This window comes from Pseudooceanicola antarcticus, assembly GCF_900215355.1.
In the GTDB taxonomy this organism is placed as follows: domain Bacteria; phylum Pseudomonadota; class Alphaproteobacteria; order Rhodobacterales; family Rhodobacteraceae; genus Pseudooceanicola; species Pseudooceanicola antarcticus.
Genome location: NZ_OBEA01000001.1, coordinates 109,991 through 165,373, shown reverse-complemented (window position 1 = coordinate 165,373; position 55,383 = coordinate 109,991). Strand labels below are relative to the sequence as shown.

General features: G+C 67.0%; 54 protein-coding genes (2 of these 54 only partly in view). 33 read left to right on the top strand and 21 right to left on the bottom strand.

What is annotated here, in order from left to right:
* The 3 genes in view from CRO50_RS00810 to CRO50_RS00800 are tightly spaced (at most 3 nt apart) and all read left to right on the top strand, a layout consistent with a single transcriptional unit that may run on beyond the window.
* A protein-coding gene (locus CRO50_RS00810; RefSeq protein WP_097143976.1) for a 3-hydroxyacyl-CoA dehydrogenase NAD-binding domain-containing protein crosses the window boundary here: on the top strand, positions 1-1,849 show its 3' portion. It extends 245 nt beyond the left edge of the window; only the last 1,849 of its 2,094 coding nucleotides appear in the window; the start codon falls outside the window, past its left edge; it ends in the stop codon at positions 1,847-1,849.
* Between the two features lie 3 nt (positions 1,850-1,852).
* Positions 1,853-3,037, top strand: coding sequence for an acyl-CoA dehydrogenase family protein (locus CRO50_RS00805; protein ID WP_097143975.1), 1,185 nt, complete (start codon positions 1,853-1,855; stop codon positions 3,035-3,037).
* Positions 3,038-3,039: 2 nt separating this feature from the next.
* Positions 3,040-4,101, top strand: a complete 1,062-nt coding sequence (locus CRO50_RS00800) for an acyl-CoA dehydrogenase family protein (RefSeq protein ID WP_097143974.1) — start codon at positions 3,040-3,042, stop codon at positions 4,099-4,101.
* A 286-nt stretch (positions 4,102-4,387) separates the two neighbouring features.
* Here the strand turns inward: CRO50_RS00800 and CRO50_RS00795 are convergent, their stop codons facing one another.
* Positions 4,388-5,524 carry an alkane 1-monooxygenase gene (locus CRO50_RS00795; protein WP_097143973.1) on the bottom strand — a complete coding sequence of 379 codons (1,137 nt, stop codon included), beginning with the start codon at positions 5,522-5,524 and terminating at the stop codon, positions 4,388-4,390.
* Positions 5,525-5,545: 21 nt separating this feature from the next.
* Positions 5,546-6,610: an A/G-specific adenine glycosylase gene (locus tag CRO50_RS00790; protein ID WP_097143972.1), complete on the bottom strand. Its 1,065-nt coding sequence runs from the start codon at positions 6,608-6,610 to the stop codon at positions 5,546-5,548.
* Positions 6,611-6,738: 128 nt separating this feature from the next.
* Here CRO50_RS00790 and CRO50_RS00785 point away from each other — a divergent pair, with 128 nt between their 5' ends.
* From CRO50_RS00785 to CRO50_RS00775, 3 genes are all read left to right on the top strand, one after another.
* Positions 6,739-7,248, top strand: a complete 510-nt coding sequence (locus tag CRO50_RS00785) for a DUF721 domain-containing protein (RefSeq protein ID WP_097143971.1) — start codon at positions 6,739-6,741, stop codon at positions 7,246-7,248.
* Between the two features lie 17 nt (positions 7,249-7,265).
* A complete protein-coding gene (locus tag CRO50_RS00780) occupies positions 7,266-7,934 on the top strand; it encodes a DsbA family protein (RefSeq protein WP_097143970.1) in 669 nt (222 codons plus the stop codon).
* A 140-nt stretch (positions 7,935-8,074) separates the two neighbouring features.
* Positions 8,075-8,413, top strand: a complete 339-nt coding sequence (locus tag CRO50_RS00775) for a cupin domain-containing protein (RefSeq protein ID WP_097144664.1) — start codon at positions 8,075-8,077, stop codon at positions 8,411-8,413.
* A 60-nt stretch (positions 8,414-8,473) separates the two neighbouring features.
* Here the strand turns inward: CRO50_RS00775 and CRO50_RS00770 are convergent, their stop codons facing one another.
* Positions 8,474-9,496, bottom strand: a complete 1,023-nt coding sequence (locus CRO50_RS00770; RefSeq protein WP_097143969.1) for an NADP-dependent oxidoreductase — start codon at positions 9,494-9,496, stop codon at positions 8,474-8,476.
* Between the two features lie 100 nt (positions 9,497-9,596).
* Between CRO50_RS00770 and smpB the strand changes: the two genes are divergently transcribed.
* From smpB to CRO50_RS00750, 4 genes are all read left to right on the top strand, one after another.
* Positions 9,597-10,070, top strand: a complete 474-nt coding sequence (smpB, locus tag CRO50_RS00765) for an SsrA-binding protein SmpB (RefSeq protein ID WP_097143968.1) — start codon at positions 9,597-9,599, stop codon at positions 10,068-10,070.
* A 78-nt stretch (positions 10,071-10,148) separates the two neighbouring features.
* Positions 10,149-11,000 carry a 3-mercaptopyruvate sulfurtransferase gene (sseA, locus tag CRO50_RS00760; protein WP_097143967.1) on the top strand — a complete coding sequence of 284 codons (852 nt, stop codon included), beginning with the start codon at positions 10,149-10,151 and terminating at the stop codon, positions 10,998-11,000.
* A gap of 4 nt (positions 11,001-11,004) precedes the next feature.
* Positions 11,005-12,189, top strand: coding sequence for an amino acid aminotransferase (locus CRO50_RS00755; protein ID WP_097143966.1), 1,185 nt, complete (start codon positions 11,005-11,007; stop codon positions 12,187-12,189).
* Between the two features lie 93 nt (positions 12,190-12,282).
* Entirely contained in the window at positions 12,283-12,870 is a 588-nt protein-coding gene (locus tag CRO50_RS00750; RefSeq protein ID WP_097143965.1) for a VOC family protein, read from the top strand.
* Between the two features lies 1 nt (position 12,871).
* Here the strand turns inward: CRO50_RS00750 and CRO50_RS00745 are convergent, their stop codons facing one another.
* Positions 12,872-13,690: a M90 family metallopeptidase gene (locus CRO50_RS00745; RefSeq protein ID WP_097143964.1), complete on the bottom strand. Its 819-nt coding sequence runs from the start codon at positions 13,688-13,690 to the stop codon at positions 12,872-12,874.
* Between the two features lie 178 nt (positions 13,691-13,868).
* Between CRO50_RS00745 and CRO50_RS00740 the strand changes: the two genes are divergently transcribed.
* Positions 13,869-14,255, top strand: a complete 387-nt coding sequence (locus CRO50_RS00740) for a DUF302 domain-containing protein (RefSeq protein WP_097143963.1) — start codon at positions 13,869-13,871, stop codon at positions 14,253-14,255.
* Between the two features lie 62 nt (positions 14,256-14,317).
* Here CRO50_RS00740 and dapA read toward each other — a convergent pair whose 3' ends face one another.
* Positions 14,318-15,205, bottom strand: coding sequence for a 4-hydroxy-tetrahydrodipicolinate synthase (gene dapA / locus CRO50_RS00735; protein ID WP_097143962.1), 888 nt, complete (start codon positions 15,203-15,205; stop codon positions 14,318-14,320).
* A gap of 196 nt (positions 15,206-15,401) precedes the next feature.
* Between dapA and CRO50_RS00730 the strand changes: the two genes are divergently transcribed.
* Complete coding sequence (locus tag CRO50_RS00730; RefSeq protein ID WP_232617783.1) at positions 15,402-17,357, top strand: lytic transglycosylase domain-containing protein; 1,956 nt, start codon at positions 15,402-15,404, stop codon at positions 17,355-17,357.
* Here CRO50_RS00730 and CRO50_RS00725 read toward each other — a convergent pair.
* Positions 17,322-18,188 carry a DMT family transporter gene (locus CRO50_RS00725; protein ID WP_097143960.1) on the bottom strand — a complete coding sequence of 289 codons (867 nt, stop codon included), beginning with the start codon at positions 18,186-18,188 and terminating at the stop codon, positions 17,322-17,324. The two genes, CRO50_RS00730 and CRO50_RS00725, sit on opposite strands and share 36 nt — an antisense overlap.
* Entirely contained in the window at positions 18,185-18,865 is a 681-nt protein-coding gene (gene mnmC2 / locus CRO50_RS00720) for a tRNA (5-methylaminomethyl-2-thiouridine)(34)-methyltransferase MnmC2 (protein WP_097143959.1), read from the bottom strand. Before mnmC2 ends, CRO50_RS00725 begins: the two co-directional genes overlap by 4 nt.
* A 49-nt stretch (positions 18,866-18,914) precedes the next feature.
* Here mnmC2 and CRO50_RS00715 point away from each other — a divergent pair, with 49 nt between their 5' ends.
* The gene (locus tag CRO50_RS00715) at positions 18,915-19,949 is read left to right on the top strand and encodes an NAD(P)/FAD-dependent oxidoreductase (protein ID WP_097143958.1); all 1,035 of its coding nucleotides are present in this window, start codon (positions 18,915-18,917) and stop codon (positions 19,947-19,949) included.
* A 141-nt stretch (positions 19,950-20,090) separates the two neighbouring features.
* On the opposite strand, the gene CRO50_RS00710 is transcribed toward CRO50_RS00715, so the two are convergent.
* The 9 genes from CRO50_RS00710 to CRO50_RS00670 are packed head-to-tail and all read right to left on the bottom strand — an operon-like array spanning position 20,091 to position 27,973.
* Complete coding sequence (locus tag CRO50_RS00710; RefSeq protein WP_097143957.1) at positions 20,091-20,492, bottom strand: PaaI family thioesterase; 402 nt, start codon at positions 20,490-20,492, stop codon at positions 20,091-20,093.
* Between the two features lie 8 nt (positions 20,493-20,500).
* Positions 20,501-21,532 (bottom strand): phosphotransferase family protein, encoded by a 1,032-nt coding sequence (locus tag CRO50_RS00705; RefSeq protein WP_097143956.1) that lies wholly within the window; start codon positions 21,530-21,532, stop codon positions 20,501-20,503.
* A gap of 9 nt (positions 21,533-21,541) precedes the next feature.
* On the bottom strand, positions 21,542-22,204 hold the full coding sequence (locus CRO50_RS00700; protein WP_097143955.1) for a histidine phosphatase family protein: 663 nt from the start codon (positions 22,202-22,204) through the stop codon (positions 21,542-21,544).
* A gap of 6 nt (positions 22,205-22,210) precedes the next feature.
* Entirely contained in the window at positions 22,211-23,413 is a 1,203-nt protein-coding gene (locus tag CRO50_RS00695; RefSeq protein WP_097143954.1) for an acetyl-CoA C-acyltransferase, read from the bottom strand.
* A 21-nt stretch (positions 23,414-23,434) separates the two neighbouring features.
* A complete protein-coding gene (locus tag CRO50_RS00690) occupies positions 23,435-24,361 on the bottom strand; it encodes an SDR family NAD(P)-dependent oxidoreductase (protein WP_097143953.1) in 927 nt (308 codons plus the stop codon).
* Complete coding sequence (locus CRO50_RS00685; RefSeq protein ID WP_097143952.1) at positions 24,358-24,822, bottom strand: MaoC family dehydratase; 465 nt, start codon at positions 24,820-24,822, stop codon at positions 24,358-24,360. Before CRO50_RS00685 ends, CRO50_RS00690 begins: the two co-directional genes overlap by 4 nt.
* Positions 24,822-25,646 (bottom strand): SDR family NAD(P)-dependent oxidoreductase, encoded by an 825-nt coding sequence (locus CRO50_RS00680; protein WP_097143951.1) that lies wholly within the window; start codon positions 25,644-25,646, stop codon positions 24,822-24,824. The genes CRO50_RS00685 and CRO50_RS00680 overlap by 1 nt, the downstream gene beginning before the upstream one ends.
* A complete protein-coding gene (locus CRO50_RS00675; RefSeq protein WP_179747182.1) occupies positions 25,646-26,770 on the bottom strand; it encodes an acyl-CoA dehydrogenase family protein in 1,125 nt (374 codons plus the stop codon). Before CRO50_RS00675 ends, CRO50_RS00680 begins: the two co-directional genes overlap by 1 nt.
* A 9-nt stretch (positions 26,771-26,779) precedes the next feature.
* Positions 26,780-27,973: an acyl-CoA dehydrogenase family protein gene (locus CRO50_RS00670; RefSeq protein ID WP_097143949.1), complete on the bottom strand. Its 1,194-nt coding sequence runs from the start codon at positions 27,971-27,973 to the stop codon at positions 26,780-26,782.
* 141 nt (positions 27,974-28,114) lie between these two features.
* On the opposite strand from CRO50_RS00670, the gene CRO50_RS00665 reads away from it, so the two are divergent.
* The 6 genes from CRO50_RS00665 (at position 28,115) to CRO50_RS00640 (ending at position 34,278) form a co-directional block, all read left to right on the top strand.
* Positions 28,115-29,353 carry a branched-chain amino acid ABC transporter substrate-binding protein gene (locus CRO50_RS00665; RefSeq protein WP_097143948.1) on the top strand — a complete coding sequence of 413 codons (1,239 nt, stop codon included), beginning with the start codon at positions 28,115-28,117 and terminating at the stop codon, positions 29,351-29,353.
* 89 nt (positions 29,354-29,442) lie between these two features.
* Positions 29,443-30,375, top strand: coding sequence for a branched-chain amino acid ABC transporter permease (locus CRO50_RS00660; protein WP_097143947.1), 933 nt, complete (start codon positions 29,443-29,445; stop codon positions 30,373-30,375).
* Complete coding sequence (locus tag CRO50_RS00655; RefSeq protein ID WP_097143946.1) at positions 30,372-31,631, top strand: branched-chain amino acid ABC transporter permease; 1,260 nt, start codon at positions 30,372-30,374, stop codon at positions 31,629-31,631. The genes CRO50_RS00660 and CRO50_RS00655 overlap by 4 nt, the downstream gene beginning before the upstream one ends.
* A complete protein-coding gene (locus tag CRO50_RS00650) occupies positions 31,628-32,386 on the top strand; it encodes an ABC transporter ATP-binding protein (RefSeq protein ID WP_097143945.1) in 759 nt (252 codons plus the stop codon). Before CRO50_RS00655 ends, CRO50_RS00650 begins: the two co-directional genes overlap by 4 nt.
* Complete coding sequence (locus CRO50_RS00645; protein ID WP_198431804.1) at positions 32,383-33,105, top strand: ABC transporter ATP-binding protein; 723 nt, start codon at positions 32,383-32,385, stop codon at positions 33,103-33,105. The genes CRO50_RS00650 and CRO50_RS00645 overlap by 4 nt, the downstream gene beginning before the upstream one ends.
* A gap of 372 nt (positions 33,106-33,477) precedes the next feature.
* A complete protein-coding gene (locus CRO50_RS00640) occupies positions 33,478-34,278 on the top strand; it encodes a hypothetical protein (RefSeq protein WP_143516829.1) in 801 nt (266 codons plus the stop codon).
* A gap of 64 nt (positions 34,279-34,342) precedes the next feature.
* Here the strand turns inward: CRO50_RS00640 and CRO50_RS00635 are convergent, their stop codons facing one another.
* Positions 34,343-35,983, bottom strand: a complete 1,641-nt coding sequence (locus tag CRO50_RS00635; protein WP_097143943.1) for a long-chain-fatty-acid--CoA ligase — start codon at positions 35,981-35,983, stop codon at positions 34,343-34,345.
* Positions 35,984-36,249: 266 nt separating this feature from the next.
* Between CRO50_RS00635 and CRO50_RS00630 the strand changes: the two genes are divergently transcribed.
* On the top strand, positions 36,250-37,215 hold the full coding sequence (locus CRO50_RS00630; RefSeq protein ID WP_097143942.1) for an NADPH:quinone oxidoreductase family protein: 966 nt from the start codon (positions 36,250-36,252) through the stop codon (positions 37,213-37,215).
* Between the two features lie 239 nt (positions 37,216-37,454).
* On the opposite strand, the gene CRO50_RS00625 is transcribed toward CRO50_RS00630, so the two are convergent.
* From CRO50_RS00625 to CRO50_RS00615, 3 genes are all read right to left on the bottom strand, one after another.
* Positions 37,455-38,273, bottom strand: coding sequence for an IclR family transcriptional regulator (locus CRO50_RS00625; RefSeq protein WP_097143941.1), 819 nt, complete (start codon positions 38,271-38,273; stop codon positions 37,455-37,457).
* Positions 38,274-38,350: 77 nt separating this feature from the next.
* Positions 38,351-40,030, bottom strand: a complete 1,680-nt coding sequence (locus tag CRO50_RS00620; protein WP_179747181.1) for a long-chain-fatty-acid--CoA ligase — start codon at positions 40,028-40,030, stop codon at positions 38,351-38,353.
* On the bottom strand, positions 40,030-40,800 hold the full coding sequence (locus CRO50_RS00615; RefSeq protein ID WP_097143939.1) for an SDR family NAD(P)-dependent oxidoreductase: 771 nt from the start codon (positions 40,798-40,800) through the stop codon (positions 40,030-40,032). Before CRO50_RS00615 ends, CRO50_RS00620 begins: the two co-directional genes overlap by 1 nt.
* 235 nt (positions 40,801-41,035) lie before the next feature.
* On the opposite strand from CRO50_RS00615, the gene CRO50_RS00610 reads away from it, so the two are divergent.
* The 6 genes from CRO50_RS00610 (at position 41,036) to CRO50_RS00585 (ending at position 46,440) form a co-directional block, all read left to right on the top strand.
* Positions 41,036-42,256: an acyl-CoA dehydrogenase family protein gene (locus CRO50_RS00610; RefSeq protein WP_097143938.1), complete on the top strand. Its 1,221-nt coding sequence runs from the start codon at positions 41,036-41,038 to the stop codon at positions 42,254-42,256.
* 154 nt (positions 42,257-42,410) lie between these two features.
* Positions 42,411-42,743 carry a DnaJ family domain-containing protein gene (locus CRO50_RS00605; protein WP_097143937.1) on the top strand — a complete coding sequence of 111 codons (333 nt, stop codon included), beginning with the start codon at positions 42,411-42,413 and terminating at the stop codon, positions 42,741-42,743.
* 139 nt (positions 42,744-42,882) lie between these two features.
* Positions 42,883-43,824, top strand: coding sequence for a class 1 fructose-bisphosphatase (locus tag CRO50_RS00600; RefSeq protein ID WP_097143936.1), 942 nt, complete (start codon positions 42,883-42,885; stop codon positions 43,822-43,824).
* 159 nt (positions 43,825-43,983) lie between these two features.
* A complete protein-coding gene (gene rpe / locus CRO50_RS00595) occupies positions 43,984-44,673 on the top strand; it encodes a ribulose-phosphate 3-epimerase (protein WP_097143935.1) in 690 nt (229 codons plus the stop codon).
* A 7-nt stretch (positions 44,674-44,680) separates the two neighbouring features.
* Positions 44,681-45,313, top strand: coding sequence for an alpha/beta family hydrolase (locus CRO50_RS00590; RefSeq protein ID WP_097143934.1), 633 nt, complete (start codon positions 44,681-44,683; stop codon positions 45,311-45,313).
* A 101-nt stretch (positions 45,314-45,414) separates the two neighbouring features.
* Positions 45,415-46,440, top strand: coding sequence for an LLM class flavin-dependent oxidoreductase (locus CRO50_RS00585; protein ID WP_097143933.1), 1,026 nt, complete (start codon positions 45,415-45,417; stop codon positions 46,438-46,440).
* A gap of 32 nt (positions 46,441-46,472) precedes the next feature.
* On the opposite strand, the gene CRO50_RS00580 is transcribed toward CRO50_RS00585, so the two are convergent.
* Positions 46,473-47,015 (bottom strand): PAS and helix-turn-helix domain-containing protein, encoded by a 543-nt coding sequence (locus tag CRO50_RS00580; RefSeq protein ID WP_179747180.1) that lies wholly within the window; start codon positions 47,013-47,015, stop codon positions 46,473-46,475.
* A 110-nt stretch (positions 47,016-47,125) separates the two neighbouring features.
* On the opposite strand from CRO50_RS00580, the gene CRO50_RS00575 reads away from it, so the two are divergent.
* From CRO50_RS00575 to CRO50_RS00545, 7 genes are all read left to right on the top strand, one after another.
* A complete protein-coding gene (locus CRO50_RS00575; RefSeq protein ID WP_097143931.1) occupies positions 47,126-48,427 on the top strand; it encodes an acetylornithine deacetylase/succinyl-diaminopimelate desuccinylase family protein in 1,302 nt (433 codons plus the stop codon).
* Between the two features lie 164 nt (positions 48,428-48,591).
* Positions 48,592-50,067 (top strand): ABC transporter substrate-binding protein, encoded by a 1,476-nt coding sequence (locus CRO50_RS00570; protein ID WP_097143930.1) that lies wholly within the window; start codon positions 48,592-48,594, stop codon positions 50,065-50,067.
* A 217-nt stretch (positions 50,068-50,284) separates the two neighbouring features.
* Positions 50,285-51,229: an ABC transporter permease gene (locus tag CRO50_RS00565; protein ID WP_097143929.1), complete on the top strand. Its 945-nt coding sequence runs from the start codon at positions 50,285-50,287 to the stop codon at positions 51,227-51,229.
* On the top strand, positions 51,229-52,086 hold the full coding sequence (locus CRO50_RS00560; protein WP_179747179.1) for an ABC transporter permease: 858 nt from the start codon (positions 51,229-51,231) through the stop codon (positions 52,084-52,086). The genes CRO50_RS00565 and CRO50_RS00560 overlap by 1 nt, the downstream gene beginning before the upstream one ends.
* Positions 52,083-53,672, top strand: a complete 1,590-nt coding sequence (locus CRO50_RS00555) for an ABC transporter ATP-binding protein (RefSeq protein WP_097143928.1) — start codon at positions 52,083-52,085, stop codon at positions 53,670-53,672. Before CRO50_RS00560 ends, CRO50_RS00555 begins: the two co-directional genes overlap by 4 nt.
* A gap of 24 nt (positions 53,673-53,696) precedes the next feature.
* Complete coding sequence (locus CRO50_RS00550; RefSeq protein ID WP_097143927.1) at positions 53,697-55,148, top strand: aldehyde dehydrogenase family protein; 1,452 nt, start codon at positions 53,697-53,699, stop codon at positions 55,146-55,148.
* Between the two features lie 13 nt (positions 55,149-55,161).
* Positions 55,162-55,383, top strand: partial view of an SDR family oxidoreductase gene (locus CRO50_RS00545; protein WP_097143926.1) — the 5' end (the start) only. It continues 519 nt past the right edge of the window; only the first 222 of its 741 coding nucleotides appear in the window; it begins with the start codon at positions 55,162-55,164; its stop codon lies off the right edge, out of view.

The following is a 55,383-nucleotide window of genomic DNA, read 5'->3' as shown; positions in this document are numbered from 1 at the left end:
GCCCGAGGTCTACAATATCCTCGAAGCCTCCGAGATCCCGGTGGTCGCCGTGATGCATGGCACAGCCCTAGGCGGCGGCTTCGAGCTGGGCCTAGCGGCCCATGCCCGCGTGGCGATTGCCGGATCGAAGGTCGGCCTGCCCGAAGTGCTGATCGGCCTGCTGCCCGGTGCCGGTGGCACGCAGCGCCTCCCGCGTCTGGCGGGCGTGGACTTCGCGCTCGACATGTCCCTCTCGGGCCGGCAGGTCTCGGTCGAGGAGGCCCAGGCCGCAGGCGCCATCGACCGGGTGGTCGAAGGCAACCCCCGTGACGTGGCGCTGTCGATGGCGCAGGAGGTCGTTGCGGGCACCCTGCCCACGCGCCGCACCTCAGAGATCTCCATCGAGATTGACCATACGGCCCTGGACGGAATTCGCGCTGCGACGCAGAAAAAGTCCCCGCACCTGGTCAATCCGCTGAAGTGCATCGACGCCATCGCGGCGGCCGATCAGCCCATTGCCGAGGGCCTGAAGGTCGAACGCCAGTGCTTCCTTGACTGCATGGAGACCCCGCAGCGCGCCGGTCTCATCCATGCCTTCTTCGGCGAGCGCGCGGTGTCGAACATCCCCGAAGCCAAGGGCGAGACGCGCGATATCCAGTCCGTCGGCGTGATCGGCGGCGGTACCATGGGCTCGGGCATCGCCACTGCCTGCCTGCTGGCCGGTCTGCCGGTGACCTTGGTCGAAGTGGCGCAGGAGGGGCTGGATCGCGGCGTGGCCACGATCACCAAGAACCTCGAAGGCGCCGTGTCGCGCGGCAAGATGAGCGAAGCGAAGAAGGAGGCCGCGCTGGCCTCGCTGAGCCCGGCGCTCGAGCTCGATGCGCTGGCCGATGTCGACCTGGTGATCGAGGCGGTCTTCGAGGACATGGGCGTCAAGCGCGAGATCTTCGGCAAGCTGGATGCGATCTGCAAGCCGGACGCGGTGCTGGCCTCCAATACTTCCTACCTGGATGTGAACGAGATCGCCGAGAGCACCTCCCGGCCCGGCGACGTGCTGGGGCTGCATTTCTTCTCTCCCGCCCATGTGATGCGCCTGCTCGAGATCGTGCAGGGCAAGCAGACGGCGCCGGATGTGCTGGCCACGGGCTTTGCCCTGGCCAAGCGTCTGCGCAAGGTCGGCGTGCTGGCACAGGTCTGTGACGGCTTCATCGGCAACCGCATCCTGGCGCATTACGCGCTGTGTTCCGGCTATCTGGTGCTGGATGGCGCAAGCCCTGCGCAGGTGGACGCGGCGCTTGAGGGCTTCGGCTTCGCCATGGGCCCGCACAAGGTGGGCGACCTGGCTGGTCTCGACATCGGCTGGATGACCCGCAAGCGCAAGGCCGCGACCCGCGACCCCGCCGAGCGATACGCTGGCCAGATCCCTGATCGCATCTGCGAAAACGGCTGGTTCGGGCGCAAGACGGGCAAGGGGTACTACCTCTACGAGGGGGGCGCTCCGGTGCCCAACCCCGAGGTCGCCACGATCATCGACGAGGTGCGCGCCGAGCAGGGCATCACGCCGAAGAGCTTCACCGATGACGAGATCGTCGAGCGCTACATGACCGCGATGATCTCGGAGGCCGCGCGCGTGGTCGAGGACGGCACCGCCAAGCGGCCGCTCGACGTCGATATGGTCTTCCTCTTCGGCTACGGCTTCCCGCGCTTCCGCGGCGGCCCGCTGCACTACGCCGATACGCTCGGCGCCGCAGAGCTGGTGGCCCGCATCGAGCGCTACGCCGAGGAAGACCCGCATTACTGGCAGGTGCCTGACATCCTGCACCGTATGGCCGCCGATGGCACCAGCTTCGCCGATTTGAACAAGGGGTAAGACATGGATCTGAGTTTCACGCCTGAAGAGCAGGCCTTCCGCGAGGAGGTCCGCGCCTTCTTCGCCGAGAACCTGCCCAAGGAGATGTCCGATGCCGTCCGTGCTGGCGGCGAGCTGACCAAAGACATCATGGACCGCTACCATGCGCTGCTGAATGACAAGGGCTGGCTGGCAACCACCTGGCCCGAAGAGTTCGGCGGCCCCGGCTGGTCGCCGGTGCAGCGGCATATCTTCGAAGAGGAAGCCTGTCGCGCCTATGCGCCGCGCATCGTGCCCTTCGGCCTGGCCATGCTGGGCCCGGTGCTGCAGCAGTTCGGCAGCAAGGCGCAGCAGGACTACTACCTGCCGCGTATCCTCTCGGGAGAGGACTGGTGGTGCCAGGGTTACTCCGAGCCCGGCGCCGGCTCCGACCTTGCCAGCCTCAAGACCCGCGCCGTGCGCGATGGCGACGACTACGTGATCAACGGTCAGAAGACCTGGACCACGCTTGGCCAGCACGCCAACAAGATCTTCTGCCTGGTCCGTACCGACCCGGATGTTAAGCAGCAGAAGGGCATCAGCTTCATCCTCGTCGATCTCGATACCCCCGGCATCGAGATGCGCCCGATCAAGCTGATCGAAGGCGGCCACGAGGTGAACGAGGTCTTCTTCACCGATGTCCGCGTTCCGGCCGAGAACCTCGTCGGCGAAGAGAACCAGGGCTGGACCATCGCCAAGTTCCTGCTGACCCACGAGCGCACCAATATCGCCGGGGTCGGCTTCTCGATGCAGTCGCTGGAAGAGGTCAAGGCGCTGGCCCGCAAGGTGATGCGCAATGGCCGTCCGCTGATCGAGGACCCGCTCTTTGCCGCCCGCGTGGCGCAGGTGGAAATCGACCTCGAGGCGATGAAGCTGACCAACCTGCGGATGCTCTACAAGGCCCAGAAGCAGGGCGCGCCGGGGCCCGAGACCTCGATCCTCAAGATCAAGGGCACGGTCATCGGGCAGGAGCTGAAGGACCTCGCCCGCCGGGCGCTCGGCCCCTCTGCCGCGCCATTCCCCGGCCTGCTCTCGGCCAACCTCGATCCCGCGCCCGAAGATGCGGCGCATAATGCCGCCCGCTACTTCAACAACCGCAAGACCTCGATCTTCGGCGGATCGAACGAGATCCAGCGGAACATCCTGACCAAGACCATGCTGGAGCTGTGACCATGGATTTCGATCTGACCGAAGACCGGCAGATGCTGTCGGACAGCCTGACCCGCTACCTGCGCGAAAAGTACCCCTTCGAGGCCCGCAACAAGGCCGCCTACGAGGCGCCCTACCATTCGCAATCCCATTGGGAGGCCCTGTCGGAACTGGGGGCGCTCTATGCCCTGGCCCCGGAAGAGGCCGGCGGCTTCGGCGGCACCGGTTTCGACATCTCGGTGGTCTTCGAGGCCCTGGGCGGTGCCCTCTGCCCCGAGCCGGTGCTGGGCGCGCTCATGGCCTCCCGCCTGCTGTCGGCGGCGGGTGCGGACCAGGAGGCGCTCTTGTCGGGCGTGCAGAAATACGCCGTGGCCACTGGCGAGATCGACGCCTGGTACGGGCTGGACGCCATCGGAACGCAGGCGAAGGCCAGCGGTGACGGCTACGCCCTGTCGGGCCGCAAGAGCGTCGTCTACGGCGGCCAGGTGGCGGACCAGCTGCTGGTGGCGGCGAAGCTCGACGGCAAGGTGGCGCTCTTCCAGGTGGCCGCCGATGCGGCCTCTGTCACCGGCTATGGCATGATGGACGGCGGCGGCGCGGCAGAGGTCGTGCTGGAAGACACCCCCGGCACCCTGCTGCTCGCCGATGCCGCCGAAGCGCTGGCGGATGCGGCCAACGCCGGCATCGTTGCGCTCTGCGCCGAGGCGGTCGGCGCCATGGATGTGCTGCAGGCGATGACCGTCGAATACCTGCGCACCCGCAAGCAATTCGGCGTCGCCATCGGCAAGTTCCAGGTGCTGCAGCACCGCGCGGTGGACATGCTGACCGAGATCGAACAGGCGCGTTCGATCACCATCAAGGCGGCGGCAGAGCTGGGTGGCCCCGAGGCGGCGCGCTATGCCTCGATGGCCAAGAACCTGATCGGCCGCGCCGGTCGGCTGGTGGCCGAAGAGGCGATCCAGATGCACGGCGGCATCGCCATGACCTGGGAATACCCCGGCTCGCATTACGCCAAGCGGCTGGTGATGATCGACGCCCAGCTGGGCGATACGGATTACCACCTGTCCCGCGTCATGGCCGCCTGACACGGAGGGCGGGGGCTCCGCTCCCGCCTCCTGCGAGGACGTCCCCCCCGGTCAATGTCCGGCAAGCCGAAGAGCAGGGGCCCGCCAGATGCGCGGGTCCCTTTCTCTATCCGATGGCTGAAAATACTGCGGGGGGAGCCGAAGGCGGGGGGCGGAGCCCCCCTTACCTTTCCATTTGTCGCCCTCCGGCGACGGGGCCCTTCTATTTGTCGCCCTCCGGCGACGGGGGGGCAGAACCCCCTTGCCCTCCCACTCGTCGCTCTCAGGCGACGGGGGCAGAGCTTCTTTAGCCGGCCAGCCCCTCGTGGCGACCAGCCTTGTAGGGGCCCCAGTCGGTGATCTCGGGATAGTACATCTTGCGCCAGTTGCGCACGCGAGGATTCATCTTGCGCCGCCAGAGCGGCGGGATCATCGCCATGACGGTCATCGCCGGGTAGCCATGCGGCAGCTGCGGCGCCTCGCCGTCGTGGTAGGTCTGCAAGAGCGGGAAGCGCCGGTCGGGCCGGGTGTGGTGATCCGAATGGCGCTGCAGGTTGATCAGCAGCCAGTTCGTCGCCCGATGCGCGGCGTTCCAGCTGTGATGCGGCTTCACATGCTCGAACTTGCCCTGGCCCAGGTACTTTCGCGTCAGCCCGTAGTGCTCGACGTAATTGGTCAGCTCCAGCATCCAGACGGCGATGAGGGCCTGGTAGAGGAAGAGGAAGAGCCCCGGCAGACCTCCGACGATCAGCGCCAGAAGCAGCATGCCGAGCTGAAGCGCGCCGTAGCGCCAGAAGGGGTTGCGCAGGTCGGTGGCGGGCAGGTCCTTGCGCTTCAGCCGCGCCACCTCGGCGTTCCAGGCCGAACGCGGGCAGTCGCGCAACACGCGCCAGAAAAAACGCGGGAAGCTCTCGTTGTAGCGGGCAGTCACCGCGTCCTTCGGCGTGCCGACCGCGACATGGTGGACCAGCAGATGCTCGCTGCGGAAGTGCGAATAAAGCACCATCGACAGCAGGATATCCCCCAGCCAGCGCTCTCGGTCATTGCGCTGATGCATCAGCTCGTGGCTGTAGACGATGCCGATGGCGCCGCACATGGTGCCGACTCCGTAGAACAGCACGATGACCTCCAGCAGGCCCAGCGTGTCGGTGTGGGTGGTGTACCAGATCACCCAGAAGAGCGTCAGAAACTGCACCGGCGCCCAGATCATCGTGATGGCGCGATACCAGAAGAGCTCGGACTCTTCGGTCTGGGGATCCGCGTTGTCGGTGTTCAGACCCAGCAACCTGTCGAGCACGGAAAACAGCCCGAAGCCGTAGAGCGGCACCAGCAGCACGGTCCAGCCGCCGACCGTCGCGCCGATCAGGATCAGCGGCACCATAAGCAGCGACAGCCAGAAGGGCGCGGCGCGGGAAAACTGGCTGATCTGCGACATGTCCTGCATGGTCCCCTCCGGCGGCTCTGGTCACTCCATGTCTACGAAGGCGCCACGTGCCAGGTCAAATGCCTTCCGCATCACCGTCGGCAGATCCGAGGGGCGGAAGGTCGCAGCGGGCAGGAAGGCGCCGGCGCGCGGATTGGCCCCCATGGGCACCCGTGCCACCCGCACCGAGAGGCGCAGGTGGAAATGGGTGAAGGTATGCAACGCCTCGCCGCCCGGATCGCGCCAGTCGGCCTCCAGCGGAGGCTCATGCGGCGGGACCTCTTCGGCCCAACCCGAGCCGGGCCAGCCCAGCATGCCGCCAAGCAGCCCCTTGTCGGGGCGCGTCTCCAGCAGCCAGGCGCCATCCTCGCGCAGCGCCAGGTAGGCCACGCCCTGGCGGGTTGGCTTGGGTTTCTTCGGCGTCTTCTTCGGCAGCTCCGGCGCGGTGCCGGCGGCTCGCGCGGCGCAGGGCGCGCGCCAGGGGCAGATTCCGCAGGCGGGGTTGCGCGGCGTGCAGATGGTGGCACCAAGATCCATGACGGCCTGGGCGTAGTCTCCGGGCCGGTCCTCGGGCGTCAGGGTGGCGGCCAACGCCGTCAGCTCTGGCTTGGCGGCAGGCAGGGGGGTGTGGACGTCGTGCAGGCGGGCCATGACCCGCTCGACGTTGCCATCCACCACCACCTCGGGCCGGTCGAAGGCGATCGAGGCGATGGCCGCGGCGGTATAGGGCCCGATGCCGGGCAGCTTGAGCAGCGCCTCGCGGGTGTCGGGGAAGGTGCCGTCGTGGTCCGAGACCACGACCCGTGCGCATTTCAGCAGGTTGCGGGCGCGGGCGTAGTAGCCAAGACCCGCCCATTCCCCCATGACGCGGGCGTCTTCCTCGGCGGCAAGATCGCCGACCGTGGGCCAGAGCGCGGTGAAGCGGGTGAAGTACTCGCGCACCGCCGCCACGGTGGTCTGCTGAAGCATCACCTCGGACAGCCAGACGTGGTAGGGGTTCGGACGCGCCCCCGCGGCGCGCTCGGCCGGACCGGTGCGCCAGGGCATCTGCCGCGCATGCACGTCGTACCAGGAGAGAAGATCCGCCGCTTGCGCTGTTTCACGCATACTTTATGCCTCGTCAGTAAGGGCCTGCCGCCTTTGTGCTGGTGTGCCCGCTTGTGCTGACTAGAATAGCGCCACAAGACAGGTTGCAACCCTCCGGCCCGAAATGGGCCAGCAGAAAGGCTCCAGAGATGGCGCGACGCGCGACCTCTACCTATGGCTTCAAGCGGACCTACGGTCTGCTCGAGACGCGCATCCGCAAGGCGGGTGAGGCGCGGGGCTTTGCCGTGTCGCGGCTGCTGACCCATTGGGAAGAGATCGCCGGCAGCGACATCGCCGCCATGGCCCGCCCGGTCGAGGTCAAGTACGGGCGCGGTGGCAACATGGGGGCGACGCTGGTGGTGCTGACCACGGGCGCGCACGCGCCGGTGCTGGAGATGGAGAAGGAGCGCCTGAAGGACAGGGTCAACGCGGTTTATGGCTACAGCGCGATCTCGAAGGTGCGCATCACCCAGACCGCGCCGACGGGCTTCAGCGACGGGCAGGTCAGCTTCACCCGCAAGCCGGCCCCCAAGGCGCCACCCGCGCCCGACCCCGAGACATGCGCCCGCGCCAGGGATGTGGCGGACGGGGTGCAGGACGGCTCTCTGCGCGAAGCGCTCGAGAAGCTGGGACAGAACATCATGAAGACACGGACTTGAGAAAGGACAGGAACGACATGGATCGCAGGTTCCTCATTGGCGGCGCTGCCGCAGCCGTCGCGGTAGTGGCGGGGGGCGGCTACTGGTACGCACAGCAGGGTGCCGAAACGCCTGCCTCCGCTGCCGAGACCGGCGCCGCGGGCGAGGTCGACACCTCCTCGGTGGTGGAGATGACGCTGGGCGCAGATGATGCCCCGGTGACGCTGGTGGAATATGCCTCCTTCACCTGCCCGCATTGCGCCGACTTCCACGAGCGCGTCTTCGGCAAGCTGAAGGCCGAGTATATCGACACCGGCAAGGTGAAGTTCGTCTACCGCGACGTCTACTTCGACCGCTACGGCCTCTGGGCGGCAATGCTGGCCCGCTGCGCCGGTCCCGACAAGTTCTTCGGCCTGGCCTCGATGTACTACGAGCAGCAGAACACCTGGCTGCGCGGTGCCAACTCCGAGGCGCAGATCGCCGACAACCTGCGCAAGATCAACCGCGTGGCGGGCATGGACGATGCGACCATGGAGGCCTGCCTCAACGACGTCGAGACGGCCAAGACCCTGACCGCCTGGTACCAGAAGAACGCCACCGCCGACGACGTGACCGGCACGCCGACACTCATTATCGACGGCGAGAAGCACTCGAACATGAACTGGACCGATCTGAAGAAGATCCTGGACGCCAAGCTGGCGGGCTGAGGCCTTCCGGTTCCCGCTCTAGGCACCCCCGCGGGCAACCGCGGGGGTGTTTTCGTTCCGCGCCGGGATGCGGGAGCGCCCGTCCCTTGCAAGCAGGCTGCCGGATGGTGCAGCTGGACGGCGAAGCAAGGAAAGATGCCATGATTGCGAACCGCGAGACCTCCGATCACTACACCTGGGGTGGCACCTGTGACGGCTGGGTGCTGCGTCCGGGCGACAACCTGCTGGTCATCGAAGAGCGCATGCCGCCCGGAACGCGGGAGGTCCGGCATTTCCACGCGCGGGCGGAGCAGTTCTTCTACGTGTTGAGCGGCATGCTGACGATCGAGCTCGATGGCACCCCGCAGGCGATCCCGGCGGGCTCGGGGCTGCCCGTCGGTCGTGGGCAGGCACACCAGGCCCGGAACGACAGCGCGCAGGAGGTGGTCTTCCTGGTGATCTCTGCCCCGACCAGCCGGGGGGACCGGCAAGAGGCCTGACGGCTGAGATGAGGGCGGGCCGGTGACCGGCCCGCGCCGGGGGCGACGGCGTTCCGTGCCTCAGACCTTCACCACCTGCTTGCCGGTATTGCCGCCCTTCAGCATCGAGAAGAAGGCCGCGGGCATGGTCTCGAACCCTTCGGAGACATCTTCGAGGTAGGCAATCTTGCCTTCCTTCACCAGCGGGGTGACCTCGGCGGCGAAGTCCCGGAAGCGCGCCACGTGGTCGGTCTGCAGCAGGCCCTGCACGGTCAGCCGCTTGACCAGCGCCAGGCGCCAGAGCTTCTGCAGCGGGATCGCGCCGGTCTCGTCGCTCTCGCCCGAGTACCAGGCGATCATGCCGCAGATGATGATGCGCCCATGCAGGTTCATCAGCGGCAGCGCGCCGCCCAGGACCGGGCCGCCGACGTTCTCGAAGTAGATGTCGATGCCATCGGGGCAGACCTCGGCCAGCGCCGCGCGCATCTCCTTGGCCGAGCCATGGGCGCGGTGATCGACGGCGGCGTCGAAGCCGAAACGATCGGTCAGCAGGCCGCATTTCTCGGGCCCGCCGGCGATTCCGACCGCGCGCAGCCCCTTGCGCTGCGCCAGCTGGCCGACCATCGAGCCCACGGGGCCGGTGGCGGCGGCGACGGCCAGGGTCTCTCCTTCTTTCATGCGGGCGTAGGCCTCGAGGCCCGCCCAGGCGGTGAAGCCGGGCATGCCCAGCACCCCGAGCGAGGTCGAGGGCGACAGCGCCGGGTCCAGCTTGCGGCATTCACTTGCGGGCAGAGCGCCATGGGTGGCCCAGCCGAACATGCCGAAGGCCAGGTCGCCCTCCTTGAACTTGTCCGAGCGCGAGGCGATCACCAGGCCCGCCGCGCCGCCGCCCATGGTCCGGTCCAGCTCCTGAGGGGCGGTGTAGCTGGCCACGTCGTCCATGCGGCCGCGCATGTAGGGGTCGAGCGACAGGTGGCTGACGGCGACCAGGATCTCTCCCTCTGCGGGTTCGGGCATGGGCACCTCTTCCAGCCGGAAGTCGGCATCCACCGGGAAACCATTGGGGCGCCGTGCCAGCACCCAGCGTTTCATCGTCTCTGTCATCTTGAATTCCTCCCATTCAGCCACAGGTTAGGCGCTTCCGGCGCAGGGGCAAGCGGCATTGGTGGACGGGCCTGCCGGAACCGATTAAAGAGGCGCGATCATGGCCAAGAAACCAGAAAACCCGAACTACAAGGTGGTGGCAGAGAACCGCCGGGCGCGCTTCGACTACGCCATCGAGGACGATATCGAATGCGGTATCCAGCTCGGCGGCTCCGAGGTGAAATCGCTGCGCATCGGCCAGTCCAACATCGCCGAGAGCTACGCGGCGGTCGAGGATGGAGAGCTCTGGCTGGTCAATTCCTACATCGCCCCCTACGAGCGCGCCATGTTCGGCCACGAGCCGCGCCGTCGCCGCAAGCTGCTGGTTTCCAAGAAAGAACTGGCGGATCTGTGGAACTCGACGCAGCGCAAGGGCATGACGCTGGTCCCGCTGGTGATGTATTTCAACCACCGTGGCATCGCCAAGATCAAGCTGGGCATCGCCAAGGGCAAGAAGAACCACGACAAGCGCGCCACCGAGGCCAAGCGGGACTGGAACCGGCAGAAGCAGCGGCTGCTGAAGGAACAGGGCTAGGGCTTTCTCGGGCTTTTCCTTGCGCTTGCGGGGCTGGAAGGCTAGGGAATCGGCGGTTTTCTACGGAAAGGCGATCCCATGCAGGACGATCCTCGGGTCTTGGTCTCGACCGACTGGCTGGCAGAACATCTCAAGGACCCCGATCTGCGGGTGCTGGATGCCAGCTGGTATCTGCCTGCGATGAACCGGGACGCGAAGCGCGAATATGACGATGCGCATATCCCCGGCGCGCGGTTCTTCGATATCGACGAGATCAGCGACCAGCGCTCCGAGCTGCCGCACATGGCCCCCACCACCGAGAAATTCATGTCGCGCCTGCGCGCCATGGGCGTCGGCGATGGCCACCAGGTGGTGATCTACGACGGCGCCGGGATCTTCTCGGCGGCGCGGGTCTGGTGGAACTTCCGCCTGATGGGCCAGTTCGACGTGGCCGTGCTGGATGGCGGCCTGCCCAAGTGGGTGAAGGAGGGCCGCCCGGTCGAGGACCAGGAGCCGGTGATCCGCGACCGCCACATGACCGTGCGCCGCCAGAACCAGATGCTGAAGGACGTGACCCAGGTCAGCGCGGCCGCCAAGCTGGGCGACTACGAGATCGTAGATGCCCGCCCCGCCGACCGCTTCAGCGGCAAGACGCCCGAGCCGCGCGCAGGTCTGCGCTCGGGGCATATTCCCGGCTCGAAGAACGTGCCCTTCGGTGACCTGCTGGTGAAGGGACAGACCCTGAAGAGCCCTGAAGAGCTGCGCAAGGTCTTTGAGGGCGCCGGGGTCGACCTGTCGAAGCCCGTCATCGCCTCCTGCGGATCGGGCGTGACCGCCTGCATCCTGGCGCTGGCGCTTGAGCGCATGGGCAAGACCGACCACGCGATTTACGACGGCTCCTGGGCCGAGTGGGGGGCCTTCCCCACGCTGCCAGTTGCCACTGGAGAGTGAGAGAATGTTCGAGAACCTCAAGGAACAACCCGCCGACAAGATCCTCCAGCTGATGGAGTTCTACAAGGCCGACCCCCGTGCCGAGAAGATCGACCTGGGCGTGGGTGTCTACAAGAACGCCGAGGGCGTGACCCCGGTGATGCGTGCCGTGAAGGCCGCCGAGAAGAAGATCTGGGAAGAGCAGAGCTCGAAATCCTATGTCGGTCTCGCCGGTGATCCGGCCTTCGCCGACGCCATGGTCGACCTGGTCCTGGGCGACGCGGTCGAGCGCGGCCAGGTGGCGGCTGCCGCCACGCCGGGCGGCACCGGTGCCGTGCGCCAGGCCTTCGAGATGATCCGTCTTGCCAACCCCGAGGCGCGGATCTTCGTCTCTGATCCGACCTGGCCCAACCACCTGTCCATCCTCAAGTTCATGGACATGCCGGTGGTCACCTACCGCTATTTCGACAGCGAGACCGGCGGTGTGAACTTCTCGGGCATGATGGAAGACCTGGGCCAGCTGAAGCAGGGCGACGTGGTGCTGCTGCACGGCTGCTGCCACAACCCCACGGGCGCCAACCTTGACATGGCGCAGTGGCAGGAAGTGGTCGATTGCCTGCTGAAGGCCGGCGCCATGCCGATGATCGACATCGCCTACCAGGGCTTCGGTGACGGCCTCGACGAGGATGCGGCGGGCACCCGCCTCGTGGCCTCCTCGGTGCCGGAATGCCTGATCGCGGCGTCCTGCTCGAAGAACTTCGGCATCTACCGCGAGCGCACCGGCCTGCTGATGGCGGTCTCTGCCGATGCGGGCAAGACCAAGGTGGCGCAGGGCACGCTGAACTTCCTCAACCGCCAGAACTACTCGTTCCCGCCCGACCATGGCGCCCGCGTCGTGGCGACGATCCTCGGTGATCCCGCCCTGCGCGCCGACTGGGCCGCCGAGCTGGAAGAGACCCGCCTGGGCATGCTGGAGCTGCGCAAGCAGCTGGCCGGTGAGCTGGCGCGCCTGACCAACTCCGACCGCTTCGCCTTCCTGGCCGAGCACCGCGGCATGTTCTCGCGCCTCGGCACCACGCCCGAGCTGGTCGAGAAGATGCGCGAGGACAGCGCGATCTACATGGTCGGCGATTCGCGCATGAACATCGCGGGTCTGAACAGCCAGACCGTGCCGATCCTGGCCCGAGCCATCGTCGACGCCGGCGTCTGAACCCTGCAGGGCTCCACAGTGGCTGTGGAGCCCTGATACTTGACCGCGCGCGCGCTTCGGTCGACCATCCCCCGTGAACAGAGGGGGAGTTTCATGCGCAAGTTGCAAGTTCAGGGGGTGCATCACATCACCCTCACCGGGGCCGACCGCCAGACCAGCATCGACTTCTGGGAAGGTGTGCTGGGCATGCCCTTCGTCTTCGACCAGCCCAACCTGGATGACCCGAACCAGGGCCATCTCTACTTCGATCCCGGCGACGGGCGGCTGATCACCATCTTCACCAATGAAGACCGCAAGCGGGTCCACGACCGCACGCCGATGGATCCTGGCTGCGTCCACCACCTGGCCTTCAACGTCTCTGCCGCCACCTTCGCCCAGACCGTCAAGCGACTGGATGAACGCGGCATCGAGCACTCGGGCATCAAGGACCGGGGCTTCATGGATTCGATCTACTTCAAGGACCCCCTGGGCCTGCTGATCGAGCTCGCCGCCTACAAGTTCTTCCCGCCCGAAGGCTCGACCCATGCCGAGGTGCTGCTGGAAGCCCACAAGATCCGCGTCGCCCGCGGCGATTACAACATTGCCGAAGAGCACCTGGCCGATGCCATCGAGCTGATCGTGGAACGCTCCACCGCCACCCTGTCGAGCAGCCGCGCGCCCGCCGACCCCTACAGCCGCTGATTTACCGGGGCTGAGCCCATTCCGCCGGGTCCAGCGCGAAGAACCGGCTGAGCTGGGCATAGACCTCGGGCGCATGGTCCCGGATGCGCTCGGGCGTCTCGAAGAAGGCCTCCACGGCGACGGCGAAGAACTCCTGCGGGCCCTCGGCGCCATAGGGATCGAACAGCGTCTTGCGGTGGTTTTCGACCCGGTAGAGGTGCTGGGCGTAGGCCTCTTCAAAGACATGACGCCATTCGGCCGGGTCCTGTCCGGGGGCCAGGTCGGGCATGCCGTCGGTGGCCCCGGAAAGATCGTCCAGCTGGTGCGCGAACTCGTGGAAGACCACGTTGTGCCCGTCATGGGGCCGGTCCGCACCCGCCTGCGTATCCGCCCAGGACAGCACCACCGGCCCCCGCGACCAGCTCTCGCCGGTGCGCACGGTCATGCGCTCGGTCACGACGTAGCCATTGTGATCCTTCATGCGCGAGCGGAAGGCGCCGGGATAGACCAGCACGCTGCGCAGCGTGTCGTACCAGGTGCCGGAATTGGCCACCAGAAGGCAGGCCTGGGCGGCGATGGACAGGCGCATCTCCTCGGTCACCTCCAGCCCGTCGCAGCCGATGAAATCCACCTGGTCGAGGAAATCGGTGATCTGCGCCTCGAAGCCCGCGCGCAGGGGGGCGGGCAGGGCACGCGACAGGGGCACCTGGTCTGCGACGATGGCGCGCTCCGCATCGCTCAGCCCCGCCTCGCGGCGCAGCTGGCGGGCCTTCTGGCGGGCAAAGCTCCACGAGGCGAAGGCCGCGACGAGAATCAGGACGAAAAGCAGGAAGGTGGTCATGCAGGGCCTCGGAAGGGTCTTTCCCCTACCTAGTCATCCCGACCGGCAATGACAAAGCGCAGGGTGGCGGATGACCCGGACAAATAGTTCCGTTGATCTGCCATGGCCTGGGCCTACACTGTGACCCGCGCCCACCCCCTGGGGGCCGGCGCTACCAAGCCATCAAGGGAGAACTCAGATGAGCTATACCCACGACCGACTGCTGAGCGATGTCACGCTTGCCGAGGCGGACCAGCGCGTCCGCGCCGCGCTTGCCGAGGTGGGCTTCGGCGTGCTGACCGAGATCGACGTGAAGGCGACGATGAAGAAGAAGATCGACGAGGACATGGCGGGCTACACGATCCTAGGCGCCTGCAATCCCAAGCTGGCCTTCCAGGCGATCGGGGCAGAGCCCCGCGTCGGTGTCATGCTGCCCTGCAACGTGATCCTGCGCGAGGTCGAGGGCGGGGTCGAGGTCTCGGCCATCGACCCGGTGGCCTCGATGCAGGCGATCGACAATGACGAATTGCAGGCGGTTGCGGGTTCGGTGCGCGACATGCTGGCGCGCGCCGTCGAGGCCGCCTGAGCGGAATGCAAGAAGGGCCGCCCCGCAAGGGACGGCCCTGAAATCTGTCACGCCATGGGCGCTCAGGCGGCGGCGGTCTCGTAGAGGCCCGCGTGCTGCATGGCGGCCCGGATCTTTTCCTTCACCGGCTCGGTGACCTCGAGCAGCGGCAGGCGCACCTCGGGGCTGCACAGGCCCAGCTCGGACATGGCGAACTTGGCACCGGCCAGACCGGGTTCCAGGAAGATCGCCTCGTGCAGGGGCAGCAGCAGGTCCTGGTACTCCAGCGCCTTGGCATAATCGCCGTCCAGCGTCGCCTGCTGCATCTCGGCGCAGAGCTTCGGCGCCACGTTGGCGGTGACCGAGATACAGCCGACGCCGCCCATGGCGTTGAAGCCGACGGCGGTGGCGTCCTCGCCCGAGAGCTGGCAGAAATCGGCGCCGCAGAGCATGCGCGTGAAGGCTACGCGATCCAGCTTGCCGGTGGCATCCTTGACGCCTGCGATCCGCGGCAGCTTCGACAGCACGGCCATGGTCTCGGGCAGCATGTCGATCACCGAACGACCGGGGATGTTGTAGATGATGATCGGCAGCTCGGCCGCGTCATGCATCGCGGTGTAATGGGCAATCAGGCCGGCCTGGGTCGGCTTGTTGTAATAGGGCGTCACCACCAGCGCGGCATCGGCCCCCACCTCGGCGGCATGCTTGATCAGGCGGATGCCCTCGGCGGTGTTGTTGGCACCGGCACCGGCGATCACCGGGATGCGGCCCGCGGCATACTTCACCACCTCTTCCACCACGATCTCATGCTCGCGCAGCGACAGGGTGGGCGACTCGCCGGTGGTGCCGACGGGCACCAGCCCGTTCGAGCCCTCAGCCACATGCCAGTCCACGAGTTTCTTCAGCGTATCCAGATCCAGCTCGCCGTCCTTGAACGGCGTGACCAGGGCAGGGATGGACCCTTTGAACATGACACGCTCCTTTTCATCGTGGCGGGCGGCGGCGGAAAACCGCACGGACCCGTGGGAAATACCGTCCTGTCTGATATGTGAGTTGAGACACAGGCTCGGCGCATTATCGTCGGGATCGAATATCCTTGGAACGGGGCCAAAACAAGTGATAGCGCGACGAATTACGCCGGTTTTCGCCGTTCTCATGGCGATTTCCATGTCCGTTTCGGGCCTGCCCCTGGCTGCCGAGACCAGTGCCGAGGCGCCCTCGCGGATCATGCCGCGGCCGCTGGCCTGGGCCTTTTCGGCCATGGCGCGGGGCGACTGGGAGCGCGCGCGCGACATTGCCCGCCGCGACGGGCCGCTGGCGGTCGAGCTTGTCGAGTGGCAGCGCCTGCGCGCCGGAGAGGGTACTGCCACCGATGTGCTGGTGTTCCTCGCGGCCCATCCCACCTGGCCCGGCCTGGGCCCCCTGCGCCGCCAGAGCGAGCCCGCCTTCGAGGCCGCCAGCGACGCCCAGGTGCTGGCCTTCTTCGACGGCTCGCCCCCCGGCAGCCCCGAGGGCGCGCTGCGCTATGCCCGCGCCCTGCTGGCCGAGGGACGCCAGGCCGATGCCGAGGCGCAGCTGGTGCGCGCCTGGACCGGGATGCCCATGGGCGAGAGCCTGGAAGCGGCCTATCTGGCCGATCACGCCGCGCTGCTCTCGGACCATCACGCAGAGCGCGCCGAGGCGATGTTCTGGGCCGGCGCGGCGGATGACCAGAAGCGGGTGACCGCGCTGATGTCGGGCGAGGCCGCCCGGCTCTCGGAGGCGCGTCGCCTGGCCTATGCAGGCGAAGACGGAGCCACGGCGCTGATCGCGGCGCTGCCCGAGGCGCTGCGCGGCGATCCCGCGCTCAGCTACGCCCGTTTCCGCGCGGCGATGAACGACGACCGCGACGAGGACGCCCGCCAGATCCTGCTGCGCCAGAGCGAGATCCCCGAAGGCCTGGGCCGGGGCGATCTCTGGGCCGGTGAGCGCCGCCTCTGGGCGCGCGAGGAGATGTGGGACGGCGACCCGAAGCTGGCCTATCAGCTCTCTGCCCATCACCAGCTGACCAGCGGGGCCAATTTTGCCGATCTGGAGTGGCTGGCGGGCTATGTCTCACTGCGGCTTCTGGACGATCCCGAAACCGCCCTCGGCCATTTCCAGACCCTGCGTGACGGGGTGGGCACGCCCATATCGCTGGCGCGGGGCCACTACTGGGTGGGCCGCGCCCATGAGGCGCTCGGCAATGCCGAGGCCGCACAGGCGGCCTACCTGGCCGGGGCCGAGCACCAGACGACCTACTACGGGATGCTGGCGGCCGAGAAGGCCGGGGTGCCCTTCGACCCATCGCTTGCGGCCATGGGGCCGCAGCCGGCCTGGCAGGGCTCCGAGGTGGAGGGCGCGCCGCTGCGCCGGCTTGCGCTGCTGCTCGAGGCCTCGGGCCAGTCGACCCTGGCCGAGATGTTCCTGCTGCACTACGCGGCAGGTCTGGATACGGCGGAACAGGCGCAGCTCGCGGCGCTGCTGGAGGCCCGTGGCGAGGCGCATTTGTCGGTCCGCCTGGGCAAGATGGCCGCCTACAACAACCAGATCCTGCCGCGCGCCTATTTCCCCATGCATCCGATGAGCGATCTTGCCCTGCCCGTGCCCATGGAGATGGCGCTTTCCATCGCCCGGCGCGAGAGCGAGTTCGACCCGGTGGTGCGCTCTCCGGTCGGGGCCTCGGGGCTGATGCAGCTGATGCCGCAGACCGCGATCAATGTCGCCGAAGGGCTGGGGGTCGAGCACGAGCAGGAGATGCTGACCCGTGACTGGCGCCACAACGTGACCCTCGGATCGGCCTACCTGGCCGAGCTGGCGCAGGAGTTCTCGGGCAATGTCGCGCTGATGTCGGTGGGCTACAACGCCGGGCCGCATCGCGCCCGTGCCTGGATCGAGCGCAACGGGGACCCGCGCGACGCGAGCGTCGATATCGTCGACTGGATCGAGGCGATCCCCTTCCGTGAGACCCGCAACTACGTCCAGCGCGTGGCCGAGAGCCTGCCCGTCTACCGCGCCCGGCTGGGCCGCGAACCGCTGCCGGTCAGCTTCACCGAAGAGCTGCGGGGCTCAACGCTGATGCCGCTCGCGCCAGAAGGTGAATAGGCCCGCGGCGATGATCAGCGCGGCGCCGGCGGCGACGTTCAGGCGGATGGTCTCTCCGAAGATCGGGATGGCGACCATGGCGCCGAAGGCCAGCTGGAAATAGGCGAAGGGCTGCACGGCCGAGGCCTCGGCCAGCTCGTAGGCCTTGATCAGGGTGAAATGGCCCAGCACGCCGGTGGCGCAGAGCAGGCACATCCAGGCCCAGTCGGAGGCGATCATCGGCTCCCAGAACCAGACGCCGATCGCGGTCATCACCACGGCCCCGACGGTGCCGGTCCAGAAGAACGAGGTGGCGGCGCTGTCCTTGCGCGCCACGTAGCGGTTGGCCAGCCCGTAGCCCGCGAACATCAGCGCCGAGACCAGCGGCAGGATCGCGGCGGGGGCGAAGACGCCGACCCCCGGCTGCAGGATCACCATGACCCCCACGAAGCCGACGCCGATGGCGCTCCAGCGCCGCCAGCCGACCTTCTCGCCCAGCACCGGGCCCGAGAGGGCGGCGATGATCAGCGGGTAGGCGATGAAGATGGCCTGGCTCTCGATGATGCCGAGGTAGGTGAAGCCCAGCACCATGACGCAGACCTCGAGCGCCAGCAGGGCGCCCCGGAAGCTTTGCAGGATGGGCTGGCTGGTCTTCGCGCTGGCCCGGATGCCCCCGGGGCGGCGGCTGGCCACCATCAGCACGAAGGCGGCGAAGAACCAGTAGCGGATCATCACCACCATCCAGACGTTGTACGTTCCCGCCAGATGGCGCGAGAGCGCGTCCTGGCAGGCGAACACGAAGGTGGTGAAGATCATCAGCGCGATGCCGCGCCGGGTATTCTGTTCGGTCATCTGCGCCGGGCTTTCGTCATATGTCTCTTGCGCCCGTATCCCGGCTCGCGGGAAACGTCAAAGCCTGCCGCCTCGAGCCCGCGACGCACATGCCCCGCCGCCGTGTAGGTCGCGGCCGTGCCGCCCGTCGCGGTGTGATCATGCACCGCCTGCATCAGCGCCTCTCCCCAGAGCTCGGGGTTCTTGGCGGGCGAGAAGCCGTCGAGGAACCAGGCATCCGTCTGCGCGGCCCATGCGGGCAGGGTCTGGCGCGCATCGCCCGTGATCATGCGGAAGCTCAGGCCCGGCAGATCGAAGGCCTCGTCGCCCAGGTGCGGCGCCATGAGGGCGGCCTCTGCGGCGATCTCGGGGAAGGCGGCCTGGGCGCGGGCCATGTCGGCGGGGGCCATGGGGTAGGCCTCGAAGGTGGTGAAACGCAGGGTGCCCGCCTGCCCGGTCTCGCGCCAGAGCTTCCAGGCCGCCAGCAGGTTCAGCCCGGTGCCGAAGCCCAGCTCGGCGATATGGAAGCCATCGCGGAAGCGCGCGGGCAGGTCATTGCCGGCCAGGAAGACATGGTGGGTCTCGGCCAGCCCGTTGCCGAGGCTGAAATAGGGGTCGTCGAAACGGGTGGCCACGGGGACATCGCCCTCTTTCCACGCAAGCTCAGGCTGCGACTTTTCAGGCTGCTGGCCCTGCATCGTCATATCCTCTAGGAGTTCGGCGCGAAGATGAGGTGAGGGCACGGGAATGGCAAGCACAGAGGTCACGATACGCGGCGCGGGGATCTTCGGTCTGAGCTGCGCCTGGGCCTGCCTGCAACGCGGCGCGCGGGTGACCATCGTCGACCCCCACGGCGTGGGGGCGGGCAGTTCCGGCGGCGTCGTCGGCGCGCTGGCGCCCCATGTTCCCGAGAACTGGAACGACAAGAAGGCCTTCCAGCTGGACAGCCTGCTGATGGCCGAGGAGTTCTGGACCGAGGTGCAGGAGGTCTCGGGCCTCTCGCCGGGCTACGCCCGCTCGGGCCGTCTGCAACCCCTCGCAGATGACCGCGCCGTCGAGCTGGCCCGAGGCCGGGAGGCCACGGCCGCGGAGCTCTGGCAGGGGCACGCCAGCTGGCAGGTGATCGCGGCGACCGGCACCCCGTGGGAGCCCGTCAGCCCCTCGGGCTACCTGGTTCACGACACGCTGACCGCCCGCATGCATCCCCGCCAGGCCTGCGAGGCGCTGGCGGCGGCCTGTCGTGCGCGGGGTGCCCGGATCGTCGGGGAGGCGCCTGATGCAGGGTCCGTCATCTGGGCCACCGGCGCCGCCGGTCTGGAAGAGATGAGCGCGATGGCCGGCCGCCAGATCGGCGTGCCGGTGAAAGGCCAGGCGGCGGTGTTGCGCCACACTGCGGGCCAGGTGCCGCAGATCTTCGCCGGCGGCGTCCACGTGGTGCCCCATGCGGATGGGACGGTGGCCATCGGCTCGACCTCAGAGCGCGAGTTCGAGGGGCTGGGCACCGATGCGCAGCTCGACGAGGTCATCGCCGCCGCCCGTGCCGCCGTGCTGGTGCTGCAGGGGGCCGAGGTGATCGAACGCTGGGCCGGGTTGCGCCCCCGCGCCCGCAGCCGCGCCCCGATGCTGGGCCCCTGGCCCGAGCGCCCCGGCCATTTCATCGCCAACGGCGGCTTCAAGATCGGTTTCGGCATGGGGCCGAAGGTCGGCCAGGTGATGGCGGATCTGGTGCTGGAAGGCCACGACGCGATCCCGGAAGGGTTCCGGGCCGAGGCGCTTTTCTGAGACAGGGGAGGGGGCTCTGCCCCCGTCCGCCAAGGCGGACTCCCCCGCAGTATTTTCAGCCATCGGATGGATGGAAGAGGCTCTTTCCCCATCCGACGGCCCGAAATACTGCCGCCGGAGGCTTCGGCCGCGAGGCCGAAATCAGCCCCCCTGCCGGAGGCGGAAGACCCCCGTTCCGGTTGCGGCCAGCACGCCGGTCTCGTCGCTGATCTTCGCCTCGGCAAAGAAGGTTTTCGCGCCGCCGCCGGTGCGGAACCCTTCCGCGATCAGCAGCTTGCCCCTTGTCTGGGCCAGGAAATTCACGCTGAGGTTCAGGGTCATCGCCAGGTTGCGCGCCTCGGGGTCGCCGGTGTAGCAGCCTGCGAAGCCCATGGCAGTGTCGCACATCATCGAATGCACCCCGCCGTGCAGGATGCCGTAGCGGTTCATCAGAAATTCTTCCATCGGCAGCTCGAAACGGGCGTAGTTCTCGCGCCACTCGGTTATCCGGAAGCCCAGGTGGGATTGCAGCGGATAGGGGTCTTCGACCAGGTTCGGGTCCATCGGGCCTCTCAGACAGTATGTGCGGCGTCCAGTCCGGCGCGGGCAAAGCGGGGCACCAGCGCCCCCATCTGCCGACCGCGTTCCGGGTTCGAGGCATTGCCATCGAGCGCGCGCTTGTAGACGCCCTGGATGATGCCAGCCATGCGGAAGAAGGTGAAGGCCAGGTAGAAGCCGAAGCCCTCGATGCCGGGCAGCCCGGCGCGGGCGCAATAGTCGGCGATGAATTCCTCGTCCTCCATCAGCCCCTGCGCCTGCCGGTCGACCCCCTTCAGCCCGCGCCCGTCGGGACCCGCCGGCATCGACCATTGCATGATCACCGCGGCGACGTCGGCATATGGATGCCCGGTGGTCGAGAGCTCCCAGTCCAGCACCGCGGCGATGCGGGGGCTGTCCTTCTCGAAGAGCATGTTGTCGATCCGGTAGTCTCCATGCGCCAGCGTACGTAATCCGTCGTCCGCGGGGATGTTGTGGTCGAGCCAGTCCATCAGGGCGTCCATCTCGGGGCGGGTCTCGGTCTCGGCGGCGCGGTACTGCTTGGTCCAGCGGTCGATCTGGCGCCGGTAGTAGTTGCCCTCGGGGCCGTAGTCCGCAAGCCCCGTCGCGGCCAGGTCGACGCCATGGATCGCGGCCAGCACGCGGGACATCTCCTGCTGGATCGGTCGCCGCGCCTCGCGCTCCAGCTCCGGCAGGTCGGGCAGGTTGAAATGCCGCCCCTCGACCTCGTCCATGACATAGAATTCCGAGCCGATCACCGCGGGGTCCTCGCAGAGCACGTGGACCTTGGCCACCGGCACATCGGTGCCCAGCAGGGCCTTCTGCACGCGGAATTCGCGGTCCACCGCATGGGCGGATTTCAAGAGCACCCCCGGCGGCTTGCGGCGCAGCACGTAGCGGTGCGACGGCGTGGTCAGCCGGAAGGTCGGGTTGGACTGCCCGACGTTGAATTTCTCTGCGGTGACAGGGCCCTGGAAGCCCGGAAGCTTGTCCTTCAGCCAGCGCTCCACGGCATGCAGATCGAGGGTCTGGGTGTCACTGGTCATGGCGGCCTCTCAGGAATAGGTGAGCAGCGGATCGTCGGGCGAAGTCAGGAAGGGCGTCTCGTTGAAGCCGTTCAGGAAGTGGCGGTTTCGCCCGAAGACGAAGCGGGCGACAGCGCAGTTCCGGGTCTGCAACTGCAGCTCGATCTGGGCCTGTCCGGGGGCGCCGAGCGTGGCGGCGATCATCTGGCTGATCGCCCCGCCGGACGAGACGGCGAAGACCGTCTCGGCACCCTCGCGCATGAGGTGCGCGCGGGCCGCTTCGACGCGGCTGGTGAAACTCTCCCAGGTCTCCGGCGGGTTCAGGATCTCTCCGCGCTGCCACATCAGCACCGTGTCGCGCAGGGTGCGGAAATGGCTGCGCCGGTCGTCGTGCAGGCCCTGGGGTGCAGGCGCCTCGGCGAAGCGCGCATCGAGCAGCGCCTTGAAGTCGAACTCGCTGAGGCCGGGGTGACTGTCCGGCTCTCCGCCGGAGCCCATACCTTTTAGTATGGACTCCAGTGTCTCGCGCTGTCTGCGCAGCCCGCCATGGGCCAGCCGATCCGGAGCGATGCCCTGCGCCGCGAACCAGCGGCCCAGGGCATTCGCCTGCGCATGGCCGGTCTCCGAGAGGACATCGTAGTCGGCGGCCCCGAAGGAGGCCTGCCCGTGGCGGATGAGATAAAGCGTGCCCATTCTTGCTCAGAGCACCTCGAAGAGACCGGCCGCACCCATGCCGCCGCCGACGCACATGGTGCAGACGACGTAGCGGGCGCCGCGACGCTTGCCCTCGATCAGCGCGTGGCCAACCATGCGGGCACCGGACATGCCATAGGGGTGGCCGACGGAGATCGCGCCGCCGTTGACGTTCAGGATCTCCTCGGGGATGCCCAGAACGCGGGCCGAATGCAGAACCTGGCAGGCGAAGGCTTCGTTCAGCTCCCACAGGCCAATGTCATCCATCTTCAGGCCATGGGCTTCCAGCAGCTTCGGCACCGCGTAGATCGGGCCGATGCCCATCTCGTCGGGGTCGAGCCCGGCGGCCATGACGCCGACATAGCGGCCCAGCGGTTGCAGCCCGCGCTTCTCGGCCTCCTTGGCCTCCATCAGGACCGAGGCAGAGGCCCCGTCCGACAGCTGAGAGGCATTCCCTGCGGTGATGTATTTACCTTCCTTGACCTGCTGGCCTTCCTTGAAGACCGGGGCCAGGCTGTTCAGCCCCTCAAGCGTGGTCGAGGGGCGATTGCCTTCATCCTTGGCCAGGGTCACCTCGTGGAAAGAGACCTCCTTGGTCTCCTTGTCCATGACGCCCATGGTGGCGGTGATCGGCACGATCTCGTCGTCGAACTTGCCCGCCTCCTGCGCGGCGGCGGTGCGCTGCTGGCTGCGGAGCGCATAGGCATCCTGGTCTTCGCGGGTGACGCCATAGCGCTCGGCGACGATCTCGGCGGTTTCCAGCATGGACATGTAGAGGTCGGGGCGATGCTCCTGGATCCAGGGATCTCGGGCCCGGTCGGTGCGCATATTCTGGTTCTGTACCAGAGAGATGGACTCAACGCCGCCACCGATGGCGATCTGCATGCCGTCCTGCGTGATCTGCTTGGCGGCAGTTGCGATGGCCATCATGCCCGAGGCGCATTGGCGGTCCAGCGACATGCCGGCCACATTGGTCGGCAGGCCGGCACGGATGGCAGCCTGGCGCCCGATATTGCCGCCGGTCGAGCCCTGCTGCAGGGCAGTCCCGATCACGCAATCCTGGATCTCGGAGCCATCGAGGCCAGCGCGCGAGACCGCATGCTGCACCGCATGGCCGATCAGGGCCTGTGCCTGGGTATTGTTGAAGGCACCGCGAAAGGCCTTGCCGATGGGGGTGCGGGCGGTAGAGACGATGACTGCGTCACGCATTAGGAAATCCTTCCGGGAAATTCATTTCTTTTCGAGGTCGATGCCGCGCAGCGCGGCGGCTTTGCTGGCGTACTTGCGGGTCTGGGCGAAGGCGCCGGGCATGACCTGCTGACCCGCTTCGCTGCGGATCTGATCCATACGGCTCCAGATGGTGTCGGGGTCGAGGTCCGCGTCCGCGAAGGCCTGGCCCTCGGTTTCGTAGATCCGGGTTTCGGTGAAGCAGCCTCCTCCGGCGCCGAGAACCATCCGCGAGGGCGCATCCTCGTGCAGCAGCGTGAGCAGGCCGGGGGTGATGGTTTCGGGGCGCAGGAGGTCCAGAACCTGTTGCGGCAGAAGGCCTTCGGTCATCCGGGTCGCGGCGGTCGGAGCCAGCAGGTTGGCGCGGATATCGTACTTGGCGCCCTCCTGGCAGAGGACATTCATCAGGCCGAGCAGGGCAGCCTTCGCTGCACCGTAGTTGCTTTGCCCGAAGTTGCCGTAGAGGCCGGAGGCGGAGGTCGTGTAGACGATGCGACCATACTCTTGCGCACGGAAATGCTCCCAGAGCGCCTTGGTCGGCACCACGGAGCCCATCAGGTGCACATCGACGACCGATGAGAAGTCGTCGAGCGTCATCTTGGCGAAGGTCTTGTCCCGCAGGATGCCCGCGTTGCAGACGAGGATATCCACCTTGCCCCAGGTCGAGATCGCCTGGTCGACCATGTCCTGGACCTGCGCGGCGTCGGTGACATTGGCGCCATGGGCCATGGCCTCGCCCCCTGCCGCGCGGATTTCCTCGACCACGGCTTGCGCCTGGGCCGAACTCGCGCCGGTGCCGTCGGTCGCCGTCCCGAGGTCGTTGACCACGACCTTCGCGCCGCGTGCGGCCAGGCCAAGCGCATGGCTGCGGCCCAGCCCGACGCCCGCGCCGGTCACGATTGCGACGCGACCCTTGAAGCTTATGCTCATGAATTATCTCCAAAATATCTGCGGCCAAGCCATTCCGCGACAAGTGCGGGCTTGTCCTTGCCTTCGATCTCGACCACCACGTCGGTGGTGGTCTGGATCTCTCCGGGCCGGATCTCTTCCACCGATTTCAGGGTGAAGCGCCCGCGAATGCGCGCACCCGAAGGCACCGGCGAAATGAAGCGCATGCGGTTCATGCCGTAGTTCACCGCCATGGTGGTGCCCGCGACCTGAGGCATGTCCAGCACCATCTTCGACAGCAGCGAAAGCGTCAGGAAACCATGGGCGATGGTCGTGCCGAAGGGGCTCTGCGCAGCGCGAGACGGGTCCGTATGGATATACTGCAGGTCCTCGGTGCAGCGGGCGAATTCGTCGATCCGTTGCTGCGAGACCTCGATCCAGTCGGAAAGCCCGAGCTCCTGGCCGATCATGGCCTTGAATTCCGTACGGCTGAGTACGCTCATCAATCGTCCTCCAGGAAGGCGGCCTTGGCGGTGGCGACCTGCATGCCGCCCGACAGCGGAATCACCGCGCCCGAGACATAGGCGCCGCCCTTGCCGCAGAGGAATTGCATCACCCCTGCCACGTCCTCTTCCGCGCCGACCCTGCCGAGGGGTACGGTCGCGGCGGTCTTGCGGCGGCCTTCGTCGTGACCGATGGCAAAGGCCATCATCTTCGACATGAAGGGCCCCGGGGCGATGGCGTTTACCGTGATATGTTCAGGGGTTAGCTCATTCGCCAGGATGCGGGTCATGTGGTGAACGGCGCCCTTCGAGGTCGCGTAGGAATAGGCGCCCTGGCCCTTGGGGATCTCGCCCATGACCGAACCGACGTTGACCACGCGGGCCGGTGCCTCGGGCGATGCTGCGGCGCGGAGAAGCGGCAGAAGCAATTGGGTCAGGTGGAACATGCCGCTGACATTGAGGCCAAGAACTTTGGTCCAGGCCTCGTAGGGGAATTCTCCCATCGGGGCGCCCCAGGTGCGCCCGGCATTGTTCATCAGGATGTCGAGCTTGTCGGTGCGCTGGCCCACGGCCTGCACCAGGGCCTCGATCCCGGCCTCAGAGCCGACGTCGCCGGCAAAGCCCTCGGCTGAGCCGGGCAGATCCATTGCGTTGATCTCGGCGCTGGCGGCTTCGCAGGCCTCGGCCTTGCGCGAGGCGATGAGCACGCGCGCCCCGGCGGAGGCCAAGCCCTCGGCGGCCATGCGGCCAATGCCGGTGGCACCGCCGGTGACCAGGGCCACCTTGCCGGTCAGATCAAAAAGGTCGTTCGGTTTCAGTGACATCAGATACCTCGTGCAGCGGCCACGCGGGCGGCGTGATAGCCGTAATCGCCCAGCCATTCGGCGCCGACGCGGGCGCGTTTCATGTAGAAGCCCATGTCGAACTCATCGGTCATGCCGATGCCGCCATGCATCTGGACGCCCTCGCGCACGGCCAGCTGTGCGGTTTGGGTGGCATGGGCCTTGGCGACAGAGACGGCCAGGTCGGCCTCGTCGGGGCTCTCGTCCAGCACCCGGCCGGCATTGGCGACGGCGGAGGCGGTGATCTCGATCTGCGCCCAGAGATGGGCGGCGCGATGCTGCAGCGCCTGGAAAGAGCCGATGGTGCGGCCGAACTGCTTGCGCTCGCGCAGGTAGCCGGCAGTCATCGAGAAGGCGCCCGAGGTGAGGCCCAGAAGCTCTGCCGCCATGCTGGCCTGACCTGCATTCAGTGCCGTATGTATCGCCGCCATCCCGTTGTCGATGTCGCCAAGGATATCGGCCCCGGTGGCCTCTACATCCTCGAAGATCAGGGTCGCGTGGTCGCGGCTGTCGACGGTATTGCTGCGCTGCGGCGTTACCCCCGCGCGGGCGGCGTCGATATCGAAGAGCGTTAGGCCCTCTGCCTCTCCGGCGCGGCCGGAGGTGCGGGCGAGCACCAGTAGCCGCTTGGCGGAGCTTCCGTCGGCGACGAAGCACTTGCGACCCGAGAGGCGATATGAATTGCCTTGGCGCACCGCCTGCAAGGCACTGGCCCGAGGCGAGAATTTTGCTTTCTCATCAATGGCCAGGGCATAGGTCACCGCCCCTTCCGCGATCTGGGAGAGCCTGTCACTGCCGGCCTGCCGCAGGGCGGTGGCGGCAATCACCGCGGTGGAAAGGAAGGGGGAGGCGGCCAGGACCTCGCCCATCTCTTCGGCAAGAATGCCGGCCGCACGGTGCCCCATGTCAGAACCCCCGGCCTCTTCCGGCAGCAGAACACCGGTCCAGCCGAGCTGCGCCATCTGGCTCCAAAGTTCGGTATCGTATGGAATCCCGCGATCCCGGTTTCTGCGCAGCGAAGAGACCGGGCTGGCCTCTGCCAGGAAGCTGCGGGCCGCGTCGCGCAGCATGGTTTCGTCCTCGGACGGGACAAGGGAAAGTGTCATCTGCGTCTCCTATTGGGACGGAAGGTCGAGAACGCGCTTGGCCAGGATGTCGAGCATCACCTCGGAGGTGCCGCCCTCGATCGAGTTGGCCTTGGTACGCAGCCATTCCTGCGCCAGCGTGCCGTGTGGCCCGTCCCACTCCAGCCCATCAGAGCCGGTGACGGACATCAGCAGTTCGTAGCGGCGCTTGTTCAGCTCGGTGCCGGCGTATTTCAGCATCGCCGAGGCGTGACCGACGCCGCCCTGTTTCGCCATGTCCTTGTAGCGCTCGAGGGTCATGGCGGTGGCCAGGCTGTCGATCTCCAGCGCCATGGCGCGGGTCTTCAGCACCGGGTCCTCCAGTACCTCGGGATCGAGATCGGCCAGGAAGGCCCCAAGCGAGCGGCTGCCCAGTAGCCCCTGCGCCCCGCCGCCGATCATCTCGCGTTCGTGGGTCAGCAAGTGCTTGGCCACGTCCCAGCCGCGATTCAGCTCTCCGACGATTCGGGACAGCCCGACGGGGTCCTCTTTCGGGACGACCACATTCTCGAAGAAGGTCTCGCAGAAGGGCGACGCGCCCGAGATCAGGCGGATTGGTCGGGTGGTGACGCCCTCCGCCTCCATGTCGATGAGCATGAAGGAGATGCCGCGATGCTTCGGCGCCTCGCGGTCCGTCCGCACCAGGGCAAAGATCCAATCGGCCTTGTCGGCATAGCTGGTCCAGATCTTCGAGCCGTTGACCAGCCAGTGATCGCCCATGTCCTCGGCGCGGGTCTGGACCGAGGCCAGATCGGAGCCTGCTCCGGGTTCGGAATAGCCCTGGCACCAGCGAATCTCTCCGCGGGTGATCTGCGGCAGGTAGTGCAGCTTCTGCTCGTGCGTGCCGAACTGCAGCAGGGCTGGGCCCAGCATCCACAGGCCGAAGCTTTCCAGCGGGGTGGGGGCGTTCAGCCGCGCCAGTTCCTCGCGGTAGATCTTCTCCTGCGCCCGGCTGAGGCCAGCGCCGCCGTATTCCACCGGCCAGCGCGGCGCGCTCATGCCGGTTTCCGCCGCAGCCTTCATCCAGTCGTGCTGCGCCTGCGAGGCGAAGGTGAAGCCCTTGCCGCCCCAGCAGATCTCGCGCTCGGCCTGGGGAATCGCCCTCAGGCTCTCTGCACAATGCGCTTCTATCCACGTGGAAACATTGGCCCGGAAGGCCTCCGGGTCGTCGCTGAGATCCAGCATACCGTCCTCCCCAACGGTTTGTCTTTCGCATTGCAGAATAGAATTTCACACATTGCTTGACAAGCCGCTGCGGAGGCCTTTTCCTCTTGGCAGGGAAATGGGGCGTGCATACCCTGTTTTCCATCTAGGGAGGAGAACATTATGAAATCGACCGTTAAGGCCGCGCTTGCGGCTGCCGTGTCCCTGTGCGCTGTCACTGCCGCGCAGGCCGATACGATCAAGATGGCATTCATCGATCCGCTGTCGGGGGCGATGGCGTCTTCGGGCGAACCTGCGTACCAGAGCTTCATTCTTGCGGCTGAACACATCAACGCCAACGGCGGTGTGAACGGCAACGAGATCGAGATCCTGGGTCTGGACAACAAGATCAGCCCCAAGGAATCGCTGGTCCAGCTGCAGAAGGCGATCGACCAGGGTGCACGTTACATCCTGCAGGGCAACGGCTCGTCCGTGGCCTCGGCGATCATCGACGCGGTGAACAAGCACAACCAGCGGAACCCCGGCGAAGAAGTTCTTTTCTTCAACTATGCCGCGGTCACGCCTGCCTTCACCAACGAGGCCTGCAGCTTCTGGCACTTCCGTTTCGACGCCCATGCCGACATGAAGATGAACGGCATCACGGACTGGGTCGCCAAGCGGGATGACATCAAGAAGGTCTACCTGATCGGTCAGGACTACGTCTTCGGCGAGGCCGTGGCCGCCGCCGCCGAGAGCCAGCTGGCAGAGAAGCGCCCCGATATCGAGATCGTCGGCAACGAACTGCACCCGCTGGCAAAGGTGAAGGATTTCACCCCTTACGTGCAGAAGATCATCAGCTCTGAAGCCGATGCCGTGATCACCGGCAACTGGGGTCAGGACATGACCCTGCTGGTCAAGGCCGCGGCCGATGCGGGCCAGGAAATTCCATACCTGACTTTCTATGGCGGTTCGAGCGGTGCTGTCGCCACGCTGGGTGAAGGCGCCGTCGGGACCCTGTTCCAGGTGTCCGAACTGGCGGCCAACCAGGAGGGCATCAGCGATGAGCAGAACGCCCTGGTGGCCGAGTACAAGGAGCGGTTCCCCGATTACGACTACTACTACCACCGCGCCTTCGTGACGCTCGAGATGTTCGACGCCGCCGCCGAGAAGGCCGGCAGCATCGACCCGATCGACGTGGCCTATGCGCTGGAAGGTCTTTCTGTCGAAGGGGGTTACGGCACCGCGACCATGCGCGCCGAGGACCACCAGGTGCAGCAGCCCCTGTTCATCACCACGGTCTCGCCCGACGTGACCTTCCCGGTCGACAACACCGACCTGGGCTGGGCGCTGGTGGAAGGCGGCGTGATCTCGGCCGAGGCCGCGATGGAGCCGACCACCTGCGAGATGGAGCGGCCCGAGTAAGCCCCCTGTCGTGAAAACCGGGTGCCGCGGAGGCTCTCTCCGTGGCACCCGCCATCCCCTGGGGTGGACCTAATTTTCGGGAATGAACCATGGAAACTCTGGTCTTCGCGCTGCTCAACGGCGTGATCTACGGGCTTCTGCTCTTCATGTTGTCCAGCGGTCTGACGCTGATCTTTTCCATGATGGGCGTGCTGAACTTCGCACATGCCAGCTTCTACATGCTGGGCGCCTACCTTGCCTTCACGATCATGGAGGGCACGTCCTTCTGGATCGCGCTCTTCCTCGCTCCGGTCCTGGTGGGCCTCGTGGGCATGGTGGTCGAGCGCTACGGGCTGCGACGCGTCCATGCCCAGGGGCATGTGGCGGAACTGCTCTTCACCTTCGGTCTGGCCTATCTGATCGACGAGGTCGTCAAGATCTTCTGGGGCCGTACCGCGGTCAACTACCGCGTGCCCGAGCTGCTGGATTTCCCGCTGTTCACCCTCTACGGCGCGCAATACCCGGCCTACCGGATCTTCATCCTCTTCGTCGCGGCCTTCATGCTGGTGGCCCTGTGGTACCTGCTGAAGCGGACCCGCGCCGGTCTGATCATCCAGGCCGCGCTGACCCATCCGCACATGGTGGGCAGCCTGGGCCACAACGTGCCGCTGATCTTCATGAGCGTCTTCGGTGTCGGCTGCGCCCTGGCGGGCCTGGCTGGCGTGATCGGGGGCAACTACTTCGTCACCGACCCGGCCATGGCCGTGCAGATGGGTCCCATCGTCTTCGTGGTGGTGGTCGTCGGCGGCCTCGGCAGCCTTGAGGGCGCCTTCGTCGCCGCCATGTTGATCGGGCTGCTGCAGACCTCTGCCATTTCGATCAACGCCTCTCTGGCCGACATCTTCGGTTTCCTGGGCCTCGGGCCGCATACCGAAGTCGGAGAAATCACCATCGCCTCCATGGCGCCGATGCTGCCCTTCCTGCTGCTGGTCCTGATCCTGATGATCCGGCCGCGCGGGCTCATGGGGGAACGTGAAGTATGACCGATATGACTGCAACCTATGCCGCGCTGGAGCCTTCCCGCGCCGAGAAATTCCGCCAGCGCACGGTGCCGCTGATCGCCTTCGCGGTGCTGCTGCTGGTGATCCCGCTGTTCAATCCTTCGCGCTCGATGGTGACGCTGCTGAACCACATGGGCATCACCATCGTCTTCGCGCTCAGCTACAACATGCTGCTGGGACGCGCCGGCCTCTTGAGCTTCGGCCACGCGGTCTACATGGGCCTTGGCGGCTACTTCGCCGTCCATGTGATGAACTGGGTGGCCGATGGGTCGGGCTTCTGGGGCGCCGTGCCGGTGTTCACGATGCCCGCCTTCGGCTTCGGCGCCGGCGCGCTGGCGGGGGCCGTCATCGGCTGGCCGTCGTGCCGCCGCGCGGGCACGCCCTTCGCCATGATCTCTCTCGGTGTGGCCGAGCTGGTCGCGGCGGCGGGCTTCATGTTCGACAGCCTCTTCGGCGGCGAAATGGGTATCTCGGGTGACCGCATGTCGGGGCCCGAGTTCCTGGGCCTCTCGCTGGGTCCCGTCGACGAGGTCTATTGGTTCATCGCCTTCTGGACCTTCATCGGCGTGCTTGGCACCTATGCCTTCACCCGCACGCCGCTCGGCAAGCTGTCTGAGGCGACGCGCGACAACCCCGAACGGGTCGAGTTCGTCGGCTACAGCCCGCAGCGCGTGCGCTACCTGGTCTTCATCTTCGCCGGGGCCTTCGCGGGCATGGCCGGCGGCATGTCGGCGGTGCAGGACGAGATCTTCACCCCCGAGAACCTGTCGCTGATCCCCTCGGGGGCGATCCTGATCGCCACCTACGTCGGCGGCATCCGCTACTTCACCGGCCCGATTATGGGGGCGATCATCATGACTTACATGGGGTCCAACCTGTCGGACTACACGGCGGGCTGGCTGCTCTACCTCGGCCTGATGTTCGTAGGCGTGGTGATGTTCCTGCCCAACGGGATCGCGGGCATCGTCTACGGCACCACCGATACCATCCGCGCCGGTCGCCTGGGCGAGGTCTGGCAGAGCTGGCTGATCCGGCTGGCGGGCCTGGTGCTGATCGCCACCTCGGTGATCACCATCGTCGAAGTCGCCTTCCGCTGGTCCGAGGGCTACGGCGAGGTCTTCGAGCCTTTCGGCCTGCATCTGGATACCACCAACCTGCTGACCTGGGTCCTGGGCGTGGTGCCGCTGGTGCTGGGCGTCCTGCTGGTCCTCAAATCCGCGAAGGGAGAGAGCAAATGACCCCGGCCCTTGAACTGACCGATCTGCGCAAGAGCTTCGGCCCGGCGAAGATCATCCAGGGTGTCGACCTCAGCGTCGGCAAAGGCGAGCGTCACGCGATCATCGGGCCGAACGGGGCGGGCAAGTCCACCCTGTTCAACCTGATCTCGGGCCGCTTCATGCCCTCCTCTGGCGAGGTGCGCCTGGGCGGAGAGCTGATCTCGGGCAAGAAGCCCTACCAGATCAACCGCATGGGCCTGAGCCGCAGCTTCCAGGTGTCGAACATCTTCACCAACATGACCGTGCGCGAGAATGTCCGCTGCGGGGTCCTGTACTCCATGGGCTACGGCTACAGCTTCTGGCGCAATATCGGCAACCTGAAGGAAGTCTCTGAAAAGACGGCACATATCCTTGACGAGGTCGGGCTGCTCGAAAAGGCGAACCTGCCGGCCGCGCTGCTGCCCTACGCCGATCAGCGCACGCTGGAGATCGCGATCACCATCGCGGGCGGGGCGGATGTGATCCTGCTGGATGAACCGACCGCGGGGATGAGCCACTCCGAGACCGACCGCGCCGTGGCGCTGATCGAAAAGGCCAGCAAGGGCAAGACCCTGCTGATCGTCGAGCACGACATGGGCGTGGTCTTCAACCTTGCCGACCGGATTTCCGTGCTGGTCTACGGCGAGATCATTGCCACCGGCACCCCGGAAGAGATCCGCGGCGATGCCAAGGTGCGCGAAGCCTACCTGGGCGAAGAGGCGGAGGACGCGGCATGAGTTTCGACAGCAACCAGGAGCCGATGCTGCAAATCACTGATCTGCATGCCTATTACGGCAAGTCCCACGTGCTGAACGGGGTCGAGATGCAGATCATGCCGGGCGAGGTCATCGCCCTCTTGGGACGCAATGGTGTCGGGCGCTCGACCACCGCCAAGGCGATCATGGGAGAGGTGGCGCCGCAGGGCTCCATCCGCTTCCGTGGGCAGGAGATCGCGGGGTTGCCGAACCACAAGATCGCACGCATGGGCCTGGGCTATGTGCCTGAAAGTCGGGACATCTTCCCGACGATGACGGTGCGCCAGAACCTCATGCTGGGGATCAAGAACATGCGCAAGACGGGCCGCTGGTCCATCGACCAGATGCTCGAGATGTTCCCCAACCTGGCGCGGCGCGCGGACAATCCGGCGGGGGTGCTTTCGGGCGGCGAGAAACAGATGCTGACCATGTGCCGGACCCTGATGGGCGACCCGGAGCTGATCATCATCGACGAGCCGACCGAGGGCCTGGCCCCGCTGATCGTCACGCAAGTGGGCGAGATGATTGCCGAAATTGCCAAGGCCGGGGTCTCGATCCTGCTGGTGGAACAGAAGCTGTCGATTGCCCTGAAGATCGCCGACCGGGTCTATGTGATGGGTCACGGAGAGATCGTCTATTCCGGCACTCCGGCCGAATTCGCCACCCGCGACGACATCCGCAAGGAGTGGCTCGAAGTCTGAGCTTGGTCCCCGCGCGGCGGGTGATCACTGTCGGGGCCCCGCCGCCTGTCCCGAGGCGGCGGGGTTAACTCTTTCCTGAAGCGGCGGGCGGCCCCTCGGTGCCGCCCGCCGCGAATCGGGGCAATTTCGGACAGGTTAACAGGGCCTTGGGGCCCGAAATCCGATGTCGGTATCACGTCGGTATTGCGTCGGTATCGCGTCGGTGTCCGGCACCGCATCGGGCCGGGTTAAAGCGGCGCGCGCTGCCCGCCGGACGGGACAAAACCGGCGCGCCGCAGCGGGTGACGCAACTTGTCATCTTCCCCGCAGGTCCCGTGCTTGACTGGCGCGGGGCCGTTCCGCTTCGATGGGGGCATCGAGGGGAGATGACGGATGAAGACTTCAGGACTTTCCGCCGCGCTTTGCGTGGTGCTTTCGCTGGGGCCGCAACTGGCGTGGGCGCAATCCCACGTGCGGCTGGAAATGGGGCCCTGGGTGGTCAGCGGCGACTGGAGGGGCGATGGCGGAGATTTCCTCTGCACCGCCTTCAGCTCTTTCGACGGGCCGACGCTGGCGATCCGGCAGGGCACGGAGGGGCTGATCCTGTCGACGGATTCCTATTCCGGCGACGAAGTGGACCAGCAGGTTTCGGTGGATGGCACGCTCTATCCGATCACCCTTGGCGGAGAAGAATGGGATTGGGAGATCGAGGGCGGTGCGGCGTTCCAGGCGGCGCTGGAGGGGGCCTCGTGGATCGACCTGCACCCGGACTGGGAGGGCGGCAGCGGCATCTTCCGGCTGACGGATCTGCCCGCGATCCGCAAGGGGCTGGCGGAATGCGCCGAGGCTGCTGATTTTCCAACCTACGAGGCCGACCTGACCGAGGTGCCGCTGCTGGGCGAGAACTGCCCCGACCCGGCCTCGGTCCAGGTGACCCCGGAAAGCTGGACCTTCTTCCGCCTCCGCAACGAAAGCGCGGCGCCCGTGCTGATATACCAGCTGATCGGCGAGGACTGGGTGGTCTGGCACGGCGGGCTGAAGGGGGAAATGGTGCTGGAGGGCGCACCGGGGGAGGTCTACCTGGCGACCGACATGCAGGGGCGTTGCCTGTCCGGGCCCAAGGTGGTGCCCGAGGTCGAGGCACCTGCCATGGGCAGCGAGGACGATCCGGGCCCGTTGCTGGTCTTCCCCTGAACTACCTGATCCGAAAAGAAAAAGGGCGCCACGGGGGCGCCCTTTCCTGTTCCGTTGGCCGCGCTCAGGCGGTCTGGCGCAGCTCGGGGTGCTGGTAATCGGCCAGCTGCTTGCGCAGGTTCAGCTTGGAGACCTTGCCGGTGGCGGTCATCGGCAGGGCCTCGACCCAGATCACGTCGTCGGGCAGCTGCCACTTGGCGAAGTGGGGCGCGATATGGTCGCGGATCGCCTCGAGCGAGGGCTTCTCGTCGCCGGCGGCCACGGCGACCAGCACCGGGCGTTCGTCCCAGCGGGGATGCGGCACGCCGATGGCGGCGCAATTGGCGATGCCGGGCAGCGAGAGGGCCGCGTTCTCGAGGTCGATCGAGGAGATCCATTCGCCGCCGGACTTGATCAGGTCCTTGGCGCGGTCCTGGATGACCAGGAAACCCTCGGTGTCGATGGAGGCCACGTCGCCGGTGCCGAACCAGCCCTCGGCATCCAGCGCCTTGGCGGTCGCTTCCTCGTTGCGGAAGTAGCCCGAGACCACGGCATTGCCGCGCACGTAAAGCTCGCCGATGGCCTTGCCGTCATGGGGCAGTGGGTTGCCGTCATCGTCGACGATCTTCAGCTCGACGCCGAAGACGCGGCGGCCCTGCTTGGCCTTGGCGGCGATCTGTTCGTCGAAGGGCAGTTCCTCCATCCACTGCGGCAGGCAGCCATGGGTGCCGACGGGCGACATCTCGGTCATGCCCCAGGCGTGGCCGACGTCGATATCCATCTTCTCGAAGCTCTCGATCATCGACTTCGGCGCCGCAGAGCCGCCGATCACCACGTCGCAGAAGTTGTCGGGCTTGCGGCCCTGGGCCTTGATCTCGGCCAGCAGGCCCATCCAGACCGTGGGCACGCCCCAGGCGGAATAGACCTTTTCCTGGTCCATCAGCTTGAACAGGCTGGGCCCGTCCATCGCCGGACCCGGCATCACCAGCGAGGCGCCGATGAGCGGCGCGGCATAGGGCAGGCCCCAGGCGTTGACGTGGAACAGCGGCACCACGGGCAGGATCGACTTGCCCTCGCCGAAGCTGTGACGCTGGGAAATGGCGATGGTGAAGGCATGCAGCACCGTCGAGCGGTGGGAATAGAGCGCGCCCTTCGGGTGGCCGGTGGTGCCGGAGGTGTAGCACAGACCGCAGGCGGTGTTCTCGTCGAACTCGGGCCAGGCGATGGTCTGAGGCTGACCCTCGAGCAGCTCTTCATAGCAGAGCGCCGGGAAGGGGGTGTCGGGCATATGCGCCCGGTCGGTCATGATCACATAGGTCATGTCCTCGGGCAGGTGCTCTTTCACCGCGGCGATGATCGGCACGAAGGTGGTGTCGAGGAACAGCACCCGGTCCTCGGCGTGGTTGACGATATAGATCAGCTGCTCGGCCGAGAGGCGGGGGTTGATCGTGTGACAGACCGCCCCGATGCCCGAGATCGCGTAGTAGAGCTCGAAGTGGCGGTAGCCGTTCCAGGCCAGGGTCGCCACCCGATCGCCCAGCTTGATCCCCATCCCCTGCAGCGCATTGGCCAGCTGGGCGATCCGGGCGCCCGCTTCGGGGTAGGTATAGGAATGGATATCGCCCTCGGTCCTGACCGAGGTGATGCGGCCCTTCTTGTGGGCCTCCATCGCGTGTTCGAGAATCGTCGACACCAGCAGCGGCCGGTGCATCATCATGCCTTCCATGGCTTGTCTCCTCCCAGAGTCCTGGTGGAAATGTAGCCGCGGAACCGCCCTGGCCCAAGGGGAGACGCAGCGTCTGCGGAATATTTTTCCGCGTAAATTCCGCCCCTCGGAAGAAGCGCGGAAAATGCTGCGCTGCGGCGCGGTTAATGCGCGAAATTTCACTCATTCGCTAGTGTTTTCAATGGCATATCCCGTGATTCCGCCTAGCCTGATGGCCAGAGACGCCCCAGGGAGGGGGCGACGCGAATCACGAGGGAGCACGAGACGTGAAAGCCATCATCTGCCATGAATTCGGACCGCTGACCGACCTTGCCTGGGAAGAGACCGCGGACCCGGTGCCGGGCCCCGGCGAGGTGCTGATCGCCACCGAGGCGGCGGGGGTGAACTACCCCGACGGGCTGCTGGTCCAGGGGCTCTACCAATCGCGCCCCGACCGCCCCTTCACGCCGGGGATGGAGGTCGCCGGACGCATCGAGGCGGTGGGCGAGGGCGTCTCGCTTGCCCCCGGCACGCGGGTGCTGGCGGCGGTCCCGACCGGGGGCTACGCGGAGAAGGCGGTTTGCCCGGCGGCGCGGGTGATGGAGATCCCCGAGGGCATGGATGCCGCCGAGGCCTGCGCGCTGCTGGTGGCCTATGGCACCTCGCACCATGCGCTGAAGCAGCGCGGCGCGCTGAAGGCGGGCGAATGGCTGATGATCTTCGGTGCCGCCGGGGCGACCGGGGTCGCGGCGATCCAGATCGGCAAGGTGATGGGGGCGAAGGTCATCGCCGTCTGCTCGACCGAGGAAAAGCGCGCGCTGGCGCTGGAGACCGGCGCGGATCACGCCATCGGCTATGACGATCTGAAGGCACAGGTGAAGGACCTGACCGGCGGCCATGGTGTCGACGTGGTCTATGATGTCGTGGGCGGTGCCGCCTTCGATGCCGCCTGCCGCTGCATGGCGCGAAACGGGCGCCTGCTGGTCATCGGATTTGCCAGCGGAGAGATCCCGAAATTCCCGGTAAACCTTGCCCTGGTCAAGGAATTTTCCGTGGTCGGCGTGTTCTGGGGCAACTGGACCCGCGCCGAGCCCGAGGCCTACAAGGCCAATATGGCCGAGCTTCTGGGCTGGTATGCGGAGGGCAGGGTCAAGCCGGTGATCGAGGGGCGCTACAAGCTGTCGGAGGCATCGGAGGTGCTGACCCGCGTTCTGGCACGCGGCGCGACCGGGAAGATCGCGCTGGTGCCCTGAGGGGGCGTGATGGGGTGAAACCCCATCCTGCGCAGGTGGAGTGCTTCGGTCTGAGGGGCTCCGCCTCTTTCCCTATCCGATGGCTGAAAATACTGCGGGGGAGACTCGCGGCGCGCGGCGGGGGCAGAGCCCCCCCCGCGACGTCGCAGTTTCGGGCAACCGGGAAGGGGGGCGCTGCCCCCGTCAGCCTGCGGCTGACTCCCCCGCAGTATTTGGGGCCGTCGGATAATGAGAAGGGGTCAGTACCCGGTGCGGCTGACCATGCGCGACAGTTCGACCAGCTTGGGGCCGAGCTCGTTTTCCAGCCGGTCCTTCGGCAGCGAGAAGGCGTATCCGCCGAGGTTGAAGGACAGCATCGGCGTGTCGGGCTGGGGGCTGCGGTAGGGGACCGAGACCGCATGCACGTCGCGCTGCCATTCGCCGATATTGGCGTAGAAGCCCTTGGTGGCGATCTGGTCCTGGGCATCCTCGATGCCGCGCAGCGCATCGTCCAGCTTCTCGCCCTCGTAGCGGTCGCGGATGCGGTCGATGATCTCGTTGCGCTCGGCCTCGGAAGTGCCGGCGATATAGGCGCGGCCCATGGCGGAGCGCGCCAGCGAGATGCGCGAACCGACGTTGAGCTGCAGCGAGATCACGCCCTCGGAGCGCGCCGCGGCGATATAGGTCATCGCCATGTCGTCGCGGCCGCCAAGCGCCACCAGCACCCCGTCGCCGCATTCATCGGCCAGTTTCTGCATGTAGACCTGGGCGGTTTCGCGCACCTGCATGCCGGCGAGGCAGGCATAGCCCAGCGACAGCACGGGCAGGCCCATGCGGTAGCGTCCGGTGCCGTCGTCATAGACCAGGTAGCCCGACTTCAGCAGCGTGAAGGTCAGCCGCGAGACGGTCGAGTTGGGCAGGCCGGTGCGTTCGGCCAGCTCGGAATTGCCAAGGCCGGCCTTGTCCGCCGGGCGGAAGGCCTTGAGGATTTCCAGCCCGCGATGGAGGGCCGTGACGAACTGTCGGTCGTTGTCCGTCTTTTCGGCTTCCGCCGCGATATCGCTTACCCGTTTGCGCATGACATCCTTCCCCGATGTTCGCCTGCGCAGCTACTAAGCGCCGGGCAGGGGGTCAAGCGCCCCGGCCCGGTGCAGGCTTACCCCGCGGGCTGCGCGGCGCGGGTCGCCTCTTTTTCCGCCAGCTCGCGCCAGAGCACCTTGCCCGCGGCGGATTTCGGCAGGGCCGCGGTAAACTCCACGGATTTCGGACATTTATAGGCCGCCATGCGGCCGTGGCACCAGTCGATCACCTGCGCTTCGGTCAGTGCTTCGGCCCCGGCGCGGCGCACGGCGACTGCCTTGACGGTCTCGCCGCGGCGCGGATCGGCGGCGCCGATGACGCAGACCTCGGCCAGGTCCGGGTGGGCATGCATCAGCGCCTCGACCTCGGCCGGCCAGACCTTGAAGCCCGCCGCGTTGATCATCCGCTTCACCCGGTCGACCATGAAGAAATAGCCCTCTTCGTCGCGGTAGCCGAGGTCCCCGGTGCGGAAGAAGGTCTTGCCGTCGAGCTCGAGGAAGGCGGCGCGGGTCTCGTCCTCGCGCTGCCAGTAGCCGCGGAAGACCTGCGGGCCGTGGGTGACGATCTCGCCGGTTTCGCCCGCGGGCAGTTCCTCGAGCGTCACCGGGTCGATGATCCGGCTGTCGACCGAGATCACCGGGATGCCGAGGCATTGCCGCTTGGGCCGGTGCACCGGGTTGATGTGGGTGGCGGCCATGGTCTCGGAGAGGCCGTAGCCTTCGATATAGTCGAGCCCGGTCAGCCCGTGCAGCCGGTCGGCCACGGCCTCGGGCATGGCGGCGCCGCCGCCGCCGATGCCGCGCAGCGAGCCCAGGTCATGTCCGGCGATGTCGGGGGTTTGCAGCAGGTCGATGGCCATGGTGGCGATGGAGCGCCAGCGGGTCACCCGGTGGCGGGCGATGAGGCGGCAGGCGGCTTCGCGGTTCCAGCGGCAGAGCAGGACGATCTCCTGCCCCTTCATCAGCGGGATCGACATGCCGTTCTGCATGCCAGTGACATGGAAGAGCGGCAGGGTGGTCAGATGCACCTCGTCCTCGCCATCGGCGGGGTTCCAGATCGCGCCGCACTGGATCGTCGCCTGCACTGAGGCATGGGTGTGCATGCAGCCCTTGGGCTGGCCCGTGGTGCCCGAGGAATAGGGGATGACGGCCAGGTCGTCCGCCCCGGTGGTGACGGGGCCGGGGGGGTGACCCTCGGCCAGCGCGGCGCGGAAGGCGGTCAGGCCGGGGCCCGAGATATCGGCATCCGTATGCCCCTGCAGCGCCTCGAAGAGCGGCACCTCGTCGCCCGGCTCGGTCATGTCCGCATAGGCGCCGGCCAGCACCTGGTCGAGCAGGCCCGCCTCGAGCAGCGGGGTGACATGGGGCAGGAGCTCGGTCCCTGCGATGGCGATGCGGGCGCCGGTATCGGCGGCGAGATGTTCCAGCTCGGCCTGGCGGTTCATCGGGTTCACCGGCACCACGGCGGCATCGGCGCGCAGGATGGCGTAATAGGCGATGACGTAATGCGGCGCGTTCTGCATGTAGAGCAGCACCCGGTCGCCACGGGTGATCCCGCGCGATTGCAGCCAGCCGGCCAACCGTTCGACCTGGTCCCAGAGTTCGGCGTAGCTCAGCGAGAAGCCGTGGAAATGCAGCGCGGTGCGCTCGGGCACGCGGGCGGCGGAGGCCTTGAGGTTGAGCGCCACGTTGTGGTCGGCGAAACGGGTCTCTCGGGGCAGCTCTTCGGGCCAGTGGGGCAGGGGGATCATCGGCATCAGACCTTCATCCCCGGCAGGTTGAGCGAGGCGGTGTTGCCGCCGTCCACCGGCAGGGCCTGCCCGGTGATGAAGGAGGCGTCCTCGGAGGCGAGGAAGGCGATGGCGGCGGCGATCTCGGAGGGGTGGCCGTAGCGGCGCAACTCACAGCGCGCGCCCAGCCGGTCTTCCTTGCCGGCGTCGCGGGCGTAGTCGAAGACGGGCTTGGTCATGCCGGTCTCGATCAGGCCGGGGCAGACCGCGTTGACGCGCACGCCGTATTGGCCCAGGTCGCAGGCCGCCGTCTGGGTCAGCGAGATCACCCCGGCCTTCGAGGCCGAATAGGCATTGCCCCCCGCGCCCGAGCGGATGCCGGCGACAGAGGCGGTGTTGACGATGGCGCCCGCGCCCTGGGCCTGCATCTGCCGGCCCACGTGCTTCACCATCAGCGCCGCGCCCACCAGGTTGACCGAGAGCACCCGCTGCCAGGTGGCGGCGTCGGTCTCGGTGATCGGCGAGCGGTCGCAGATGATGCCGGCGTTGTTGGCCAGCGCGTCGATGCGGCCGAATTGGCTGATGGCATAGGCCACGGCCTCGGCCACCTGGGCCTCGTCCGAGACATCGCAATGGCGCCAGAGGTGGTCGCCGGCCGGCAGGGCCTCTTCCAGCCCCTCGGCGCGGTCCAGCAGCAGCACCCTTGCGCCCTCTTCCGCCAGCCTTGCCGCCGTGGCCCGTCCGATGCCGCTGGCTGCCCCGGTGACCAGGGCATATTTTCCGTCGTAGCGCCGCATGCGACCTCCCTTGCGCAGGGGGAGGCAGACATGCGCTCCCGTTCGGCCCCGAGGGGCCGCCTGCCAGTTCCGTTTCGCGGAATCCTCCTCCCCAGGAGTTCTCCCTTACTGCGGAACAGCCTGCCACGGAGCGGAACATCTCGTCAATATTCCGCTTTACGGAAAATTCTTCCGCAATCTTGACGGGGCCGGGGCGGAGGGGCATCAAAGGGCAAGAGGTGGAGGAGGACCCCAGATGTACGATCATTTCCCGATTTCGGATCGGGCGAAGGAGCTGCGCGAGAAGCTCATCGCCTTCATGGATGCCCATGTGTTCCCGGCCGAGGCCACCTATGCCGAGCAGGTCGAGGCAGGCGGACGCTGGTGCGTCGTGCCGGTGATGGAAGAGCTGAAGGAGAAGGCGCGCGCGGCGGGCCTGTGGAACATGTTCCTGCCGCACTCGAAGCCCGGCTACGAGGGCATGGGGCTGAGCAATGTCGAATACGGGATGCTCTGCGAGCTGATGGGCCGGTCCTCGATCGGGTCCGAGCCCTTCAACTGCTCTGCGCCGGATACCGGCAACATGGAGACGATCTTTCTCTATGGCGACGATGCGCAGCGCGAGGCCTGGCTGAAGCCGCTGATGGCCGGCGAGATCCGCTCGTGCTTTTCGATGACCGAGCCCGAGGTGGCCAGTTCGGATGCGACGAACATCCAGACCGAGATCCGCCGCGATGGCGATGATTACGTGATCAACGGGCGCAAGTGGTGGTCCTCGGGGGCCATGGACCCGCGCTGCAAGATTGCCATCGTCATGGGCAAGACCGACCCCACCGCCGAGAAGCACCGTCAGCAGAGCATGATCCTGGTGCCGCTGGACACCCCCGGCGTGACGGTGGTGCGGCCGCTGAAGGTGATCGGTTACGATCACGCCCCCCATGGCCATGCCGAGATCATCTACGACAACGTCCGCGTGCCGGCCTCGAACATCCTGCTGGGCGAGGGCCGCGGCTTCGAGATCGCCCAGGGCCGCCTTGGACCGGGCCGCATCCACCACTGCATGCGCTCCATCGGCCAGGCCGAGCGTGCCCTGCAGGCCATGTGCGAACGCGGCATGGCGCGCACCGCCTTCGGCAAGCCGATCGCCGACATGGGGGTGACCAAGCACTGGATCGCCGAGAGCCGCTGCGAGATCGAGCAGGCCCGCCTGCTGACCATGCATGCGGCCTACATGATGGACACCGTCGGCAACAAGGCGGCCCGCAAGGAGATCGCCATGATCAAGGTGGTCGGCGCCAACATGGTGCAGCGGGTGGTCGACCGGGCCATGCAGGTGCATGGCGCCCAGGGCGTCTGCCAGGATACCTTCCTGGCCGGCGCCTTCGCCAATGCCCGCACCATGCGGCTGGTCGACGGCCCCGACGAGGTCCACCGCGAGACCATCGCCAAGCTGGAGCTCAAGGCCTATCGGAACTGAGGTCGTACCCGGCCCGAGGGGGGAGGAGGGGGCTGTCCGCCCCCTCTTGAGGCCTCGCGGCCTCAATTCACCCCCGAGAGTATTTTCAGCCTGGTGATGCGGGGGGCCTTGCACCTTCCCCGTGACGGGAGTTTCCTTGGCCTGGAGGTGCGCGATGTCCTGGCTGAGTCGTTTGACCGAAAGACGGATCCTGAAGAGCCTGGCCGAGGGCCGGTTGCAGGGTCTGGAAGGCGAGGGCAAGCCGCTGCCCGACCGCAGTGGCGAGGCCTACCTGGATACCGGGGAGGCCGTGGGCTATCGCATCATGGCCCAGGCCGGCGCGCTGCCCGAGGAGATCCGCCTGAAGAAGGCGGTCGCGGCCCAGGTCGAGGTGCTGGCCTCCCTCTCGGACCCGGAAGAGCGCAGGGCGGCGATGGCCGTGCTGGCGCAGTTGCAGATGAAGCAGAGCATGGCCGAGGAGGCCCGGCGCAAGTTCATGCGCGACTGAGCCCGCGGTCCGGGTCGCAGTGAGTGCTTTGCGTCCGCCGGTCCGCCCGTTAGCGATCTCAGCCCGCGGGCAGGCGGAAAAGCCGTTTTGCCAGCGCGGGGAATGTGGAATAACGCCCCTGACATCCCAGGAGATTTCCATGCCCGCCATTGATCCCGCCCATATTCCCGCCAAGCTGTTTCCCGTGATCGACGCCCTCTGCACCACCGGGGCCGAGGTCTCTCGCATCATCGCCCGCGGTCCGCTGGGCCAGGCGCTTGGCGCCGGGGTGGGCGAGAACTCGGATGGTGACCAGCAGAAGGCGCTGGACGTGCTGGCCGACGAGATGTTCGAGGCGGGCCTGCGTGGCGCCGGGGTGCGCTACTATGCCTCCGAGGAGCAGGAAGAGGTGCTGAGCCTCGTCGAGGGCGGCACCTATGCCGTGGCCGCCGATCCGCTGGATGGCTCGTCCAACATCGACGTCAACGTGACCATCGGCACCATCTTCTCGATCTTCGAGGCCGCCGGGGATGCCAATGCCAGCTTCCTGCGCCCCGCCTCGGAGCAGGTGGCGGCGGGCTATATCGCCTATGGTCCGCAATGCCTGCTGGCGCTGACCTTCGGCGAGGGCACCCAGCTCTACGTGCTCGACCCCGAAACAGGCAGTTTCGCCCTGGCCGAGGCGAAGATGTCGCTGCCCGAGGCGGCGAAGGAGTTTTCGATCAACGCCTCCAACCGTCGCCACTGGACCCCGCCGGTGCTGGCCTACGTCGAGGAAAACGAGGCCGGGGCAGAGGGTGCCAAGGGCCGCAACATGAACTTCCGCTGGGTCGGCAGCCTGGTGGCCGAAACCCACCGCATCCTGACCCGCGGCGGCACCTTCCTCTATCCCTCCGACGCGCGTCCGGGCTACGAGAGCGGCCGGCTGCGCATGGTCTACGAGGTCGCGCCGATGGCCTTCCTGGTCGAACAGGCCGGGGGGCTGGCCACCGATGGCACCACGCCGATCATGGCGCTGACGGCCGAGAAGCTGCACGAACGCCGTCCCTTCGTCTTCGGCTCTCGCCAGGAGGTCGAGCGGATCACCGAGCTGCACGGCTGAGGCGGGGCCCCTTTTCACCCTATCCGATGGCTGAAAATACTGCGGGGGAGGCCGCGCAGCGGACGGGGGCGGAGCCCCCTCCCCGGCACCGCAGGCCGCAGTGCTTTCCTTGGCGCGCAGGCGGGGCTATATCGCCCCCGTAACCACCGGAGGTGCCCCATGTCGTTTGACCGTTCCCTGAAGATCGCCCCCTCGATCCTCTCTGCAGATTTCGCCAACTTCGGGCAGGAAATCGAGGCCGTGGAGGCGCAGGGCGCCGACTGGATCCATGTCGACGTGATGGACGGGCATTTCGTGCCGAACCTCACCTTCGGCCCGCCGCTCTGCAAGGCGATCCGCCGCCACATCAAGACCGTCATGGACGTGCACCTGATGATCGCGCCGGTCGAGCCCTATATCGAGGCCTTCGCCGATGCCGGCGCCGATGTGCTGACCGCCCACCTGGAGGCGGGCCCCCATATCCACCGCACCCTTCAGGCGATCCGCGGCGCGGGCTGCAAGGCGGGCCTGGCGCTGAACCCCGGCACGCCGGTCGAGGCGCTGGATTACCTGCTGGACATGGTCGACCTCGTTTGCGTGATGACGGTGAACCCCGGCTTCGGCGGGCAGAAGTTCATCCACTCCCAGATCGCGAAGGTCGAGAAGCTGCGCGCGATGATCGGCGACCGCCCCGTGCATATCGAGATCGACGGCGGCATCACGCCCGAGACCGCGCCGCTGATGCGCGCCGCCGGCGCCGATGTGCTGGTTGCGGGCTCTGCGGTCTTCAAGGGCGGTTCGGTCCAGGACCCCGCGCCCTATGGGCAGAACATCCGCGCCATCCGCACTTCCTGCGACACGCTGGTCTGAGGCGGGCGTGGATGGCCTGCTGAACGGCGATGAGGCTGGCCGCACCACGGTGCTGCTGGCCCATGGCGCAGGGGCGGCGATGGATACGCCCTGGATGCAGAGCGTGGCCGAGGGGCTGGCCGCCCATGGCCTGCGCGTTGCCCGGTTCGAGTTCAGCTACATGGCCGCGCGCCGCTCCGGGGGCTCGAAGCGGCCGCCCGGCAAGGCCGAGACCTACATGCCCGAGTATCTCGCCGCCATCGAGGCGCTGGCCTGCGAAGGCCCGCTGATCATCGGCGGCAAGAGCATGGGCGGGCGGGTCGCCAGCCTGATCGCACAGGACCTGCATGACGCGGGGCGTATCAGCGGCCTTCTTTGCCTGGGCTTTCCCTTCCATGCCCCCGGCAAGACCGGCATGGAACGCGCGGCGCATCTGCGGGCGATCACCTGCCCGACGCTGATCTGCCAGGGCACGCGGGATGCCTTCGGCGCGCAGGAGGAGATCCCTGCCGGCGCGCTCTCGCCCGCCGTCCGGCTGAACTGGCTGGAGGATGGCGACCACGACCTGAAACCGCGCAAGCGGGTGACGGGCAAGAGCCTTGAAGATCACCTGTCGAGCATGGTTGCGGAGGTGGCGCTCTGGGCCGGGACGCTCGGCTGAGGCCAGCCCCCCTTCCTTTCCGCACAGAGGCTGTGCAGGCAGGCGGTAGCGGAATGGCCGCCGGCGCCCTAGGTAGCATCTGAACAGATCAGGAGGCGCATATGGAAGTCGGTCTTTACACCTTCGGCGACGTTGGCCGCGACCCGGTGACGGGGGCAGAGGTCGATGCCCAGGCACGTCTCGGCAACCTGCTGGAGGAAATCCGGCTGGCCGATGAGCTTGGCCTCGATATCTTCGGGCTGGGCGAACACCACCGTCCGAACTACGCTATCTCCTCGCCCGCAACGGTGCTTGCGGCGGCGGCGGCGCAGACGAAGAACATCAAGCTCAGCTCTGCGGTCACCGTGCTCAGCTCGGAAGATCCGATCCGGGTCTACCAGCAGTTCGCCACTATCGACGCGATCAGCGGCGGCCGGGCCGAGATCATGGCCGGGCGCGGCTCCTTCATCGAGAGCTTCCCGCTCTTTGGCTACGAGCTGAAGGATTACGACGCGCTCTTCGAGGAAAAGCTGGCCATGCTGATGGCCATCAACGATGGCGAGAAGCTGAACTGGCCGGGCACCGAGTTCACCCAGAAGGTCGAAGGGCTGGGCATCTACCCGCGCCCCGTCAACGGATCGTTGCCGATCTGGATCGCCGCCGGCGGCACCCCGCAGTCGATGGTGCGCGCCGGGGCCTACGGCGCCCCGCTGGCGCTGGCGATCATCGGCGGCGAGCCGCGCCGCTTCGCACCGCTGGCCGATCTCTACCGCCGCGCCGCCGAACAATCGGGCCACAAGGAGAAGGCGCGGGTCTCGCTGAACGTGCATGGCTTCCTGCATGAAGACAGCCAGAAGGCCGCCGATATCTTCTTCCCGGCGCAGAAGGCGGTCATGGACCAGATCGGCCGCGAAAGGGGCTGGGGCCCGCAGAGCCGGGCGCAATTCGATGCCTCCATCGGCCCGGAGGGTGCCAACTTCGTCGGCTCTCCGGCGCAGATCGTCGACAAGATCCTTGGCCTGAAAGAGGACCTGGGCTTTGACCGGGTGACCATCCAGATGGCCATCGGGATCATCGACCACGCCGAAATGCTGAAGGCCATCGAGGTGCTGGGCACCAAGGTCGCGCCCGAGCTGCGCAAGGGCTGAGGCCCCTGGACCTTGGGCCCCCTTACCGGGGCCTAGAGACCGGGCCCCGCCAGCCGCCGGATCAACCCGGCGGCGCTGCGCTCTCCGTGTTTCTTCAGAAGGCGCGCCCGCACGTCCTCGATCGTGCGGGGTGACAGATCCAGCGCGCGGGCGATCTCTTTCGAGGTCTGACCGCGCGCCAGGCCCGAGACCACGTCGCGTTCGCGCGGTGTCAGCCGCGCCCCCTCGGCCCGGCCCAGGGGCGCGAAGCTCATCACCACGCGGGCCAGCGGCGCCTCGGGGGTCATGGTGCGGGCCCGGAAGCGGACCCAGAAGGCCTCGCCATCGGCGCGGTGCATCATGCGTTCGTCCGAATAGAGCCCGCCCTTCTGCAGCGCCTCCATGCCGACATCGCGGATGGTGCGGAACTCGGTGTCCGAGGTGTAGAGCACCCGGAAGCTCTGCCCGATCAGCTCTGCGGTCTCACGGCCTACCATTTCGGCAAAGGGCCGGTTGCAGGCCCGGATGATACGGTCCTCGGCCAGCACCAGCCCCTGTGGCGCGTAGTCCCAGGCGATGCGCTCTAATTCGTTCATTTCCAATGGGTTGCCCCTTGTCCTGGCGCGGAGGATCTCCGCGTCTCGGGCCCTGATACCGTAGTCCTACGGTATTGGCACCGTATCTTTTTGCATAGCAATCTGACCGGATGAAAGACCTCAGCCCCATCAAGGCCGCCCTGCATGCGGCCATTGCCGAGCGGCGCGACGATCTGATCGCGCTGACCCAGGACCTGATCCGCATTCCGACGCTGAACCCGCCGGGCGAGAACTACCTGGAGATCTGCGAATACCTTGACCGTCGCCTGAAGGCCTCGGGGTTTGAAACGCAGCTGGTGCGCGCCCACGGGGCCATCGGTGACAGCGATGCCTATCCGCGCTGGAACATCGTTGCGCGCCGCGAAGGTAAACATGCCGGCGAATGTGTTCATTTCAACAGTCATATCGACGTGGTGGACGTGGGCAAGGGGTGGACCACCGATCCCTTCGGCGGAGAGCTGAAGGACGGCAAGATCTATGGCCGTGGCGCCTGCGACATGAAGGGGGGCCTCGCGGCCTCGATCATCGCGGCGGAAGCCTTCATCGCCACCTGCCCCGATTTCAACGGTGCCATCGAGATCTCGGGCACCGCGGACGAGGAATCCGGCGGCTTCGGCGGCGTGGCCTACCTGGCCGAGAAGGGGTTCTACGCCAAGGTCGATCACGTCATCATCCCCGAGCCGCTGAACAAGGACCGCATCTGCCTGGGTCACCGCGGCGTCTGGTGGGCCGAGATCGAGACCCATGGCGAGATCGCCCATGGCTCCATGCCCTTCCTCGGCGATTGCGCCGTGCGCCACATGGGCGCGGTGCTGCACGAGATGGAGGAAAGCCTGTTCCCGGCGCTGGCCCAGAAGCACACGGCGATGCCGGTGGTGCCCGAGGGGGCCAAGCAGTCGACGCTGAACATCAACTCGCTGCACGGCGGCCAGGCCGAGATCCCGCGTGACGTGAACGCGCTGCCCAGCCCCTGCGTCCCCGACAGCGCCCGCATGGTCATCGACCGTCGCTTCCTGATCGAGGAAAGCATCGACGAGGTGATCGGAGAGATGAAGACCGTGCTGGACAAGGTGAAGGCCGAGCGCCCGAACTTCAGCTACGACATGCGCGAGATGATGCGCGTGCTGCCCTCGATGACCGAGCAGGATGCGCCGGTGGTCCAGTCGGTGACCCGCGCCATCCAGGAGACCATGGGCGCGGCGCCGCAATACGTGGTCAGCCCCGGCACCTATGACCAGAAGCACATCGACCGTATCGGCCGCCTGAAGAACTGCATCGCCTATGGTCCCGGCATCCTGGACCTGGCCCACAAGCCCGACGAATACGTCGGCGTCGAGGACATGATGCAATCGGCCGAGGTCATGGCCCTTTCGCTCGCCGACCTGCTGACTTCGGATGGCAGCACGGCGTGAGGCATCTATCGACCCCGGCATTGACACATGTCGGGTCCATATGCGGCAAATGCCGCGCTGGACCCCGACCGGCAATCCGGGGATGATGAAAGGGAGCCTTCGGGCCCCGACCCGGTGGCGACACCGGCAATGCCCGAAAAAGGGTGACAAACAGGGAGTTTGACATGAAAGCCAAGATTTCCGCCGTGGCACTGGCCGCGGCCATGGCCGCAGGGCCGGTGCTGGCGCAGGACAGCCTGACCGTTGCACTGCAGCTGGAACCGCCGCATCTCGATCCGACCTCGGCCGCGGCCGGGGCCATCGACCAGGTGGTCTATGCCAATATCTTCGAGGGCCTGACCCGCTTCGGCCCCGATGGGTCGGTCAATCCGGGCCTGGCCTCCTCCTGGGAGATTTCCGAGGACGGCCTGACCTATACTTTCCACCTCGTCGAGGGCGCCAAGTTCCACGACGGCACCGACTTCGAGGCCACCGACGTGGTCTTCTCGCTGGACCGTGCCCGTGGCGAGGACAGCGTGAACGCGCAGAAGACGCTCTTCGCCGGTATCGAGAGCGTCGAGGCCGTGGACCCCGCCACCGTCAAGGTGACCCTCTCGGCGCCCGATGGCCTGTTCCTGTTCAAGATGGCCTGGGGTGACGCCGTGATCGTCGCGCCGGAAAGCATCGACGACATCAAGACCGCCCCCGTCGGCACCGGTGCCTTCACCTTCGACGGCTGGGTGCAGGGCGATTCGATCTCGCTGGCGAAGAACCCCGACTACTGGGGCGAGCCCGCCATGCTGGATGCCGCGACCTTCAAGTACATCTCGGACCCGACCGCCGGTTTCGCCGCCATGATGGCCGGGGACGTGGATGCCTTCGTGGCCTTCCCCGCGCCCGAGAACCTGCCGCAGTTCGACGCCGACCCGCGCTTCAAGGTGCTCATCGGCTCGACCGAGGGCGAGACCATCCTGGCGATGAACAACGGCCGCGAGCCCTTCTCGAACAAGCTGGTGCGTGAGGCCGTGGCCCATGCCATCAACCGTCAGGACATCATCGACGGCGCCATGTTCGGCTACGGCACGCCGATCGGCACCTTCTTCGCGCCGCACAACCCCGATTACGTCGATCTGACCGGCCTCTCGGACTACGACCCCGAGAAGTCGAAGGCGCTGCTGGAAGAGGCGGGCGTTGCCCTGCCGCTGAAGGTCAAGATGACCCTGCCGCCGCCCTCCTACGCCCGTCGCGGCGGCGAGATCGTGGCCGCGCAGCTGCGCGCCGTCGGCATCGAGCCCGAGATCGAGAACGTCGAATGGGCCCAGTGGCTGGAGAACACCTTCCGCAACGCCCATGACTACGACCTGACGATCATCAGCCACACCGAGCCGATGGACATCAACGCCTATGCCAACCCGGATTACTACTTCCAGTACGACAATCCGGCCTTCCAGGACGTGATGGCCAAGCTGGACGTGGAAAGCGATCCGGCGGTGCGCTCCGAGCTGCTGAAGTCGGCGCAGACCATGCTGGCCGAGGACTACGTCTCGGGCTTCCTCTTTGAACTGCCGCTGCACACGGTCGCCAAGACCGGTGTCGAGGGGCTCTGGGTCAACATGCCCACCCAGGCAACGGACCTGACCGGGGTCTACTGGGAGAAGTAAGACAAGGGGGGCCGCAACCGCTGCGGCCCCCATTCCGCCCCGCCGCCCATCCGGTCACCCCCGGCAGGCGGTGGATGCCTCCGGCGGGAGTATTTTCAGCCTGGTGATGAATTAGGGCCCATATCATCACCAGGCTAAAAATACTCCGGGGGAGTCCGCGACGCGGACGGGGGCAGCGCCCCCACCCCCCTCACAGCTCTGGGACCGCTGAATACATATGCTGCGTTACACGCTGACCCGTTTCCTGTCGCTCTGCCTCAGCCTGGCCGTGGCCTCGGTGGTGATCTTCTTCGCCATCGAAGTGCTGCCGGGCGATCCGGCCTCGATCATGCTGGGGGTCAATGCCCAGCCCGACACCCTGGCCGCCCTGCGCACCGAGCTGGGGCTGGATCAGCCCATGGTGGCCCGCTACTTCGCCTGGGTCACCGGGCTGCTGCAGGGCGATTTCGGCATCTCCTATACCTACCGCACGCCGGTTGCGCAGATGATCGCCGACCGGCTGGCGGTCTCGCTGCCGCTGGCGCTGTTCTCGCTGGCGCTGACCGTGGTGATCGCCTTCCCGGTGGGGATCTGGGCCGCCTCGCGGCGCGGTTCGGTCAGCGATGTCTCGATCATGGGCCTGACCCAGCTGGGCGTCGCCATCCCGAACTTCTGGTTCGCCATGCTCATGGTGCTGGTCTTCGCCATCAACCTGCAATGGTTCAGCGCCGGCGGCTTCGCCGGCTGGGACGCGGGCCTGCTGGCGGTGCTGAAATCGCTGACCCTGCCGGCCATCGCGCTGGCGCTGCCCCAGGCCTCGATCCTGGCGCGGGTCATGCGCTCGGCCCTGCTGGACACCCTTTCGGAAGACTTCATCCGCACCGCCCGCGCCAAGGGGCTGACACGCCGCCAGGCGCTGTGGCGCCACGCGCTGCGCAATGCGCTGATCCCGGTGCTGACCATCATCGGCATGCAGTTCTCGTTCCTGCTGGCCGGCGGCATCATCATCGAGAACGTCTTCTACCTGCCTGGCCTCGGCCGGCTGATCTTCCAGGCGATCTCGGCCCGTGACCTCGTCGTCGTCGAGAGCGTCGTGATGCTGCTGGTCTTCGCCGTCATCCTCGTGAATTTCCTGGTCGAGCTGGCCTATGCCGCCGTCGACCCCCGCCTGAGGGCCCGCTGATGAGCCTTGCCGAAGAGACCTCCACCACCGCCATGGCGCTGAAGAACCGCAACCTGCTGCTGGGCGGCGCGCTGACCGCCGTCTTCCTGGGCGCGGCGCTGCTGAGCTTCCTCTGGGTGCCCTATGACGTGACCCAGCTGGACATCGCCAACAAGATCAAGGGCCCCTCTGCCGCGCATTGGCTGGGCACCGATCACTATGGCCGCGACATCCTGGCGATGATCATGGTCGGCGCGCGCACCTCGATCGCCGTGGCGGTCGTGGCCGTCGGCATCGGCATGCTGGCAGGCGTGCCGCTCGGCCTCTGGGCCGCCGCCCGCCGGGGCTCGCTGCTGGACGAGGTGATCATGCGCGGCAACGACCTGGTCTTTGCCTTCCCCAGCCTCGTCATCGCGGTGATGATCACCGCCGCCTTCGGCCCCTCGGCCACCAATGCGATCATCGCCATCGGCATCTTCAACATCCCCGTCTTCGCCCGCATCACCCGCTCCGGCGCGCTGACGCTCTGGAGCCGGGATTTCATCCTGGCGGCCCGCGTGGCGGGCAAGGGCTCGGCCCGGATCAGTTTCGAGCACATCCTGCCCAACGTGCTGAACCTGCTGATCGTGCAGGGCACCATCCAGTTCAGCCTCGGCATCCTGGCCGAGGCGGGCCTTTCCTACGTCGGCCTTGGCGCGCAGCCGCCGATCCCCTCCTGGGGGCGGATGCTGGCGGACAGCCAGACCTTCATCTCTTTCGCGCCGCACATGGCCCTCTTCCCCGGCCTCGCCATCCTGCTGACCGTGCTGGGTCTGAACCTGATGGGTGACGGGCTGCGCGATCTCTTCGATCCCAAGCTGCGGAGGGGCCGGACATGAGCCTTCTCGACATCCGCAACCTGTCGCTGTCGATCCATGGCGCGCCGATCCTGCACGAGGTCTCGCTGACCCTCGCCAGGGGAGACATCCTGGGCGTCATCGGTGAATCCGGCTCGGGCAAGTCGATGACCGCCTTCGCCACCATGCAGCTGCTGCCCGAGGGGGCCGTTCCCGAGGGCGAGGTGCTGCTGGACGGCGTGGATATCCTGTCGCGCTCCGAGCGCGAGATGTGCCAGATCCGCGGCCGCGATATCGGCATGGTCTTCCAGGAGCCGATGACGGCGCTGAACCCGCTGAAGACCATCGGCGACCAGGTGGCCGAGACCGTGCTGCTGCACGAGAAGGTCAGCCGCGGGGTGGCCCAGGAGCGCGCCGCCGAGGCGCTGACCCGCGCCGAGCTGCCGCCCGAGAAATTCCCCATGTCGCGCTACCCGCACGAGCTGTCGGGCGGCCAGCGCCAGCGGGTGGTGATCGCCATGGCCATCGCCCTGCGCCCCAAGCTGCTGATCGCGGATGAGCCGACGACGGCGCTGGACGTGACCACCCAGGCGCAGATCCTGACCCTGCTGAAGAAGCTGGTGAAGGAAGACGGCATGGCGATGATGATGATCACCCATGACCTGGCCGTCGTGGCCGACATGGCCGACCACATCGCCATTATGCAGAAGGGCCGCGTGGTCGAGGAAGGCCCGACCGCGCAGATCTTCCGCCAGATGCAGCACCCCTATTCCAAGGCCCTGCTGGCCGCCTCGACCCATGCGCCCGAGCGCAGCGACGAATCCCAGGAGGACCCGCTGCTGGAGGTCCGCCAGGTCCGCCGCACCTATACGCTGCCGGCCAAGAAGCTGTTCGGCGCGCGCCGCCAGATCGAGGCGGTCAAGGGCGTCTCCTTCACCCTGAAGCGCGGCGAGAGCCTGGGCCTGGTGGGCGAGTCGGGTTGCGGCAAGTCCACCCTGACCCGCGCGATCCTCGGCCTCGAAGAGGTGCAATCCGGAGAGATCCTGCTGGACGGAGAGCCGGTCTTCACGGGCCACAAGCCCAATGACGTGGTGCGCCGCAAGATGCAGGTGGTCTTCCAGGACCCCTACGGCAGCTTCAACCCGCGTCACAAGGTGGCCCGGCTGGTGGCGGAACCCTTCCACCTGACCCCCGATGTGCCCCGCGCCGAGCGTGAGGACCGCATCGCCGAGGCGCTGACCGCCGTCGGCCTGACGCCCGGCGATGCGCATAAGTACATCCACGAGTTCTCGGGCGGGCAGCGCCAGCGCATCGCCATCGCCCGTGCCCTGATCACCCGGCCCGAGCTGATCCTGCTGGACGAGGCCGTCTCGGCTCTGGACGTGCAGGTGCGGGCGCAGATCCTCGACCTGCTGGCGGATCTGTCGAAGCGCTACGGGCTGAGCTACCTCTTCATTTCGCACGACCTGTCGGTGGTGCGGACCATCACCGACCGGGTGATGGTGATGAAATCCGGCGAGATCGTCGAAGAAGGCCCGACCGAGCAGGTCTTCGACACGCCGGCCCATTCCTATACCCAGGCCCTCGTCGCCGCGGCCCCGCGCCTGCCCGACGATGTGGCTGCCTGACCTCAAGACCCCCCCGGAGGAGACATGTCTGCAATCCCCGAGCTCTGGTTCGATCCGTCGAACTGCCTCATCGCCGGTTCCTGGGTTCCGGCCCAGGCCGGCACCCTGCCGCTCTTCGATCCCTCGACCGGAGAGCAGATCGGCGAGATCGCCCGTGGAGGCGAAGCCGAGATCGACGCCGCCGTTGCCGCCGCGCACGAGGCCTTCGACAGCACCTGGTATCGCACCCCCGCCGTCGAGCGTGGCCGCATCCTGACCCGCCTGGGTCTGCTGGTGCAGCAGAAGGTCGACGCCCTGGCCGCCATCGAGGCGCGCGACGTCGGCAAGCCGCTGAAGCAGGCCCGCGCCGATGCGCTGGCCCTGGCGCGCTACCTCGAGTTCTACGGCGGTGCGGCGGACAAGCTGCACGGTCAGACCATCCCCTATCTGGACGGCTACACCGTCTACACCCTGCGCGAGCCGCATGGGGTGACGGCGCATATCGTGCCCTGGAACTACCCGATGCAGATCATCGGGCGTTCGGTCGGGGCGGCGCTGGCGGCGGGCAATGCCTGCGTGCTGAAGCCCGCCGAAGAGGCCTGCCTAACGGCGCTGGCCTTTGCCGACCTGGCCAAGGAAGCGGGCCTGCCCGATGGCGTGCTGAACGTGGTGCCGGGCCTTGGCGCCGAGGCCGGCGCGGCCCTGTCGGGTCATCCGGACATCCACCATGTCTCGTTCACCGGATCGGTCGCCACCGGCGCCGCGGTGCAGGCGGCGGCAGCGAAGAACGTGGTGCCGGTGACGCTGGAGCTGGGCGGCAAGTCGCCCCAGCTGGTCTTCGAGGACGCGGACCTCGAGGCGGCGATGCCCTTCCTCGTGAACGCGGGTATCCAGAACTGCGGCCAGACCTGCTCTGCCTCCTCGCGCATCCTGGTGCATCGCTCGCGGCTGGATGAGGTGATCTCGGGCATGGCGGCGCGCTACGGTGCCCTGCGCATGGGCCCGGCAGTCGATGACCTGGATGTCGGCCCGCTGATCTCGGCCCGCCAGAAGGAGATCGTCGAGGGCTTCATCGCCCGCGGCGGAGACCTTGAGCTGGCCGCCCAGGCGCAGCCGGGCGAACTGCCGGGCGGCGGCTACTACGTGCCGCCGACGCTGTTCGCGGGCGCAGATGCCAATCACGCGCTGGCGCAGCAGGAGATCTTCGGCCCGGTGCAGGTCATCATCCCCTTCGAGGATGAGGCCGAGGCCATCGCCATTGCCAATGGCACCGACTACGGCCTCGTGGCCTCGGTCTGGTCGCGCGACGGCGGGCGGCAGATGCGGCTGGCCCGCGCCCTGCGCTCTGGCCAGGTGTTCCTGAACAACTACGGCGCCGGGGGCGGCGTGGAGCTGCCCTTCGGCGGTATCGGCAAATCCGGCCATGGCCGCGAGAAGGGCTTCGAGGCGCTTTACGGTTTCACCACGCTGAAGACCGTCGCGGCGTTCCACGGCTGAGAAGGAGCAAGACATGCGATTGAAAGACAAGGTAGCCATCGTCACCGGCGCGGCACAGGGCTTTGGCGCGGGCATTGCCCGGCGCTTTGCCGAAGAGGGCGCGAAGGTCATGGTGGCCGATCTGAAGGGCGACCTGGCCGCCGAAGTGGCCGCCGAGATCGGCGGCGCCTCCTGCGCGGTGAATGTCGCCGACGAGGACAGCGTCAAGGCCATGCTTGCCGCCACCGAAGAGGCC

Excerpts from the sequence above, each read along its gene's own strand:
- CRO50_RS00600 (WP_097143936.1), top strand. The coding sequence starts at position 42,883 with ATGCCCGCCATTGATCCCGCCCATATTCCCGCCAAGCTGTTTCCCGTG.
- CRO50_RS00710 (WP_097143957.1), bottom strand. The coding sequence starts at position 20,492 with ATGGACCCGAACCTGGTCGAAGACCCCTATCCGCTGCAATCCCACCTG.
- CRO50_RS00575 (WP_097143931.1), top strand. The coding sequence starts at position 47,126 with ATGAAAGACCTCAGCCCCATCAAGGCCGCCCTGCATGCGGCCATTGCC.
- CRO50_RS00605 (WP_097143937.1), top strand. The coding sequence starts at position 42,411 with ATGTCCTGGCTGAGTCGTTTGACCGAAAGACGGATCCTGAAGAGCCTG.
- CRO50_RS00700 (WP_097143955.1), bottom strand. The coding sequence starts at position 22,204 with ATGGGCACGCTTTATCTCATCCGCCACGGGCAGGCCTCCTTCGGGGCC.
- CRO50_RS00610 (WP_097143938.1), top strand. The coding sequence starts at position 41,036 with ATGTACGATCATTTCCCGATTTCGGATCGGGCGAAGGAGCTGCGCGAG.
- CRO50_RS00550 (WP_097143927.1), top strand. The coding sequence starts at position 53,697 with ATGTCTGCAATCCCCGAGCTCTGGTTCGATCCGTCGAACTGCCTCATC.
- CRO50_RS00670 (WP_097143949.1), bottom strand. The coding sequence starts at position 27,973 with ATGCTGGATCTCAGCGACGACCCGGAGGCCTTCCGGGCCAATGTTTCC.
- dapA (WP_097143962.1), bottom strand. The coding sequence starts at position 15,205 with ATGTTCAAAGGGTCCATCCCTGCCCTGGTCACGCCGTTCAAGGACGGC.
- CRO50_RS00570 (WP_097143930.1), top strand. The coding sequence starts at position 48,592 with ATGAAAGCCAAGATTTCCGCCGTGGCACTGGCCGCGGCCATGGCCGCA.
- CRO50_RS00685 (WP_097143952.1), bottom strand. The coding sequence starts at position 24,822 with ATGAGCGTACTCAGCCGTACGGAATTCAAGGCCATGATCGGCCAGGAG.
- CRO50_RS00655 (WP_097143946.1), top strand. The coding sequence starts at position 30,372 with ATGACCGATATGACTGCAACCTATGCCGCGCTGGAGCCTTCCCGCGCC.
- sseA (WP_097143967.1), top strand. The coding sequence starts at position 10,149 with ATGCAGGACGATCCTCGGGTCTTGGTCTCGACCGACTGGCTGGCAGAA.
- CRO50_RS00640 (WP_143516829.1), top strand. The coding sequence starts at position 33,478 with ATGAAGACTTCAGGACTTTCCGCCGCGCTTTGCGTGGTGCTTTCGCTG.
- CRO50_RS00795 (WP_097143973.1), bottom strand. The coding sequence starts at position 5,524 with ATGCAGGACATGTCGCAGATCAGCCAGTTTTCCCGCGCCGCGCCCTTC.
- CRO50_RS00585 (WP_097143933.1), top strand. The coding sequence starts at position 45,415 with ATGGAAGTCGGTCTTTACACCTTCGGCGACGTTGGCCGCGACCCGGTG.
- CRO50_RS00695 (WP_097143954.1), bottom strand. The coding sequence starts at position 23,413 with ATGCGTGACGCAGTCATCGTCTCTACCGCCCGCACCCCCATCGGCAAG.
- CRO50_RS00665 (WP_097143948.1), top strand. The coding sequence starts at position 28,115 with ATGAAATCGACCGTTAAGGCCGCGCTTGCGGCTGCCGTGTCCCTGTGC.
- CRO50_RS00705 (WP_097143956.1), bottom strand. The coding sequence starts at position 21,532 with ATGACCAGTGACACCCAGACCCTCGATCTGCATGCCGTGGAGCGCTGG.
- CRO50_RS00805 (WP_097143975.1), top strand. The coding sequence starts at position 1,853 with ATGGATCTGAGTTTCACGCCTGAAGAGCAGGCCTTCCGCGAGGAGGTC.
- CRO50_RS00620 (WP_179747181.1), bottom strand. The coding sequence starts at position 40,030 with ATGCCGATGATCCCCCTGCCCCACTGGCCCGAAGAGCTGCCCCGAGAG.
- CRO50_RS00715 (WP_097143958.1), top strand. The coding sequence starts at position 18,915 with ATGGCAAGCACAGAGGTCACGATACGCGGCGCGGGGATCTTCGGTCTG.
- CRO50_RS00740 (WP_097143963.1), top strand. The coding sequence starts at position 13,869 with ATGAGCTATACCCACGACCGACTGCTGAGCGATGTCACGCTTGCCGAG.
- CRO50_RS00775 (WP_097144664.1), top strand. The coding sequence starts at position 8,075 with ATGATTGCGAACCGCGAGACCTCCGATCACTACACCTGGGGTGGCACC.
- CRO50_RS00730 (WP_232617783.1), top strand. The coding sequence starts at position 15,402 with ATGTCCGTTTCGGGCCTGCCCCTGGCTGCCGAGACCAGTGCCGAGGCG.
- CRO50_RS00745 (WP_097143964.1), bottom strand. The coding sequence starts at position 13,690 with ATGACCACCTTCCTGCTTTTCGTCCTGATTCTCGTCGCGGCCTTCGCC.
- CRO50_RS00635 (WP_097143943.1), bottom strand. The coding sequence starts at position 35,983 with ATGGAAGGCATGATGATGCACCGGCCGCTGCTGGTGTCGACGATTCTC.
- CRO50_RS00660 (WP_097143947.1), top strand. The coding sequence starts at position 29,443 with ATGGAAACTCTGGTCTTCGCGCTGCTCAACGGCGTGATCTACGGGCTT.
- CRO50_RS00675 (WP_179747182.1), bottom strand. The coding sequence starts at position 26,770 with ATGACACTTTCCCTTGTCCCGTCCGAGGACGAAACCATGCTGCGCGAC.
- CRO50_RS00625 (WP_097143941.1), bottom strand. The coding sequence starts at position 38,273 with ATGCGCAAACGGGTAAGCGATATCGCGGCGGAAGCCGAAAAGACGGAC.
- CRO50_RS00750 (WP_097143965.1), top strand. The coding sequence starts at position 12,283 with ATGCGCAAGTTGCAAGTTCAGGGGGTGCATCACATCACCCTCACCGGG.
- CRO50_RS00650 (WP_097143945.1), top strand. The coding sequence starts at position 31,628 with ATGACCCCGGCCCTTGAACTGACCGATCTGCGCAAGAGCTTCGGCCCG.
- CRO50_RS00785 (WP_097143971.1), top strand. The coding sequence starts at position 6,739 with ATGGCGCGACGCGCGACCTCTACCTATGGCTTCAAGCGGACCTACGGT.
- CRO50_RS00790 (WP_097143972.1), bottom strand. The coding sequence starts at position 6,610 with ATGCGTGAAACAGCGCAAGCGGCGGATCTTCTCTCCTGGTACGACGTG.
- CRO50_RS00725 (WP_097143960.1), bottom strand. The coding sequence starts at position 18,188 with ATGACCGAACAGAATACCCGGCGCGGCATCGCGCTGATGATCTTCACC.
- CRO50_RS00770 (WP_097143969.1), bottom strand. The coding sequence starts at position 9,496 with ATGACAGAGACGATGAAACGCTGGGTGCTGGCACGGCGCCCCAATGGT.
- CRO50_RS00615 (WP_097143939.1), bottom strand. The coding sequence starts at position 40,800 with ATGCGGCGCTACGACGGAAAATATGCCCTGGTCACCGGGGCAGCCAGC.
- CRO50_RS00565 (WP_097143929.1), top strand. The coding sequence starts at position 50,285 with ATGCTGCGTTACACGCTGACCCGTTTCCTGTCGCTCTGCCTCAGCCTG.
- rpe (WP_097143935.1), top strand. The coding sequence starts at position 43,984 with ATGTCGTTTGACCGTTCCCTGAAGATCGCCCCCTCGATCCTCTCTGCA.
- CRO50_RS00680 (WP_097143951.1), bottom strand. The coding sequence starts at position 25,646 with ATGTCACTGAAACCGAACGACCTTTTTGATCTGACCGGCAAGGTGGCC.
- CRO50_RS00580 (WP_179747180.1), bottom strand. The coding sequence starts at position 47,015 with ATGAACGAATTAGAGCGCATCGCCTGGGACTACGCGCCACAGGGGCTG.
- CRO50_RS00780 (WP_097143970.1), top strand. The coding sequence starts at position 7,266 with ATGGATCGCAGGTTCCTCATTGGCGGCGCTGCCGCAGCCGTCGCGGTA.
- CRO50_RS00755 (WP_097143966.1), top strand. The coding sequence starts at position 11,005 with ATGTTCGAGAACCTCAAGGAACAACCCGCCGACAAGATCCTCCAGCTG.
- CRO50_RS00555 (WP_097143928.1), top strand. The coding sequence starts at position 52,083 with ATGAGCCTTCTCGACATCCGCAACCTGTCGCTGTCGATCCATGGCGCG.
- smpB (WP_097143968.1), top strand. The coding sequence starts at position 9,597 with ATGGCCAAGAAACCAGAAAACCCGAACTACAAGGTGGTGGCAGAGAAC.
- CRO50_RS00690 (WP_097143953.1), bottom strand. The coding sequence starts at position 24,361 with ATGAGCATAAGCTTCAAGGGTCGCGTCGCAATCGTGACCGGCGCGGGC.
- CRO50_RS00645 (WP_198431804.1), top strand. The coding sequence starts at position 32,383 with ATGAGTTTCGACAGCAACCAGGAGCCGATGCTGCAAATCACTGATCTG.
- mnmC2 (WP_097143959.1), bottom strand. The coding sequence starts at position 18,865 with ATGCAGGGCCAGCAGCCTGAAAAGTCGCAGCCTGAGCTTGCGTGGAAA.
- CRO50_RS00560 (WP_179747179.1), top strand. The coding sequence starts at position 51,229 with ATGAGCCTTGCCGAAGAGACCTCCACCACCGCCATGGCGCTGAAGAAC.
- CRO50_RS00800 (WP_097143974.1), top strand. The coding sequence starts at position 3,040 with ATGGATTTCGATCTGACCGAAGACCGGCAGATGCTGTCGGACAGCCTG.